This window comes from Psychrobacter sp. APC 3281 (assembly GCF_030407815.1).
In the GTDB taxonomy this organism is placed as follows: Bacteria; Pseudomonadota; Gammaproteobacteria; order Pseudomonadales; family Moraxellaceae; genus Psychrobacter.
Genome location: NZ_JASDCS010000006.1, coordinates 115344 through 173014, shown reverse-complemented (window position 1 = coordinate 173014; position 57671 = coordinate 115344). Strand labels below are relative to the sequence as shown.

At 42.1% G+C, this 57671-nt stretch carries 45 protein-coding genes and 3 tRNA genes (2 of these 48 cut by a window edge); 15 read left to right on the top strand and 33 right to left on the bottom strand.

Features of this window, described 5'->3' with window-relative positions:
• Both QL886_RS06270 and QL886_RS06265 read left to right on the top strand, forming a co-directional pair.
• A protein-coding gene (locus QL886_RS06270; protein WP_179798169.1) for a type IV pilus twitching motility protein PilT crosses the window boundary here: on the top strand, positions 1 to 275 show its 3' end. It extends 781 nt beyond the left edge of the window; the window shows 275 of its 1056 coding nt (coding positions 782-1056); the start codon falls outside the window, past its left edge; the stop codon is at positions 273 to 275.
• 132 nt (positions 276 to 407) lie between these two features.
• Positions 408 to 1529: a PilT/PilU family type 4a pilus ATPase gene (locus QL886_RS06265; RefSeq protein ID WP_191114665.1), complete on the top strand. Its 1122-nt coding sequence runs from the start codon at positions 408 to 410 to the stop codon at positions 1527 to 1529.
• A gap of 128 nt (positions 1530 to 1657) precedes the next feature.
• Here QL886_RS06265 and fur read toward each other — a convergent pair whose 3' ends face one another.
• Positions 1658 to 2092, bottom strand: a complete 435-nt coding sequence (fur, locus tag QL886_RS06260) for a ferric iron uptake transcriptional regulator (RefSeq protein WP_057758249.1) — start codon at positions 2090 to 2092, stop codon at positions 1658 to 1660.
• Positions 2093 to 2409: 317 nt separating this feature from the next.
• Between fur and bamE the strand changes: the two genes are divergently transcribed.
• Positions 2410 to 2829, top strand: a complete 420-nt coding sequence (gene bamE / locus QL886_RS06255; protein ID WP_290178032.1) for an outer membrane protein assembly factor BamE — start codon at positions 2410 to 2412, stop codon at positions 2827 to 2829.
• A gap of 34 nt (positions 2830 to 2863) precedes the next feature.
• Here the strand turns inward: bamE and QL886_RS06250 are convergent, their stop codons facing one another.
• From QL886_RS06250 to QL886_RS06235, 4 genes are all read right to left on the bottom strand, one after another.
• Positions 2864 to 3235: an RnfH family protein gene (locus QL886_RS06250; protein ID WP_290178031.1), complete on the bottom strand. Its 372-nt coding sequence runs from the start codon at positions 3233 to 3235 to the stop codon at positions 2864 to 2866.
• Entirely contained in the window at positions 3223 to 4356 is a 1134-nt protein-coding gene (locus tag QL886_RS06245) for a hypothetical protein (RefSeq protein ID WP_290178030.1), read from the bottom strand. Before QL886_RS06245 ends, QL886_RS06250 begins: the two co-directional genes overlap by 13 nt.
• Positions 4357 to 4697: 341 nt before the next feature.
• Complete coding sequence (locus QL886_RS06240; protein WP_101205531.1) at positions 4698 to 5366, bottom strand: c-type cytochrome; 669 nt, start codon at positions 5364 to 5366, stop codon at positions 4698 to 4700.
• 318 nt (positions 5367 to 5684) lie between these two features.
• Positions 5685 to 6020, bottom strand: a complete 336-nt coding sequence (locus QL886_RS06235) for a c-type cytochrome (RefSeq protein ID WP_290178028.1) — start codon at positions 6018 to 6020, stop codon at positions 5685 to 5687.
• A 404-nt stretch (positions 6021 to 6424) separates the two neighbouring features.
• Between QL886_RS06235 and yihA the strand changes: the two genes are divergently transcribed.
• Positions 6425 to 7180 carry a ribosome biogenesis GTP-binding protein YihA/YsxC gene (gene yihA, locus QL886_RS06230; protein WP_290178027.1) on the top strand — a complete coding sequence of 252 codons (756 nt, stop codon included), beginning with the start codon at positions 6425 to 6427 and terminating at the stop codon, positions 7178 to 7180.
• A gap of 123 nt (positions 7181 to 7303) precedes the next feature.
• Here yihA and QL886_RS06225 read toward each other — a convergent pair whose 3' ends face one another.
• Positions 7304 to 8011, bottom strand: a complete 708-nt coding sequence (locus tag QL886_RS06225; protein WP_290178026.1) for an HAD-IA family hydrolase — start codon at positions 8009 to 8011, stop codon at positions 7304 to 7306.
• 133 nt (positions 8012 to 8144) lie between these two features.
• Positions 8145 to 9155, bottom strand: a complete 1011-nt coding sequence (locus QL886_RS06220) for an RluA family pseudouridine synthase (protein ID WP_057758235.1) — start codon at positions 9153 to 9155, stop codon at positions 8145 to 8147.
• Between the two features lie 1190 nt (positions 9156 to 10345).
• Between QL886_RS06220 and QL886_RS06215 the strand changes: the two genes are divergently transcribed.
• Complete coding sequence (locus QL886_RS06215; RefSeq protein ID WP_290178025.1) at positions 10346 to 14521, top strand: Rne/Rng family ribonuclease; 4176 nt, start codon at positions 10346 to 10348, stop codon at positions 14519 to 14521.
• 116 nt (positions 14522 to 14637) lie between these two features.
• Here QL886_RS06215 and QL886_RS06210 read toward each other — a convergent pair whose 3' ends face one another.
• Positions 14638 to 15579 carry a DUF808 domain-containing protein gene (locus QL886_RS06210; protein WP_290178024.1) on the bottom strand — a complete coding sequence of 314 codons (942 nt, stop codon included), beginning with the start codon at positions 15577 to 15579 and terminating at the stop codon, positions 14638 to 14640.
• Positions 15580 to 15983: 404 nt separating this feature from the next.
• Between QL886_RS06210 and QL886_RS06205 the strand changes: the two genes are divergently transcribed.
• The 5 genes from QL886_RS06205 to QL886_RS06185 all read left to right on the top strand — a co-directional run bounded on the left by QL886_RS06205 (position 15984) and on the right by QL886_RS06185 (position 21946).
• A complete protein-coding gene (locus QL886_RS06205) occupies positions 15984 to 16838 on the top strand; it encodes a DsbC family protein (protein WP_290178023.1) in 855 nt (284 codons plus the stop codon).
• Between the two features lie 416 nt (positions 16839 to 17254).
• Positions 17255 to 18595 (top strand): homoserine dehydrogenase, encoded by a 1341-nt coding sequence (locus QL886_RS06200; RefSeq protein WP_290178022.1) that lies wholly within the window; start codon positions 17255 to 17257, stop codon positions 18593 to 18595.
• Positions 18596 to 18704: 109 nt separating this feature from the next.
• Positions 18705 to 19886 carry a thiolase family protein gene (locus QL886_RS06195; protein WP_102090797.1) on the top strand — a complete coding sequence of 394 codons (1182 nt, stop codon included), beginning with the start codon at positions 18705 to 18707 and terminating at the stop codon, positions 19884 to 19886.
• 398 nt (positions 19887 to 20284) lie between these two features.
• The gene (locus QL886_RS06190; RefSeq protein ID WP_290178020.1) at positions 20285 to 21133 is read left to right on the top strand and encodes a PRC and DUF2382 domain-containing protein; all 849 of its coding nucleotides are present in this window, start codon (positions 20285 to 20287) and stop codon (positions 21131 to 21133) included.
• Between the two features lie 246 nt (positions 21134 to 21379).
• Positions 21380 to 21946: a DUF2382 domain-containing protein gene (locus QL886_RS06185; protein ID WP_290178019.1), complete on the top strand. Its 567-nt coding sequence runs from the start codon at positions 21380 to 21382 to the stop codon at positions 21944 to 21946.
• Positions 21947 to 22070: 124 nt separating this feature from the next.
• Here the strand turns inward: QL886_RS06185 and QL886_RS06180 are convergent, their stop codons facing one another.
• Together QL886_RS06180 and secA are read right to left on the bottom strand one after the other, a co-directional pair.
• Positions 22071 to 22604 carry a hypothetical protein gene (locus QL886_RS06180; RefSeq protein WP_102078074.1) on the bottom strand — a complete coding sequence of 178 codons (534 nt, stop codon included), beginning with the start codon at positions 22602 to 22604 and terminating at the stop codon, positions 22071 to 22073.
• Between the two features lie 241 nt (positions 22605 to 22845).
• Positions 22846 to 25647, bottom strand: a complete 2802-nt coding sequence (secA, locus tag QL886_RS06175) for a preprotein translocase subunit SecA (RefSeq protein WP_290178018.1) — start codon at positions 25645 to 25647, stop codon at positions 22846 to 22848.
• Positions 25648 to 26109: 462 nt separating this feature from the next.
• Between secA and mutS the strand changes: the two genes are divergently transcribed.
• Positions 26110 to 29211, top strand: a complete 3102-nt coding sequence (gene mutS / locus QL886_RS06170) for a DNA mismatch repair protein MutS (RefSeq protein WP_290178017.1) — start codon at positions 26110 to 26112, stop codon at positions 29209 to 29211.
• A gap of 206 nt (positions 29212 to 29417) precedes the next feature.
• Positions 29418 to 29741: a ferredoxin FdxA gene (gene fdxA / locus QL886_RS06165; RefSeq protein WP_290178016.1), complete on the top strand. Its 324-nt coding sequence runs from the start codon at positions 29418 to 29420 to the stop codon at positions 29739 to 29741.
• A 101-nt stretch (positions 29742 to 29842) separates the two neighbouring features.
• Here the strand turns inward: fdxA and tfpZ are convergent, their stop codons facing one another.
• Both tfpZ and QL886_RS06155 read right to left on the bottom strand, forming a co-directional pair.
• Positions 29843 to 30577, bottom strand: coding sequence for a TfpX/TfpZ family type IV pilin accessory protein (tfpZ, locus tag QL886_RS06160; RefSeq protein WP_290178014.1), 735 nt, complete (start codon positions 30575 to 30577; stop codon positions 29843 to 29845).
• A gap of 96 nt (positions 30578 to 30673) precedes the next feature.
• Entirely contained in the window at positions 30674 to 31174 is a 501-nt protein-coding gene (locus tag QL886_RS06155; protein WP_290178013.1) for a pilin, read from the bottom strand.
• 332 nt (positions 31175 to 31506) lie between these two features.
• On the opposite strand from QL886_RS06155, the gene QL886_RS06150 reads away from it, so the two are divergent.
• Positions 31507 to 31671 carry a hypothetical protein gene (locus QL886_RS06150; protein WP_290178012.1) on the top strand — a complete coding sequence of 55 codons (165 nt, stop codon included), beginning with the start codon at positions 31507 to 31509 and terminating at the stop codon, positions 31669 to 31671.
• A 118-nt stretch (positions 31672 to 31789) separates the two neighbouring features.
• On the opposite strand, the gene QL886_RS06145 is transcribed toward QL886_RS06150, so the two are convergent.
• From QL886_RS06145 to QL886_RS06050, 20 genes are all read right to left on the bottom strand, one after another.
• On the bottom strand, positions 31790 to 32221 hold the full coding sequence (locus tag QL886_RS06145; RefSeq protein WP_290178011.1) for a type IV pilin protein: 432 nt from the start codon (positions 32219 to 32221) through the stop codon (positions 31790 to 31792).
• A gap of 28 nt (positions 32222 to 32249) precedes the next feature.
• Positions 32250 to 32819 carry a prepilin-type N-terminal cleavage/methylation domain-containing protein gene (locus QL886_RS06140; RefSeq protein WP_290178010.1) on the bottom strand — a complete coding sequence of 190 codons (570 nt, stop codon included), beginning with the start codon at positions 32817 to 32819 and terminating at the stop codon, positions 32250 to 32252.
• Positions 32820 to 32839: 20 nt separating this feature from the next.
• Positions 32840 to 36721, bottom strand: a complete 3882-nt coding sequence (locus tag QL886_RS06135; protein WP_290178009.1) for a PilC/PilY family type IV pilus protein — start codon at positions 36719 to 36721, stop codon at positions 32840 to 32842.
• A gap of 47 nt (positions 36722 to 36768) precedes the next feature.
• Positions 36769 to 37620: a PilX N-terminal domain-containing pilus assembly protein gene (locus tag QL886_RS06130; RefSeq protein ID WP_290178008.1), complete on the bottom strand. Its 852-nt coding sequence runs from the start codon at positions 37618 to 37620 to the stop codon at positions 36769 to 36771.
• Positions 37621 to 37632: 12 nt separating this feature from the next.
• Positions 37633 to 38619, bottom strand: coding sequence for a PilW family protein (locus tag QL886_RS06125; RefSeq protein WP_290178007.1), 987 nt, complete (start codon positions 38617 to 38619; stop codon positions 37633 to 37635).
• Positions 38619 to 39302, bottom strand: coding sequence for a type IV pilus modification protein PilV (gene pilV / locus QL886_RS06120; RefSeq protein WP_290178006.1), 684 nt, complete (start codon positions 39300 to 39302; stop codon positions 38619 to 38621). The genes QL886_RS06125 and pilV overlap by 1 nt, the downstream gene beginning before the upstream one ends.
• Positions 39302 to 39787, bottom strand: coding sequence for a GspH/FimT family pseudopilin (locus tag QL886_RS06115; protein ID WP_290178005.1), 486 nt, complete (start codon positions 39785 to 39787; stop codon positions 39302 to 39304). Before QL886_RS06115 ends, pilV begins: the two co-directional genes overlap by 1 nt.
• A 323-nt stretch (positions 39788 to 40110) precedes the next feature.
• Complete coding sequence (locus QL886_RS06110; protein WP_290178004.1) at positions 40111 to 40947, bottom strand: ComF family protein; 837 nt, start codon at positions 40945 to 40947, stop codon at positions 40111 to 40113.
• Between the two features lie 75 nt (positions 40948 to 41022).
• Positions 41023 to 42471 (bottom strand): phospholipase A, encoded by a 1449-nt coding sequence (locus tag QL886_RS06105; RefSeq protein ID WP_290178003.1) that lies wholly within the window; start codon positions 42469 to 42471, stop codon positions 41023 to 41025.
• A 384-nt stretch (positions 42472 to 42855) separates the two neighbouring features.
• Complete coding sequence (dsbD, locus tag QL886_RS06100; protein WP_290178002.1) at positions 42856 to 44985, bottom strand: protein-disulfide reductase DsbD; 2130 nt, start codon at positions 44983 to 44985, stop codon at positions 42856 to 42858.
• 47 nt (positions 44986 to 45032) lie between these two features.
• The gene (locus tag QL886_RS06095) at positions 45033 to 45581 is read right to left on the bottom strand and encodes a protein-disulfide reductase DsbD N-terminal domain-containing protein (protein WP_290178001.1); all 549 of its coding nucleotides are present in this window, start codon (positions 45579 to 45581) and stop codon (positions 45033 to 45035) included.
• A gap of 245 nt (positions 45582 to 45826) precedes the next feature.
• Positions 45827 to 46264: a type II secretion system major pseudopilin GspG gene (gene gspG, locus QL886_RS06090; protein ID WP_290178132.1), complete on the bottom strand. Its 438-nt coding sequence runs from the start codon at positions 46262 to 46264 to the stop codon at positions 45827 to 45829.
• A 519-nt stretch (positions 46265 to 46783) separates the two neighbouring features.
• Positions 46784 to 47986 (bottom strand): type II secretion system inner membrane protein GspF, encoded by a 1203-nt coding sequence (gene gspF / locus QL886_RS06085; RefSeq protein ID WP_057758190.1) that lies wholly within the window; start codon positions 47984 to 47986, stop codon positions 46784 to 46786.
• An 83-nt stretch (positions 47987 to 48069) separates the two neighbouring features.
• Positions 48070 to 49131, bottom strand: a complete 1062-nt coding sequence (locus tag QL886_RS06080; RefSeq protein WP_290177999.1) for a hypothetical protein — start codon at positions 49129 to 49131, stop codon at positions 48070 to 48072.
• Between the two features lie 320 nt (positions 49132 to 49451).
• Positions 49452 to 50387: an AraC family transcriptional regulator gene (locus tag QL886_RS06075; RefSeq protein WP_290177998.1), complete on the bottom strand. Its 936-nt coding sequence runs from the start codon at positions 50385 to 50387 to the stop codon at positions 49452 to 49454.
• Between the two features lie 449 nt (positions 50388 to 50836).
• Positions 50837 to 50912, bottom strand: a tRNA-His gene (locus QL886_RS06070).
• Positions 50913 to 50953: 41 nt separating this feature from the next.
• Positions 50954 to 51030, bottom strand: a tRNA-Arg gene (locus QL886_RS06065).
• Between the two features lie 105 nt (positions 51031 to 51135).
• Positions 51136 to 51212: transfer RNA gene (locus QL886_RS06060), tRNA-Pro, on the bottom strand.
• Positions 51213 to 51450: 238 nt separating this feature from the next.
• Positions 51451 to 52902: a hypothetical protein gene (locus QL886_RS06055; RefSeq protein ID WP_290177996.1), complete on the bottom strand. Its 1452-nt coding sequence runs from the start codon at positions 52900 to 52902 to the stop codon at positions 51451 to 51453.
• Positions 52903 to 53007: 105 nt separating this feature from the next.
• Positions 53008 to 54525 (bottom strand): AAA family ATPase, encoded by a 1518-nt coding sequence (locus QL886_RS06050; RefSeq protein ID WP_290177995.1) that lies wholly within the window; start codon positions 54523 to 54525, stop codon positions 53008 to 53010.
• A 426-nt stretch (positions 54526 to 54951) separates the two neighbouring features.
• Between QL886_RS06050 and QL886_RS06045 the strand changes: the two genes are divergently transcribed.
• Both QL886_RS06045 and QL886_RS06040 read left to right on the top strand, forming a co-directional pair.
• Positions 54952 to 55677: a DUF4442 domain-containing protein gene (locus tag QL886_RS06045; RefSeq protein ID WP_290177994.1), complete on the top strand. Its 726-nt coding sequence runs from the start codon at positions 54952 to 54954 to the stop codon at positions 55675 to 55677.
• A gap of 39 nt (positions 55678 to 55716) precedes the next feature.
• On the top strand, positions 55717 to 56190 hold the full coding sequence (locus QL886_RS06040; RefSeq protein WP_290177993.1) for a RidA family protein: 474 nt from the start codon (positions 55717 to 55719) through the stop codon (positions 56188 to 56190).
• Between the two features lie 105 nt (positions 56191 to 56295).
• Here the strand turns inward: QL886_RS06040 and gspE are convergent, their stop codons facing one another.
• Positions 56296 to 57671: the 3' portion of a type II secretion system ATPase GspE gene (gene gspE / locus QL886_RS06035; RefSeq protein ID WP_290177991.1), read on the bottom strand. 178 nt of this gene lie beyond the right edge of the window; 1376 of the gene's 1554 nt are visible here — the last part of the coding sequence; its start codon lies beyond the right edge, outside the window; its stop codon occupies positions 56296 to 56298.

Sequence of the window (57671 nt, the reverse complement as noted above, 5' to 3'; positions counted from 1 at the left end):
TGCTATCCGAGTCGTTGCAAGCTGTTATTTCACAGACATTGTTGCGTCGTCAAGTAGGTGGACGTATAGCCGCCCATGAAATCATGATAGGTACACCTGCTATCCGTAACTTAATACGTGAGAACAAAATTGCCCAAATGTACTCTGCTATCCAAACAGGTGCAGGCGATGGCATGATTACCCTTGATCAGACGTTAAAGAACTTGGTAAGTAAAGGAACTATTAGTAAGGATGTTGCACGTCCTTATGCCAAGCAGCCTGAGGCATTTTTATAGTACTGACAGATAGTATTGACAGATACCATCAAAAATAACAAACAACTCATGGTCTCTGTAATTACTTTCTTACTTTTTATTGACGTTTTTAAAATATGATTTTAATTGGCTTACATCTGGTACAAGTGCGATATGGACATTGATAAACTATTACAGTTAATGATCAGCAAAAATGGCTCTGACCTTTTTATTACTGCTGACGTAGCACCTTCCATGAAAGTGAATGGAAAAATTTTACCTGTCGGTAGAACACCTTTAAGTGCTGAGCAGACCATGAGATTGGTCAAAGGTGTGATGACGCCAAGCCAACGAAAAGAGTTTGAAGAAACCAATGAATGTCAATTTGCCATTTCTGATGAAGCACAGCAAGCTCGCTTTCGAGTCAGTGCATTTGTACAACGCGACATGGCAGGAATGATTTTACGGAAAATTGAAAATAATATTCCAACGGTTGAAGAGTTACGTTTACCGCCAGCGCTAAAAGAATTGGCCATGAAAAAACGCGGTATTATTCTATTAGTTGGCGCAACGGGTACAGGTAAATCCACTACCCTTGCAGCAATGATAGGACATCGCAATCAAAACTCTCATGGTCATATTATTACGATAGAAGACCCTATTGAGTTTGTTCATAAACATCGCGGCTGTATTATTACCCAGCGTGAAGTTGGTATCGATACCCATTCATTTGAAGCAGGCCTAAAAAATACGCTACGCCAAGCACCCGATGTCATCTTAATTGGCGAGATTCGTAACCGTGAAGTCATGAGCTACGCTATCCAGTACGCAGAAACAGGTCATTTAGTATTTGCAACGTTGCACGCAAACAATGCGAACCAAGCAATTGACCGTATTATTCACTTCTTTGAAACCAGTCGCCATAACCAGTTGTTTATGGATTTGTCGTTGAACTTGCGAGCTATTATCGCACAGCAACTTATCCCCACACCTGATGGTAAAGGAAGACGTGCTGCTATCGAAATTTTGCTAAATTCGCAGCTGATCAGTGACTATATCCGTAAAGGGGAAGTTCATGAAATTAAAGATGTGATGACACGCTCACGAGACAGTGGCATGCAAACCTTTGATCAGGCACTTTTTGATTTGTACGAACAAGGAGAGATAACGTATAAAGAAGCGATTCTACATGCCGACTCTCCTAACGATCTACGCCTCAAAATTAAGCTCAGTAGCAAAAACGGTAAAGCTAATTTAGATGAAGGTGCTGATAGTTTATCGTTAGATGTAAGCTAAGTTATTGCGCTTTCTACGCATAATAGACATATAAAAAGAAACACTCATTATTTATAACGAGGGCTTCTTTTATTGTTCGATATCGTAGTACTGATAGCAATAAGTGTTTCTACTTATACGCTAGATAATTACTTCGCGCTATCTCTACAGGCTTGATCCGCGCAGATACCATATAGCACGAGAGAATGCCCAGAAAGTTTAAAGCCATGTTTTTCTGCCACCTTTAGTTGTTCTTCTTCAATGACTTCATTATGAAACTCTATAATTTTGCCACACACATCACAAACTAGGTGATCGTGATGCTCTTCTTGGGTAATCTCAAATACAGATAGATTGTTTTCGAAGTTATGACGCTCAACAATACCTGCTTGCTCAAACTGTGTTAGGACACGATATACAGTGGCAAGACCTACGTCTTCACCTTGCTCGATAAGCGCCTTGTACACTTCTTCTGCACTCATGTGATGCAGCTCTGCGCTTTCTAATAGCTCTAAAATTTTGATACGAGGTAACGTGACCTTGAGTCCTGCTCTACGTAAATCTTGATTGGTAAAAGAAGCCATAATATCCCTTTTGACTGTGACAGTCTTAACAAATAGAAAATATGAGATAAATAATCAACAAAGATTATTTTTATTTAATATAAAGTAAATGATTAATAATAAACTGATGAAAATTGCGCTGACATCTCTCTTATTCTTTTCTAAATATCGAGATGCAAGCCTATGAATTTAAAATATAATTAATCTAACTATTCAGATTGTGTTTGGTAAATAATGTCGTAAGTGGTAGGCAATTGCAAGTAAATGACGTATCATTTGTCCAAGATTGTCGGTCAGACTGGTACGACCTAACGCTGACCACACCTAATTCATTTCTTATGAGTCATCTTACCATGATAAAGACATTAAATTTCCGTCCGTTAAGCCACACAAGCGCATTACGTAAGATCGTTATCACCAGTATGCTTAGCGCTACTGTTGCTATGTCTGGCTGCTCATTATTGAGTGTTTATAAGATTGATTTGCCACAAGGCACAGCGATTACTCAAACCCAAGCTCAAAAGCTAAAAGTGGGTATGAATCAAAACCAAGTTCTTTATACTCTTGGTAGCCCTGCGATTCGAGATACGCTTGAGCCTAACCGCTGGGATTATATCTATGACTACAAAGCAGGTACTGAAGGTAGCCGTAAAGGCATCGCAGATGTCAAAAACGCTAGCCAGCATTTAGTTGTTTACTTTGATGATAATGGTTTGGTCACGCGCATCGAAGGTATTGAGAGTCTGCCAGCGTCATAGTTAGCGAAACCTATTAGCTTAGATAGTTAATGGTTTAGCTACGAGATTTATTTTTGCGCTGAGACATAGGATCAGCGCTTAAACTGCGATATACCTCGATACGATCAAAAGGCTGTAGCAAATAGCTTAATGGCTGTTTCTGTGCATAAATACCCACATGCCAACGTTTCGCAGTTGGCGTGGTGATATCTATTACTTGCTCACACCACGCTGCCAGTTCTGCAAATTTCTCAAGCCATCCCGCTTGCGCTAATGCTTCATATGAACTAGTACCTTGTTTAACCTGCAAAGCTAGATAATGCTGGCGCTGCTCATCTTCAGCATACGCCAGATATACTGTCATTAGATTGGCTTGCGTAGACTGTGGCACACTGCTGTCACGACCTTCGACTGTTAGCTCAACCACTGCATCACCCAACCTATTAATGCTAGCAGCAATGCTAATGGTACGACTAAACGTATCGCCACTCGCCACAAGTTATAAACTGCTTCATTGCTGAAATTTAACGACTTGCGTAGATGGCTGATTTTCATCTGCCAACCCGCAAATACTGATAATAATAGTACAGCAATGCTACTAATAATGACCAAGATGCTAACTAACCATGCTGTCGGAATCGCAACCACTAATAGTAACGCTACAGCAAAAGTGATTATCAAACTAATTAATAATCCAAATTTATGCGTTAACTGTTGCGTGCTGTAATGTAGCAAGTAACTGGCTACAAATAACACCCCGCCCCAATATAACAGCTGTCCAATCGGCGGTAACGACATACCACTAGTAAATAAAGCCACTACTCCTATCAGCAGTTGCAATATCCAAATCGGTAACACTAACTTGGTTGCACGGTACTCACGAGTAGCCGCTCTGTTTTTTACTTGCTGACTGTTTGCTTCTACTGCTGTGACGGTCTGCTTACTCACCAAGTTCTGACCGAACCAGTATAAGCCTGTACCCGCACCAACACTCACTAATGCTAACGCGACTGCGCGAGCCCATTCCGTCAAACTGACATCAGTCATAGCAAAACCAGCACTTGGCACACCGTTTGCGAACCCTAGCAGCAACCCTATTACCATCAAACCCAAACCAATAGGTAGAGGCGTAACACCCAGTAAGCTTAAGAGTACCGCGATGACCATCAGTCCTGCAGCCACTGCGAAGCTAGGCACATCGGGTACGCTATTTAGCTCAGTTAATGCAGACAATATACCCGTACTTGCGCCAGATATAACCAACGCTGCAATCACAATAGAGACCAGCGCCGCTAACCAACCAAAGCTGCGCCATATCGGACTGACATCTGCTTCACGAGTGAGCTTTTGCATACCCGCTAGAGGGCCTTCGACACTGCGATAGGCCAACGCTATCTCAGCGTAAATGACTGGCAGTGCAACCAATACCATGGCTAATAACCATAGTAACCAAAAGTCAATCTCACCAATTGACGCAGGTGCAAACCAACGAAATAGCAGTAACGGTAGTAGCGCCGCGATAAAATAAGAAGCATAACGGATCATCATAATTTCAATCCAAACGATCTAATACCATTTACAAAAACTGGACTAGCAAACAAAACAAGTGCAAGTACCACGCATGGTAGACTGAACATGTTTGAGACGGCTAACCATATTTTGAAAATTGGTATAAAGTGAATAACGATAATTTATAATTATACAGAGCAACGATGGGCTTCTGTAAATGAATTCATCTAAATACTGTCTTAATATAAGGGACAAACAGTTATAAAAAAACCCCGAAATCGGGGTTTAGTCATTCAGATATAATCAATATGCGATTCAATACTCAATGGCCTTCTATGCAACGCAAAGCATGTATCAGATACTGAATCAGTGCGACTTAATTAGTGAATAGCACTTACATAGTCTGACAGGATACGAATGTCACGATCTGATAGTTTCGATGCAACCGTTTGCATCATACCCATCTCGCCTTCTTTGGCTGCATCATTGACTCGTTTTTGATCATCGCTATCGATATCATCAACACGTCCAGCGGCACGGAATAGTTTTAGCTGAGTAGCAATATACTGAGCGTGCTGTCCGCCTAGCTTTGGAAATGCAGCCCAAGTGTTACCTGCAGCATCTGGACCATGACAGCCGGCACAACCAATAACACCGCGCGACTTATCACCGCCCAAGAATAGCTTAGTCGCTTCTTGGTTGGTTGCAGGATTGCCGTAGCCAACGCCCCAAGGCGCTTGACTGGCGTAATAACCTGCTACGTTGGCTAGGTCTTGCTGAGACAGATTAGCAACTTGTGACTGCATGATACCGTTTTTGCGATAACCTGCTTTAAAGTTGACTAGCTGTTTATATAGGTACTTTACGTTTTGGCCGCCAAGGTTTGGCTGTGCAGGAACAATGCTGACGCCATTAAGACCATGACAAGCGGCACAAACGGTTTCTGCAACTTTTTGACCTGCATTGACGTCATATTCAGGAACAATAATAGCAGCTTGTACGCTGAAACTTGCAACGCATAAGCTGGCAGCAGCGATTAACTTTTTCATTGATACAAATCCTACTAGCTCGGCGTAAGCATTATTTAGAGTGATTGCACTGGTAAGATACCTGATATAGCCGTCTCTTTAATCATGAGAATGGCGTATATTTTGAGGTCTTGGACACAAGCAGTCTGAAAGTACTTACTAACATCAGGGTTTATTTTCGATTATTATAGCAAGACTTTGTATCATTTGCCTACTTAATCATAGTATCCATCAGTTTTCTGGCAACACAATATACAATATGACGCAAAAACAAAAAGCGCAGATAGGTTGTTAACCCAGCGCTTTATTTTATATGTTCAAATGATATTTATAAGTCGATTATTTGCTCATATACTCGATAAGTTTACGATAGTCGTCATCACTACATTTGTCGCAGAGACCACCTGCTGGCATCTGTGGCATACCACCTTTGACAGACTTGATAAGCGTCGGCATACTTTTTTGTTTAATCAGCTGTTGCCACTTGGCACTATCACCTTTTTTGATGGCATTTAACGCGCCACTATCGTGACAGGCTGCACATGAGTTATTATAGGTAGTGGCGATATCTGCCGCACCTGCGCTGCTAATCATAATGCCACTTAATAATAGTGCAGCACTGCTAGCCGTTATAGCGCGATAACTCGTGCTAAGAAGTTCACTGATTGAAAACATAGAGCACCTCCTCGTGATATTTCACGTGTCTCATCAATCGTTCTATTAAACATCCTTCATTAAACATTGTAACAATATATGTCATATAAACATAGAGAATTTGGATATGGCTTTGTTAAAGCTGAGAACTTGTCTTAATGACTAACCAACTTTAATGTTATCCTACTATTTATATGATGCTAATCGCAGTTATTTCAATAAGTAAGACACGGAATAGTATAGAATAGCTAGTAATATTAAATAGCTACTTTTATGATTTGCACATAACTGTATTGATAAAGAACTGCCTTTTAACTTGATTTACCTATCGCTTGATCAATTACTTGACCGCACCGATGACTTGTATCATCAGCTGACTAAAATTTTATAATCGCATCCAATTTTTTAAGATTAATGAGCCATTTATGAGTACCCCGTTTAACGATGTCGCCGCTGAACATGCCTTGTTCAACACCAAATCTCGTCAGAAAATTCAGCAAACTGAGTTTATGATGTCAGCACCTACTTTTCGTCTCTGTCCGCCTGACATGGGATTGGAAGTCGCTTTTGCAGGTCGCTCAAACGCTGGCAAATCATCAGCCATCAACGCCTTAACCAATCAGCGTCAATTGGCTCGCTCGTCTAAGACACCTGGACGCACGCAGATGATTAACTTTTTTAGTATCGGTGATACTGACAGACGTTTGGTCGATTTGCCTGGTTACGGCTATGCAGCTGTTCCGCTAGAGATGAAAAAAGAATGGCAGGTTGAGCTAGAAGAATACTTGGTATCACGTTCGAGCCTTGCAGGTCTGGTACTGATGACAGATATTCGCCATCCACTTAAGTTTTTTGATGAGCAGATGCTACACTGGGCAAACGATGGTGAGCTACCAGTACATATTTTGCTGACCAAAGCAGATAAACTGAAGTACGGTGCTTCTAAGAACGCCCTCCTTGAGACTCGTAAACGCTTGAAAAAACTGGGCTTAAACTGTACTATTCAGTTGTTTTCGGCGCTCAGAAAAGAAGGTCTCGATGAGTTGGCTGGAATAATGGGCAACTGGTATGAGTATCAGCTTGATGCAGACAAAATCATTGAGTCATCTTTTGCATTGCTAGAAGGCGCTGAGTTAGAAGACGCTATTGAAAAAGAGAGCGTTGATCAAGAAAACAAATAAATATCGTTGTCTTTAATAAAAAGGGTTTATCGCTATTACGATAAACCCTTTTTTATTGCCTGTTTATTCACTCATTATTATCATCGGTATGCTATAAAAATAACGAGGATTATAAAAGTAGCTCTACCCGCATAGCAAATCCACTAGCGCATGTGGAGTATCAACTTGGTAGGTTGGATTTTGCTCAGCAAGCTCTGCACTCGTTGCCGTACCATAGTTCACCGCTATACTGGTCATGCCTAATGCTGTTGCCATTTGAATGTCATAGATACTGTCACCGATAAACGCAGCATTAGAAACCTGCTGCTGTGTGTACTCCAAGATATCGGTCAACATCTGCGGATCAGGTTTTGAGCCTGACTCATCAGCACAACGCGTAATCGTAAAATAATCATGGCTATCTGAAGCATCTAATACACGATCTAGCCCTTTTCTTTTTTTACCCGTTGCTACGGCGAGCGTTTTGCCTTGCTGCTGCAAAGTTTGCAACATACGCTCTATCGGTTCAAAGAGCGGTGTACTGTGACTATTTGCAATATAGTACTCTGCATAGGTTTGCTGAATCTCAATCAATTGCGCATCGTTTGCCTGCGGATATAAAATCTTAATCCCATTCATTAAACTCAGACCAATGATATCTTTTACGGCTTTATCAGTCGTCTTAAACCCGTGTGCTTCGCCAGCCACATGCATAGAATCAACAATTAGGCCGATTGAATCCATTAGCGTGCCGTCCCAATCAAAAATAATCAACGTCTTATCAGTCAGATTGTGTTCTGCTGATGGTTGAGTATTTATGATGCGTTCTGAAATTGTAGCTGGTTTGGTCATGGATTTACCTTAATGAATAACAATAATAAATAGCAGATACTAAAACGTCACGGTGGCTTATTCGTAAAAATAAGATATCGTGACGTTTAGGAAAATACGAAAATAGTTTGGTTTAAGAACTTATTCTGAAAAACTATTCAGGCAATTTCGTTGTTTCTGGTAGCCAATCTGCCATATCGTCTGGCAATGGCGCAGTAATAGTCTTGTAGCCTGGGATGTCTAAGCGCCATGCATGGAGACACAGACGATGGACACCTGATTTATCATGGACGTTATATTTGTCATCACCCAAGATAGCATGACCGATATGCGCCAAATGCACACGGATTTGATGAGTGCGACCGGTCAATGGCTTGGCTTCAATCAAGCTGACTGGCTGACTATTAATCGTAAAGCGATCATGAATAATAATATCAGTCTGGCTTTCTTTCGCTTGAGGGTCTTGGCTATCTACTTTCACTCGGCGTTCACCACTGGCAAGTGTATATCTTAGTAATGGCGCATTGACACGCTGCTCATTAAGCGCAGGCTGTCCTTTGGCAAGACATAGATAGTGCTTCTGAATGGTCTTATCTACCAAGTGCTGCTGCAACACTTTAAGTGTTGAGCGTTTTTTGGAAATCATCAGTAGCCCTGATGTGTCTTTGTCGATGCGATGGATCAGCTCTAAGTACTTTTTACCCGTCACTTCACGCATGGCTTCGATAACCCCAAAGTCCAAGCCGCTACCGCCATGCACAGCGATACCAGAAGGTTTATTTAGCACTAGCAAACCGTCATCTTCATAGACCACGCGAGCCAGCAAGCTTTTGGCGAACTCGGTACTAATAATTGGTTTTTCGCGCGTTGCTAGCTCTACAGGGGCAATACGTACCACATCTTCACGCTGCACTCTATCGTGTGCTTTACAGCGTTTATTATTGACGCGTATCTCATCTGAGCGAATCATTTTATAGATATGTGATTTTGGCAAACCTTTTAAACGGTTTAACAAAAAGTTATCCAAACGCTGGTCGTGTTGATGGCGCGTTACTTCGAGGTAGTTCACCTTACCGAAGTTGCTAATCTCATCGTCAGCGCTTTGTGGGCGTGTTTTGCTATTAAAAATAGCAGGGGCTTCATGGGTAGTAGCGTCGTCAGTCATTTTTGAGTTTGTCATTTTTAGTTAGGTATTTACACAAAGATTTGCTATAGTTTAGCATGTTGAGCGACAATTAAGCAGAGGCGACAGCAATAATCATTGTTGTTACAAATAGTTGACCACCGTTTTATTGCTTGTCAGTTTTCTACTACTTGCCAGTAAAGAGGTTGACACTATTTATCCTGCTGACCTGACACGTTTCATCTGATTTTAGGGCGCGTTATTTATTTAGAGGTATTACTTACCAAATATAGCCCTATAAATTAAAAATACTGTACTGAATCTTATTCGGTACCATAAAATAAATAGTGACACTAAATACCATCGCGTTAATAACGCTGATAATAAATCAGCTTATTAACCGATTACAACACAACACTGACTCACTAATTGCATGACAACGACCGTACTCGATAATCAATCATTATTTAATGACTATTTATCTGATGGTTCTTTATGCCAGCATAGTTGAGCAAGTATGGGTAGTTTAGCGTTAGGATCGAAAAGTATATCGATAGCTGCCTAAGTATTGGTGGTCAAACAGATGACGATAACAATGTAAATACGATACCACGCTGACAAGCTGGTCCATTACTCTGTTTGCCAAGTACGCCCCGCTGATAACAAAAGCTGCGACACCTAACCTTGAGACACCCAAGATATTATTGACGTTATACAAAGAACGATAAACAAAGAGTAACCAATTGCTTCGCCTGAACAAACAAACGCTGAATGACGCCACTATATAGTAGCAATCATGACCGCGATATTATTGTTAGACTTTGATGGATGAATGGCAACAGCACCACGCCTTTTTAATATCAGTATTTTTTAGAACTGTAACTGACCCTCGCCCACGCTTACAACGTGCGCTGAAATCACTACCAATAGAACGTACTGAGAATAAGAGCGCTTTGACTCGCTGACCCAATCATATATGTACCAAGTTTACTAATGATAAAATATAAGTACCATAGCCTTACACCCTATATTACTGATATTAACGTGAGCACCGCTCATTACTTCAGGTAAAAAAAGAAGCCATTGAAAAAGCCCATGTGCTTTATGAAACCTACGATTTACGTTCTACCGTTAATGAACATCTACACACGCTAATCACAATATTAGCCACACTTGCCACTATGTCCTAAAGACTGTCTTATCGTTGTCATGCGTACTCATAGGATACAAATATGAAACGCATTTTGATCAACGCCACTCAAAACGAAGAAATTCGTGTCGCCTTATGTAAAGGCAATCATCTGTACGATTTCGATCTAGAAAACCGTACTCGCGAGCAAAAAAAATCTAATATCTATAAAGGCCACGTGACCCGCGTCGAGCCATCGCTTGAAGCAGTATTTGTCGAATACGGTTCTCAGCGTCAAGGCTTTTTGCCGATTCGTGAAATCTCTGCTGAATACCTAAGCGGCAACCCACGTGACGAAAACATCAAAAAACTGATCAAAGAAGGCGACGAGCTAATCGTCCAAGTCGAAAAAGAAGAGCGCGGCAATAAAGGCGCTGCCCTATCGACGTATGTGTCATTAGCCGGTCGCTACCTAGTATTGATGCCAAACAACCCTCGCGGCGGTGGTATCTCACGTCAAATCTCAGGCAAACTGCGCGAAGACATGAAACGTATGCTGAGCAATCTTGATTTGCCAAAAGGTATGAGTGTCATCATTCGTACTGCTGGTATTGGTAAAACGCAAGAAGACTTGCAGCACGATCTAAACCACTTGCTCAACATTTGGCAAGCCATTCAAGAACAAAACCAAAAATACCCTTCACCGCGCTTGGTTCACCAAGAAGCGGGCGTTGTCACACGTGCCGTTCGTGATTATCTTCGCGATGATATCGCTGAGATTTGGATTGATAACGAAAACGCTTACATTGAAGCGGCTGGGTTTATCGATGCGGTAATGCCAAAACAAGCCGAAAAGCTACGCAAATATACCGATTATGAACCGATGTTTTCGCGTTTCAATATCGAAAAACAAATCGAAACCGCTTATCAGCGTGAAGTTCGTCTGCCCTCAGGTGGTTCAATCGTTATTGACCAAACAGAAGCACTAGTCTCTATCGACATTAACTCAGCTAAGTCAACCAAAGGTTCAGACGTTGCTGAGACTGCTTACCATACCAACTTAGAAGCAGCTGATGAGATTGCTCGTCAGCTTCGTTTGCGTGATATGGGTGGTTTGATTGTCATTGATTTCATTGACATGAATGACAACAAGCACCAAAAAGAAGTAGAAAAACGTCTAATTGATGCGACCAAATATGACCGTGCACGTGTTCAATTTGGTGATATTTCTAAGTTCGGTCTAATGGAAATGAGCCGTCAACGTCTACGTCCTTCATTGGAAGAGTCAACTGGCTATATCTGCCCACGTTGTCACGGCAACGGTATGATTCGTGACTTGCGCTCATTGTCACTATCTATCATGCGTCAAATTGAGCAAATCGCCCTTAAAGAACGCCAAGGTGAAGTACAAGCAGAAGTCCCAACAGACATCGCTGCATTCTTATTAAATGAAAAGCGCGACAGCTTGGTTTATCTTGAGCAAGACAGTGGCACGCGTATCACTATTTTGCCACATGCGCATTTAGAATCACCAAACTTCAAGCTTCACTTCAACCGTGATGGCTTTGCTCCATCAAGCTATGAGCGTATCACTGATACTCAGCAACAAGAGCACAGTGACCTTGGCTACAACGTTGACTGGCAGACTGCTGAAAAAGAGCGTCCTGAACAGCAGCCTACTCGCCAACCTCGTAAAAATACAGATGATAAGCAGAGCCGCTCAAACACTCAGCCGAATGCAGCCACGCAAGCACAGAACGATACGGTAAATCATAGCAATGATCGTCGTAATCATAAAAATACCAACGACGTGTCGCCTGCACATGCACCGCAAGCTAATAAAACCGCTAGTGTTGCCGCTCCAATAGCGCCGCAAACACAGAGTGTTGAAACTACTGCCCAACCAAAAGCCGTTGCGTGGTTATCAAACCTATTTGCTCAAGCACCGCAAGCCACTACGACGCCTAGTGTCAGTAGCCGAGATGCCGCTGAAGCAATCGAGGCGCTAGTAAACACGGGCGCGCAAAGCTTAGGCTCGTTTGGTCAAGTTGATAGCAATGCCTTGAATAGTGCCGCTGCAACAACTAGTGAGCAGCCAACTCAACAAAGCAACAGTCAGAAAAACGAAAGCCAACAGTCAGATAACAACGCTAATCGTCAACAGGCGCGTCGTAATGACAACGATACTGACGACAGCAGCAATGAAGACAGAAGAAGACGTAAGCCGCGTAAGTCTAGATCTTCTAAGCCGCGTCAAAGAAAAGAGGCAACTGACGAGACTGCTGGCAACGTAAACAGTAGCTCAGAAAGTACTAACTCAAACAATGCTGATGACAAATCGTCTGATACTCAAGACCAAAGACAGCAAGACAAGCGTCAGCATGATAATAGACGCACGAACGATCGCAATCGTAATAACCGCCAAGATAGCAATCAACAGAACAGCAATCGTAACGCAAGTGAGCGCAATGATGCTGATAACGAAAACAGCTCTAAAGCAGATGAGCAAACTCGTACTAAGCGTAAATCGCATAGCCAACGCGGCTCACGCGGTAAGCTAGAGCGCGGTGAGACACTCACGGCAGACAACGTTAAACAGAGCAAACAGCAGAACGCTAGAAACAACGATGCTGCCAGTAGCAAAAATCAACATAGTGCACGTCGCAATCAAGACCCTAACGAGGTCGTGCTACAGGTTAATGAAGCGCCAACTGAGCTAAAAGCGCCTGAAGTGGTGCATCTATCTTTAGATGATAGCAAATCTACACAGGCCAAAACTCAGCCTAGTGAGCAGCGAAGCGCGACAAATAACGTAGCAAAAGATGAGCATTCAAACGAAACAGCTGCTCAAAAACCTACTGATAAGCATAGTAGCAATGAGCAGAGCACTGATAAGCAGAACACCAGTGCTCCGAACGCTGATAAGAAAAGTGATAATGCAAAAAGTACGGTGGAAACCCATGCTAATCAGGTAAATGATGATAAGCGTGCATCTACCGTACAAGCTAAGGTACAAAAAGATGTACCTAAGCATGAGCAGGCTGCTGAAGAGAAAAAAGCACCTGTAGTTGTAGAAGCTCAATCGACCTCTACGAGTAACACCGAAAGTAAAGCGGAAGCTCCAACGTCGGTAACTACTGACGTAGAAGAAGCTAAAGAAACTCAGACTCCAAAACAGCAGGAAACCAGGACTGCTGAAAATGTGAGTAAGAGTGATGAAGCTCAAAATACTCAGGCTGATAGTAATAGTGCAAGCACAAGTAATGTGAGTAACTCAGCACTTGAGCTAACCCATGAAGCACTATTTGGCGCACGTTATGTGACTGCTGAGAAATTTGGGCAAGCAAGTAACGATCCACGTGTAGTACTCGCTCAGCAAGCCACTCAAGCGGACAAGCCAGCTGCTACTAATGTGTCAGCAATACGTGGTACGGTTGGTGAGTTTATTCGTGCCACGCTACCAGAAGCGCAAACGCGCTTAGCGGAAGAAGGCATTATCAACTGCTTTATCGCGACTATTGCTTTGTATAATGAGCAATCTCAGAGTACTGCTAATAGCTCTGATGCTGCTAGCCAGAGCTTTGACTTTAGCAACTATGGCTATCAACCATTGGCTGCCGACTACCTTGCACGCTTTGAATCGATGACCCAAGCGGTCAGTCAATTCGCAGCCGCGCAAGGTAAGACAGACGTTGAGCCACGTGCTATCACTAAGCGTGCTAGCAATGATCCACGTGGTCAGCATCCTGATTATCAGGAACCAGCTGTATTGAGCGTACCTGCTGAACAAGCTATCGTCGAGCAAACCGAAACCGATAGCGAAGTCGATGCGCATGACGTTGAAGCAACTGCCCTCGCCAATCAGACACAGACAGAAAACGTCAGTGCTGATAGTGAGCACTTGCTAGAAGTCGAGCGCGCTCAGTCAGAAGCTAAGGATGCAGAAGTCGAAATCTCTACAGAGCAAACTGTCAGTGTGGTAGAAGATGCTTCAGAAAACATAGCTGCAGAGACTGAGCAGACGACTGAATCGGTAGTAGTAGAAGATACTAAAGAGGCTAGCAAAGATGATAGTCAAGCAGCTAAGTCTAAGACGACCATAGCCAGCTATAAAAACATGATCGAAAATGTGGCTGAGCAATTGCTACCACAGACCGGTATGTTTAATCTGACTACGCCAAAAGTACCAAAGGCGCGCAGTCGTAAGCCTAAGACGGAGCATAAGAAGCCGACGCAGGCTGAAAAGCTCGCATCTGATGATACAGATAGCGATAGCTAGTTACATAAACTCAAACGTAAAAGCCCCAAAGCTATTCGTAGCTTTGGGGCTTTTTATTTTAATACAGTCAAACTTACTTGCTAATTCAAACGAGAGACAATAAAAAGCAGATAAGCTTAGTGTGCAGAAGACGCTGTGTCATCTTTACCACGGATTTTACCAATAGTAGTAACAATAGCTACTACAATAGCGCCAACAATCAGTCCGACCAATCCATTTAACAATGACGCGGTTAACCCTTCAAATACCCCAGTAAGATGAGCAATATCTTCTACACTGTGATGCAAAAAGCCGATACCGTGAACGATAATACCGCCGCCCACCAAGAACATCGCAATCGTGCCCGCTATGGATAAAAACTTCATAAGCTTTGGCGCAGCTGCAAGCATAAACTCGCCAAACTTGCGCTTACTATCACCTGCTTGTGAGTTTTCAATCAAGTGCAGACCTGCATCATCAATCTTTACGATGCCTGCAACTAAGCCGTAAATACTGACAGTCACGACAGCAGCCACTATCGAAAGTACGATGCCTTTTTGGACAATATCGCCACCAGCTGCTGTAATTGCGCCTAAAGAGATAACAATAATCTCAGCTGACAAGATAAAATCGGTACGTATGGCACCTTTGATTTTGTCTTTTTCAAACGCGACCAAATCTACCGACTCATCTGCGTTAGCCTTTAAGCGGGCATTTTGCTCTTCATCATGAGGCAACAACTTCGGCCAAAACTTGTGAATGACCTTTTCAGCCCCTTCATAACTCAGGTACAACCCTCCGATCATCAATAGCGGAGTAATCAACCACGGTATAAAATAACTGATCAATAGCGCTGCTGGTACTAAAATCACTTTGTTCACGGCAGAGCCTTTGGCTACTGCCCAAATGACGGGGAGCTCACGATTTGGCTTAACCCCTGTGACCTGCTCGGCATTGAGTGCTAAATCATCACCAACTAAGCCCGCGGTTTTTTTGGCGGCAACTTTGGTCATGACGCTCACATCATCCATTAAAACGCTGATGTCATCGAGTAAGGTTAATAAACTGGCACCTGCCATGTGTGCTCCTTAAAGCAAATTTGTTAAAGTAAGTCGTTCTCAAATGGTTTATACAACGCATTTTATATAGATTTTTATAAAAACAATGCGATTAGCCTTAGACTACAAGTTCAAGCAACTATGTTAAATAGCACAAATGTATCTTGTTTTTTGAATTTATGTTGATAGCTATTCTTTAAAGTTGGCTTTATTGATACTTCTTGGCTGCCTTCCCTTTGCTATTATTTGGCGTAAATATGGTAATATGAAGGCTGTTATTACCTATCTTTTATTATCAATAAGTTATAAGAACTTCTTCAATGTTAGACCTTTAAAACACTGCCAAGACACATTACTATATAGAAAAGTTTATAGCGTTTTTATAACGAACTCATGATTAGGCGCGACGCCTATAGGAAACCCGTATGCCGTTCCCCACTATCAAAACCCCCACTTTGCGTAATCCTCTTTCTCGTACCATTCTATCTCGTTTTATGATGAGTGCACTGTTAGTTGGTATCGCTGCTGGCTGCTCAAACAATGCCGCTGATGCAACCAGCAATACCAGTGTTGTAAACGCTGCACAGACAAAAGCCACTTCTACTAATCCCTCAGCTGGTAATGATGCAACCGTGGTGAAGGCATTACAGGCGAACCTAAAAAGCTCTGGTATCGAGGAAACTATCGTTTCAGCTGTACCGACAGATATGGATGGTATTTATTGGGTGACCGCTGAAGGTCTACCTTCTTTCTTTACTGATAAAGCTGGCAAGCATATTATTCAAGGTCAGATCATTGCTGTGGGTGATGCCGCTCCGGTTGATATCAGTGCTGCATTGGTTGCTACGACAGCACAAGAAGCGCTAAAAGCCGTCGATAAAAAAGACATGGTGATTTATCCAGCAAAAGGCGAAACCAAGGCCGTTATTTACGCCTTTACCGATGCAGACTGTGGCTACTGTCGCAAACTACATTCAGAAATGGATGATATCAATGCGCGCGGTATCGAGGTTCGTTATCTGGCATGGCCACGCAGTCAAGAGTCTGTACCAAAGATGGAAGCTATCTGGTGTAGTCAGGATCGTAAAGCTGCGATGGATCAAGCAAAAATCGGTGCCAATGTACAAGCCCCTAGCTGTGCCAACCCTGTACAAGAACATATGGCTCTAGGGTCGAGACTTGGTGTGCGCGGTACGCCTGCGGTGTTTACCGAAACAGGACAACAAGTAGGTGGTTATTTACCTGCAGCAGAATTGGCACAAGCAGTAGGTGCTAACTAATCGTATAAATTACCAGTATTAGTGACTCATATTAGTAACTAATATTGGCAACCAAGCATAAATGACATATACATATGCCAAACAAGATTGAAGCTACTGCTTTTTTATAATCGTAAGCTGATATAACCTTGATGACGTTGTCTTTATAACATTGGCCTTTATGATATTAGCCTTTAGAACATTGGCTTTTATGAGATTGTATAGACGGCACAATGCCTTGTCGGTATGATACGATAAAGCGCGATGCAAAATGAGCAACACCCTTTTTATTTGAGCTTTTTTTATTCAACTACGATGAAGTAGATAGGCAGGTAGCACTAGACAATGCGCACAGACATTCTGTTTGATGTCGCAGACTCACTTGACACTGTCACCGCTTATACTGACTTCATTGTATTTAACCTCTTGAGGATACTGTGAGTAATTCCATCAAACTAGCGATACTTGGTCTGGGCACCGTCGGAACGGGCGTGATCAATCTGATCAATGACAATTTAAATGAGCTAAAACGCCGTAGCGGACGCGACATTATTATTACCGAAGTTGGTACGCGTCGTCAGCGTGATGATATTGATACCAATATCATGCAAAACAGCGATCTGATGGCAATTGCCGCAAGCGACAACGTCGATATTGTTATCGAAGTGATTGGTGGTACCACCTTAGCCAAAGACGTCATTATGCAGGCCATCAAAAACGGCAAGCATGTGGTTACGGCAAACAAGGCTCTACTCGCTGAACACGGTAATGAGATTTTTGCTTTCGCTGAAGAAAACAATGTGCATGTTGCTTATGAAGCAGCGGTAGCAGGCGGTATTCCAATTATCAAGGTAATGCGTGAAGCACTTGCTGCCAACAAAATCGACTGGCTCGCGGGTATTATCAATGGTACTGGTAACTTTATCATGACCGAAATGCGTGATAAGGGTCGTCCGTTTGCTGACGTATTGAGCGAAGCACAAGAGTTGGGTTACGCAGAAGCAGATCCTACTTTTGATGTTGAAGGTATTGATGCTGCTCATAAATTGGCGCTACTCGCCTCTATCGCTTTTGGTATCCCGCTACAGTTTGATAAAGTCTATTGTGAAGGTATTACTGGTATTACCCTGCAAGACGTGAACTATGCCGAAGAACTTGGTTACCGTATCAAGCATTTAGGGTTTGCCGTACGCCGCGATAGTGAAAATGATAGTGACGCAGGGGTTGAATTACGTGTACACCCGACACTTATTCCACAAGACGCGCTACTGGCGAACGTTAATGGTGTGAAAAACGCAGTACTGGTTAACTCGCATCCACTTGGCCAGACGCTCTATTGCGGCGATGGTGCTGGTGCTGGTGCAACCGCTTCTGCAGTGATGGCCGATGTCATGGATTTGGTTCGTGTACTGGGTAGCAAAGACCGCGACGATCAGAGCAACACTGGACATCATGTCCCGCATTTAGCATTTATCCCTGACCAGCTATCAGACACACCTATATTGCGTGCCGATCAGATGGTAACTGGATACTATTTGCGTGTGCATGCCTATGATAGCCCAGGCGTACTGGCAGATATCACGCGCATCCTAAGTGATGCTGGTATCAATATCGATGCCATCTTGCAAAAGCCTGCGCATAAAGTAGGTCAAGTGCCGGTGATTATTCTGACGCTACCTGTGGTCGAGAGTCAGATGAATCTTGCTATCGAAAAAATTGAAAAATTAGAGACCATTACTGATAAAGTGGTACGCATACGATTAGATGAGCTAGCATAAACCACATACTGAAGAAGACAGATGCTTATAATATAAGCAAAAGCTAGCCAATCGGCATCTGATTTCTTGGTAGATACTTAATCAAAACGCACAACAAGGAATAATAACGATGTCAAATGATGCAATTGTAATCCTAAACGGCGCACGTACACCAATGGGCGGCTTTCAAGGCGCACTAAAAGACATGAGTGCTACCGAGCTGGGTGCCGCCGCTATCAAAGCTGCTGTCGAACGCTCAGGTGTTAGCGCTGACAGTGTTGATGAAGTCATTATGGGTTGTATCTTGACGGCAGGTTTGGGTCAAGGCCCTGCTCGTCAAGCCATGCGTAAAGCAGGTCTGCCGGATGCGACTGGTGCTGTCACAATCAATAAACTTTGTGGTTCAGGCCTAAAAGCAGTCATGCAAGCGCATGATGGTATTAAAGCAGGCAGCTTCAACGTCGCTGTTGCAGGTGGCATGGAATCAATGACCAATGCACCGTATATCATGCCAGGTTCACGTGGCGGCTATCGTATGGGTCACAAAGAAGTCAAAGACCATATGTTCTTAGATGGCCTAGAAGATGCTGATACTGGTAAGCTAATGGGTATGTTTGCTCAAGAAATGGCTGATGAAAAAGGCTATACACGTGAGCAAATGGATGAGTTTGCTATTGAATCATTGAACCGTGCGCTGACTGCTATCAAAGACAACCATTTTAAAGATGAGATCGAGCCTGTCACGTTTGCCACTCGCAAAGGCGAGCAAACTGTTGATACCGATGAGCAACCTGCCCTTGCTAATGCTGATCGCATTCCTACTTTACGTCCAGCATTTGCTAAAGACGGTACGATTACTGCTGCAAACGCTAGCTCAATCTCAGACGGTGCTGCAGCCGTCGTAGTAATGAAAGAGTCACAAGCGAAAGCTGAAGGCCTAGACTATCAAGCTCGCATTGTTGCTACTGCCTCAAACTCACGTCACCCAAGCGAGTTCACCATTGCGCCAATCGGTGCCATCGAAAAAGTATTAGCAGGCGCTGGCTGGTCAGTAGATGATGTAGATCTGTGGGAAATTAACGAAGCCTTTGCGATGGTTACTATGGCTGCGATGGACGAGCTGAAACTTGATCATGCCAAAGTAAATATCGAAGGCGGTGCATGTGCCCTTGGCCATCCAGTAGGCTGTTCAGGTGCTCGTATTCTGATTACGCTTATCAACTCTCTAAAACGTACTGGTGGCAAAAAAGGCATCGCAACGCTATGTATCGGTGGTGGTGAAGCGGTAGCTGTTGCTATTGAACTTGCTTAAATAAAGTAGGTTTAGCTGACTTAAAGTAAGTTAGCTAAATAATACTTAGATAATTATTGTTTATTGAGAAACCGCATTGCTAATGGTAATGCGGTTTTTTTGTGTCTGCTTTCTTTCGATGAATGTTGAATATTACTCTATGTAAAGACTCGTTAACTTCTACCCCCTCCTATGTTATGCCACTTACAGCCTATTACACGTAATTACTGCAAGCGCACACTTTGCTACCTTGCTCATATATCTCATCAAAAATCACGGTGTTAGGATAGCTACAAGTTGATAGGGAAGCTATTCATTTGGCTTACCGTTAACTGCAATAAATATGGTTTTACTAAAAATTAATAACAACATCAACCATTACATTATAAAAAATAAACTCGCAAAAAAGGAATATAACAATGAGTCAACTAATCCGTTTAAAAGATATCCAAGCTACTCATCAAGATTTGATTGGTGATGACTATTATGATCCAACACACAAAACTGCTTACGGTATTAACGAAGAAAAAATTGGTAAGATTGAAGGTGCCTTAGTAGAAGACACCACTGGTCGTATTCGTTACTTAATCGTAGACGCAGGCGGCTGGTTTAGTTCAAAAGAAGTACTAGTACCAGCAGGTCTAGCACGTATCGTTGGTGATGATGTCTTCTTTGATAGCTTGACCAAAACACAAGTAGAAGCCATGGAAGTATACGATCACGATTACCAGTACAGCTACAAAGAGCAGTACGAAAGAGATCGTCAAGCATTTACCGCTGATACACTCCCTGTAGAAGATCGCGTCGATATTGCAGACCACTCTTATGACGCACCAAATACGTTAGAGTTATTAGAAGAGCGTCTAACGGTAAATAAAGACCGTATCGTTGCTGGTCTAGTAAAAGTGGGTAAGCATGTCGTTACTGAAGAGCGCAATGTCGATGTAGACTTAGAAGAAGAACACGCCAATATCCAACGTACTAGCGTAGATCGTCCAACAGACCGTCGCATTGGTGACCTCGATGCTACCGAAACAGTTGAAGTGGAACTACAGGCTGAACGTGCTCGCGTCAGCAAAGACACGTATGTTTCTGAAGAAGTAAACGTTGGTAAAACGACGGATCATCATACCGAAACTTTGATTGAAACCATTCAACGCGAAGAGCTAGATGTTGATGGTGACGGCAACGTGGTTGACCGTGAAGGCAACTTAGTAGACCGTGATGGTATCACAGCAGAAGATGTACGCCATGCACGTGGCATGTAATATGCTAATACATCATAGTTTAACGACGTAAATTTCCTATATCATCATTTAAATATGATAGTAACAAGTAGCTAAGCTCATCTGTTTAGCCATTAAGATCAGAGCATGTCTCTGGTCTTTTTTGTATTCATAACATGAGCGAATGGTTTATAGTATTAAATGTAGCTAGTTAATATATATGGTCGTTTAACATACACGTTTTAAATTATTAGAAATTCATCATTTTATAATTATAAAGGAATAATAATGACTACTGAAAATGGAAACAGCCTTTACCAAGATAACTTAGATAAAGAACAAAATATCTCAACGAAGCAGACGAATAATACTGTTAATGTTGGACATTTAGAGCTATTAGAAGAACGTCCTGTAATTAACAAAGAACGCTTGGATGTAGGTAAAGTAACCGTCACCAAGCATTCACGTACTAAAACTGTTGAAGTGCCAATTGAGTTGGTAGAAGAATATATCACCATTCGTACTGAGTACCATGACGCAGAGAGCCAAGATTTACTCTCTGGTAACTATGATGACAAAGACATATTGCGCCACGTCGAGCCTTCTTTGGATAGCAAAGCTGTAGTGACCATTAATGGTAAACAAATAGAGATTGGCGATGCACCGATTGATATTGTGCTATCTCGCCAAGTGGCTACTATTACCAAAGACACCTACGCTATTCAAGACATCGAAATCAATAAGAGCACCCATGTACATACTGACAGCATTCAAGTAGAGCTCAAGCATGAAGAGTTAGATGTCACTGAAGAAGGTCTGTTGGCTCATGGTTCCGATACGACTCCGTTAAAATAAGCGCTGATAATTTAGACACTACGAACTTGTATGATTGATAAAGATCATTTCGCAACATAAAAAAGCAACGCCATCTTAGCGTTGCTTTTTTAATACCTATCACTTACTAAGTATTAAAGACCAACTACGAGGCTTCATTACACTCGAATGTATTAACATTTGACTCATCGGTACCAGCAGTACGCATAACGCCAGTTTTACGAGCTTCGTGCCCTACACGCCATTGTGTGAAGCCTTGACCACCATCAATTGCGGTCGCCACTTCAAACACTTCAGGATTACTACCTTCATTGGTCTGGTTTAACGTTACTGTACCCATGTCAGTTGCAACAACAACTTGATTGGCATCTTCTTTATAAGTCGCCTCAACTTTTAGTTCAGGTGTACATAGATACGACATCTGCATGACGGCGCTATTTACTGAAGCGGTGGTATCACCTTCTACTTCGTTAAGCGAAGCGTCTTCGGTATCGACGACGACATCACTAGGTTCAGCAGGCTCCGCTGACATTGGAACGGACTCTTCTGTATTAGCACCGTCCTCCATTCCCGATTCTGGCTCTGCCTGTTGCTGACAAGCACTGACCGTCAAGGCGCCAGCCAACAAACTTGTTAAAACTACTGAGCTGCGTACTTTTTTTAAGAATTCTACACTCATGACACTCTCCCAAATAAATATGTTAAACACTATAGCGTGTCCATAAATTCACGCCTATGCTGAATTTGTAAGTAATCAATACAAAGTGTTTGTTGGTCTCAATCTAGCAAGTTTTAAGTTTGCATAAGTTATCTAACAGATATAAAAAAGCCCCTATCTACTTAAGATAAGGGCTTTTTTAGGTAAGAGCTTGCTTTAATAGCAGTTCAGTAAATAGCTAATGACTTGCTATGATTAAAGACTAGATTTTACCATGACACTGCTTGTACTTAAGACCTGAGCCACAAGGACACGCTGCATTACGACTGATATTCATACCTGCATATGGATTTGGTTCATTAGCATTACTACCGTTACCTGCGATAGCAGCACCAACGCCAGCTGCCGCAGCACCGCTGTTTATATTGCGGCTTTGTGGTTGCGGCTGAGCAGCTGAACCACTCGCATTGCTATCCAAGTTATCTACATCGTCATGTTCGAACTGCATTTGCATATGGGCAGCGTTCTCACGTTGCTGAATTTCTAATGCTTCCAGTTCTTCCTTGGTTGGGATATGTACACGTGACAAGTCTTGTACGGTCTCAGACTTAATCGCACCAAGCATCATCTGGAACAATTCAAACGACTCACGCTTGTATTCTTGCTCAGGGTTTTTCTGTGCATAACCACGTAAATGAATCCCTTTACGTAGCTGATCCATCTGCGTTAAGTGTTCTTTCCAATGCTTATCTAGACTCTGTAGCATAAAATGACGCTCAAGCTGAGCGGCGTCTTTTTCACCCATCTGCTCACGGCGACTGTGATAACGATCTATCGCCGTTTGAACGATTTTCTCACGCAGCCCTTCTTCATCCAGACGACGATCTTCATCTAACCAATCATTAATCGGCATCGAGATTTTGAATTCGTCTTCTAACTCGTCTTCTAAGCCGTCAATATTCCACTGGTCGTCAATAGAGCCAGGCGGAATAAACTGATTGATCATCGCGTTATATACTTCATGATGCATCACTTCGATGGCTTCTAATAAATCCATCTCTGCTAATAAATCATCACGCTGACCATAGATAACTTTACGCTGCTCATTGGCAACATCATCATACTTCAATAGGTTTTTACGGGCATCAAAATCGCGGCTCTCAACTTTGCCTTGCGCGTTTTCGATCGATTTAGAGACCATTTTATGTTCAATGGCTTCATCTTCTTTGAGACCCATCGCACGCATCATATTGACCACGCGATCGCCTGCGAAGATACGCATCAGATCATCTTCGAGCGATAGGAAAAAGCGTGACATACCAGGGTCACCCTGACGACCAGCACGACCACGTAGCTGGTTATCGATACGACGTGACTCATGGCGCTCAGAGCCAATGATATGCAAACCACCAGCCGCTACGACTTGGTCATGTTTAACTTGCCATTGAGATTTTAGGCGCTGCATCTCTTCTGGGCTAACCGCATCGATATTTTCGATAAACGACTGCCAGTTACCACCAAGGATAATATCCGTACCACGGCCTGCCATGTTAGTCGCGATCGTGACTGACTTTGGACTACCTGCCTGTGCAATAATTTCTGCTTCACGCTCATGCTGCTTAGCGTTTAGGACGTTATGCTTGACGCCTTCTTGGTCGAGCAAGTAAGACAACTCTTCACTGGCCTCAATTGTCGCCGTACCAACCAGTACTGGCGCGCCTTTGGCTTGAATTTCTTTAATTTCGCGAATGATGCCTTTGTATTTGCCTAACTTGGTTAGGAAAATTTGGTCATCCATATCGATACGAGCAATCGGCTCATGCGTTGGAATCACGATGACATCTAGATCGTAAGTAGATTTGAATTCGGCAGCTTCAGTATCAGCGGTACCCGTCATACCGGACAATTTGTCATATAGACGGAAATAGTTCTGGAATGTCGTGGTTGCAAGCGTCTGGTTTTCTGCTTGGATCTCAACGTTTTCTTTCGCTTCTACTGCTTGATGCAAGCCTTCTGACCAGCGACGACCAGGCATGGTACGGCCTGTATTTTCATCAACGATGACCACTTCGCCTTCATCGACAATATAGTGAACGTTTTTGACAAATACGTGATGCGCACGGATGGCAGCTTGAACGTGAGCCAGAAGTGGCAGACGACTTGGGCTATATAAGCTTTCGTTTTCACCCAGCTCACCTACTTCGATTAAGAAGCGCTCGATTTTTTCATAGCCTTTTTCACTGATTTCAATCTGGCGATTTTTCTCATCAATCCAGAAGTCTTCTTCTTCGTTGTTCTTGTTTGCTTCTTCGTCTTTTGAACGGATCAGCACAGGAATAATCGTATTAATCAACGCATACATGCGTGAAGAATCTTCAGCTTGACCCGAAATAATAAGCGGCGTACGAGCCTCATCAATCAAGATCGAATCAATTTCATCGATAATACAAAAGTTTAGCGGGCGCTGTTTTTTCTCAGCAAGACTAAAGACCATATTATCGCGTAGATAATCGAAGCCGTACTCGTTATTGGTACCATAGGTAATGTCGGCTTGATAAGCTTCGATTTTTTCTTGTGGCGGCTGCTGTGAGTAAATCACACCAACAGTCATACCTAAAAACCCAAACAACGGACGGTTTAGCTCAGCATCACGTGCAGCCAAATAATCGTTGACCGTGACCAGATGAACCCCTTTACCGCTGATCGCATTTAGGTACATGGCCAAGGTTCCCATTAGGGTCTTACCTTCACCAGTTTTCATCTCAGCGATTTTACCTTCATGCAAGGTGATACCACCAATCAGCTGCACGTCGTAGTGACGCATGCCGTTGACACGTAATGATGCTTCGCGGCAGACAGCAAACGCCTCTGGCAATAATGCATCTAAGCTTTCGCCTTTTTGATGTCTGGCTTTAAATTCTTCGGTTTTTTGTTGTAGTTGCTCATCAGACAGGGCTTGTATTTCAGCCTCTCGTGCGTTGATCTTGCTGACCACTTTACGCATGCGTTTTAATTCGCGGTCATTTTTGGTGCCAACCACACTGCCTATAATCTTTGATAACATAATTTTTTGACCTATGGAATATTCGATAATTAGTACGCATTAGCCAAAGCTTAGCTCTCTGCCTTGTCATCACCCGACTAAGTACTACCTAATTTAGTATCGCCCAATTAAGTGTGCCGTCATTATATATGGTTATGACGCTGATGGATACAAGGGCAACGAGTAGATATTTGCCACAGTAAAAACCGAGTAGGACGTGTTAAAATAGCGAATACCTTCTTAAATTTCTTAGCTTTTTCAGCGACTTTATTTGTTTGTCATAGTTCGATTTTTATACGCTTGCTACCACTGCGTCTTGGCTCAAAATTTGTCATTAAGCCATTTATCTACAAGTGACTGGCTTATTGATCAAGCCAAAGCTCAAAGCTATATATCAAACTCATATATAAGACAAGTGACCCTTTAATATCTCTATCACAAAATACTCATTACAACCCATTAAAGTACTATAAGAGACTCTGCATGACCGTAAAGCCATCTGGACAAAATCAGTCGTCAAATCCTAATTCATTAAAAACACCCTTATCAAAACAAGAGAACTCTGACTGCTTAAGTATAGGCAATGCCGTCTATAACCTAGCAGACCATACGCCGATGATGGTGCAATATCTAACCATGAAAGCCAACTATCCACAAGCATTGCTCTTGTACCGAATGGGTGACTTTTACGAGCTGTTCTTTGATGATGCTAAGCGAGCGGCGCAAATATTAGATATCACATTGACGCGCCGTGGTACGGATAAAGCAGGTAACACGATAGCCATGGCGGGCGTACCGTTTCATGCAGCCGATAGCTATATGGCACGCTTGATCGCTGCTGGTCAGACAGTGGTCGTATGCGAACAAATTGACGAATCAACAACTGGCAATGCTAGTGACAAGGCCAACGTCCCTGCAATGGGCGACAAGCAAAAGAAAGACAAAAGTAAATCTGCTGCTGGTAGCATCATGCGCCGTGAAGTGGTTAAAACACTTACAGCTGGGACCATCACCGATGATGCGTTAATTGCACCTAATCATACGCCGACTGTGGTCGCCATCGATATTGCGACTATGAAAACGCAAGACAATAGCCAGACGTTACAAGCAGCCGTTAGCCAGATGGATTTGGCTGCAGGCACACTGACTACCCAGACATTGGTAGCAGATAAAAACGATATAGATGGTCTGCAAACTCAAATGCTTACTGTGTTGGCACGTTTTGCGCCTAGTGAATGCATCATTAGTGAAGCGCTTATTGATAGCGTTGGCGGCAGTATTGGAAGCAATGATACAGAGTGGCTACTGTGGTTACGACAAAATCTGGATTACCCTATTATAGAAGTTGCTGCCAATGACTTTCATCGTGAGCATGCCAATGACACGCTTTGTCAGCAGTTCGAAGTCCAGCGTCTCGATGGGTTGGGCATTCATGAGGCTCCACTTGCGCAAACCAGCTGCGCTGCGCTTATCCACTATGCGCGTCAAACTCAGCAACGCCACGTGCCTCAAGTCAACCAACTCATTGTCGAGTACAGCGATGACTATTTGATTATCGATGCTAATAGCCAACAAAATCTCGAGCTATTTACCCCTGTTAGTAACAACGGCACTTCTTTGATATCTGTGCTGAATCACTGTCAGACTCCGATGGGCAAGCGTTTACTCGTGCAGCAAATGAAACGTCCACTGCGTCAGCATTCACGTATCAATATGCGTCTAGATGCGATAACTTGTTTGCTAAACCCAGAAAGTGACTCACTTGAGTCAAACCAAGACTTGAAAGATAGTTTACTAGTTACACGTTTACGAGAAACGCTGAATACCGTTGGCGATATTGAACGAATCAGCAGTCGAATCGGGCTAATGAGTGCTAAACCTCGTGACTTACGCAAGCTTGCCGATGGTATCGCTAGTAGCGCTCAGCTGACTACTCTATTGACAGCATCGGGTATCAGTCATGAAGACGCTGGCCTGCTACCAATGCTGATGCAGCAATTGCCAGATCAACTACCTGCTGTTCAATCCATCGCCGAATTAATCGAACGTGCTATTGTCATTGAGCCGCCCGCGCATATCCGAGACGGTGGCATGCTAGCGGCGGGCTTTGATGAAGAGTTTGATCGCCTTACCCATTTGCATGACAATATTCAAGTGACATTGGACGAGATGGTAGAGCGTGCCCGTCAAGACAACCAATTACCGAGTCTAAAAGTGGGCTTTAATAAAGTTAGCGGCTTCTATTTTGAATTGCCCAAAATGCAGGCGAAGAATGCCCCTGCCCACTTTATCCGTCGGCAAACGCTCAAAAGTAGTGAGCGCTTTATCACTGATGAGCTAAAGGAAGTCGAGACAGAATATCTAAGTGCCCAGTCCTTAGCATTGGCTCGTGAAAAGCAGCTGTATCAAGAACTGCTCACTCAATTAAACCAACATTTGGCTGATCTACAACAGCTTAGTGCTGCTATCGCCCAATTAGATGTGCTAAGCAATTGGGCCCAGCTTGCCATGACCTATAACTGGCAGCGTCCAATCATGGGTCTACATACAAAAGACCAAAGCGAATCAGTAGCCAAAAGTCAAACCAACATTGATATTCGTCAAGGTCGTCACGTTGTGGTTGAAGCAGCATTAAATCAAACAAATGCAAATAGTAGGAACGGTAACTCATCAAGTACAAACCACTTTGTTGCCAATGACTGTGCACTAGGTAGTAACGAGCATCCCGAAAGGCTGCTTCTTGTTACTGGGCCTAATATGGGTGGTAAGTCGACCTATATGCGCCAAACCGCCCTGATTGTACTGCTCGCGCATTGCGGCAGCTTTGTGCCAGCTGAGCATGCGAATATTGGTGATATCGACCGCATTTTTACTCGTATTGGTTCAGCTGATGACTTGGCAGGTGGCAAATCGACCTTTATGGTAGAGATGATCGAGACGGCCAACATCTTAAATCAAGCAACGAATAAATCACTGGTATTAATGGACGAAGTCGGTCGAGGTACTGCCACCACTGACGGTTTGGCCATTGCCCATGCCTGTGTCAATCGCCTAGTCGAGATTGGCTGCCTGACGTTATTTGCCACTCACTATTTTGAGCTAACCCAATTAACGAATGATATTGGCAAGCATCATGCTGATATCCGTAATGTCCATGTAGCAGCCAGTGAAGTCGATGGTCAGTTATTGCTATTGCACCAAATTAAAGATGGTGCAGCGAGTTCTAGCTTTGGGCTGCATGTCGCAAAGATGGCTGGTATTCCCACCCAAGTGCTAGAGGATGCTAAGTGCTATCTAGCAGACAACTTACAGTTAGACGACTTAACCGTAGATAAAGCACAAACTATTGATGATAAAAATGAATTAGCTAAGTCAGTAAAGGATAAACGGCAGGAAAGTTATAATGATGCTACTCTAGATCAAGAAATAAATCATACTGCTCAAGCGACAGACATAACGGATAATCCAAAACAAAATCAGCTATTTAGCCTACAAGATGAGCTGAGAATGATTGATCCTGATAGCTTAACACCTAAGCAAGCGCATGATTTACTTTATCATCTGAAGAAAATCATTAGTCATTAAAGGGAATTGTCAAAGCGTAGTAAAGGCGCTAAAATACGCTTTATTTTCCAACTATTCTATGTAGCCCTTATAGTTGATTTAATTTAAAAGAATTACAATGCAGCTGAGCGCAGAGGTATAAATAATACTCCAGGCAAGGCTGACACAATAATTCTCTTGAAAGAGATTGACTATATCAGCCAATCCAATAACAGGTAGACCTCACTATGACCTTTGTCGTTACAGATAACTGCATTCTTTGCAAATACACCGACTGTGTAGAAGTCTGTCCTGTGGACTGCTTTTATGAAGGCCCAAACTTCCTAGTCATCGATCCTGATGAGTGCATCGACTGCGCACTATGCGAGCCTGAATGTCCGGCCAATGCCATCTTTTCAGAAGATGAAGTACCGAAAGACCAAGAGATGTTCACTCAGCTTAATGAAGAGTTGGCGCAAAAATGGCCAAATATCACTGAGATGAAAGATCAGTTGCCAGAAGCAGCAAAGTGGGATGGTGTAGAAGGTAAGATTCAGTATTTAGAGAAGTAGAGTAATTCTTCAATATAGCTTCACCTGTCTTGAGACAATAAAAAACCACCTAATAGCAATATGCTGTTAGGTGGTTTTTTATTGTGAGAAAATATTAGTATTTACCAAGGACGCAAATCTACGATTGCTAATACTTGGTTATCAGCTTCTTTATCTAACAGTACTGTCATATCTATAGATTTAGCTTGCAGAGGTACAAAACTATCCGCTTTTGGATACTTACTTAGTAGATACTGAACATCATCTTTATTATTATAATTTTCTAATAATTCTAAATCTTGTGCGCGATCTTTTATTTTCGTACTTACTTGCTCGAAGGGTATATACCTTTCTGGTCTTTGTGCAATAGATATACCTTGGAGTATTTCATCAAACATATTGTTTTTGCGCTCTTCATTGTCTTTTGAAAAATCGACACCAACATACTGGGGAGAAAAATAACTAGGGGTTTTGAAAAATTTATTTGTGCTATGAGCATTGGTATTGACCAAGTCAGTATTGAGAATAAGCTCAAAACGATCAACATTATAAGCTATCCATACTGGTTTTATTTTATAGACACCGTAGATTGAAACTAACAAAAATAACAGCTGTATTAGCATAGAGATTGCAATGTCTTTCACAAAGTCAGGTTTATTCTTTCTAAAAATAGTTATAGCTAAGCCAAACGCAAGACCTATATTAACTAACACTATAATCATTAATAGATTCTGAATACCAGCCGCTTGCAGCAGTGGATACGGGTACCATAAATGCCTTATTAAGATTATAGCAAGTATTAATATAGACAAAGCTATAAATAAATATATAAAGCTAAATTTCAGTTTTGGGCTCATATTTTATTCACTACCGTCTCAATATTATAAGACAAAAAAAAGACTGGATTACCAGTCTTTTTTTATGTTTAAACTACCTAGTATTGAACATAACTATTAACGGCAATTAGAAGGAGCCACCTTAGCTTCTAAAGAACCTACTGTAGCTTTTTTGACTGATGGTGTAGCATCTGCTGATAGACAATCCCATTGAATAGAATCTGAAGGCGGAGTATAACCTTTTTTCTTAGTAGAATCTGGCAAAGCAACAAGTTTATTAGCTTCTTTAGTAAATGGTGCAAGTACTAAAGTACCATCCTTTTGTACCGGGGTATCATACGTAATAGTAATTTCACCATTTTTATCATTTATCTCAATTTTTTGAACATTTTTAGTGGAAGAAGGAGACTCCCAACCTGCAGAATATAACACAGCATTAGATGCATTCTCTGCTATTGCAGTTTTAGCACTAGAAGCTAAAGAAAGGCCTTCTGTAACTTTCGCGCGCTTGGTATAATCTTGATACGCAGGCAGAGCGATCGCAGCCAAGATACCGATGATAGCGATAACGATCATTAGTTCGATCAGGGTAAAACCTTTTTGGGTAGTAGCGTTCATAGTATGTCCTTTAGGGTAAGATGATAACAAATCGATTGATACGCTATTCGGTATCACTATCTGCCATCTATTATAAATAATGTGGGTGTCAGTCTAAGTTAGTAATTTAACTTGTTGACTGTCTTATTATTATCGTTGCAGGTAGTGTGCCAACTTTTCATTTTATCTTCTACTATAAAAATATTGCTACTGATAATTAAGCCCGTTTATGGATACTAGCTATCTATAGCCTATATGTACTTAGTTTATAGTGTGTGAAGACAGGATAAATAAGGCATTAAATAATCTTGTTCACGAGCTCAATAATGCATAAAACAGCTATAAATTGGCATATGCCGTCTGATGACAATTTTTGTCTACCTATTATCGTTACTGAAAACCTACTAAAAATTGTCAGTTTGAGTGCTGATTACGCGTATGAGGTAACTAGCATGACATTTTTCGTCAAGCAACTGGTTATTTCTTCTTTTGAAGTCAATAAAAAAGAGCTAACCTAAATCAAATAGCAGTTTATGGTAGCCCAATAGTAGTGCTTAACCGATTCAAAACAAATTTGGCAGTTATCAAATAATATCATATAGGCTACAACTCAACTTTTTATGAGTAATAACCGGCTTAATCGTTCCACTCATCATCCATGCCACAATTTCTAGTAGTAATCTTAACGATGCGACATTTAACCCCTTGGTAATTGAGACTCAAATTGCCATCATTAGCCATTTGCGTACCTGCTATAGGTGCCGCAGTAACAGTCCATTGACTGGTCAAAGGGTTAGGAGTTATCGCGATAGTATATAGCGCAGTGCCTTGTCTAGGATAGTCGACGGTGAGGTCCGTTACGACCATACCTGTATAACTGCCCTGTGCTAACTTTCGACTTTGGATTTCAGAGGCGATATTATGCATCTCGCTCATCATATCAGCACGTTTAGACTTGATAATATACTGCTGATAGCTTGGATACGCAATAGCAGCGAGCACACCAATGATGGCTAGCACAATAATCAATTCTATCAGGGTAAAGCCCGTTTGCTGTCGTACTTTCATATACATTTAACCTTATTTATCACTCACACTACCACGATGTTTGACCTGTACCGCAATCTGTTTTTTTAATATCAATAGATAGGCTGTTTTTACAACTCAAACCCGTACTTGTTAACACCATATAGTGAGCAGTACTAGTGATACCTTTCTTATTGGGCGTCGCTAGCATCTTCCATGTGCGACCGGTAATAATACCTGTCGCCACAAGTGAGCTACCTGTATTAACACCATCTACCAGAGTGATGGCATAGCGATGGGTAGTGGCATTACTACCATCAGGGACATAGATAGTTTTGTTTGTCTCACTATAATTATAGGACACGCTGTTGTCATTACTATTGATCACTTCAGGGATAAAACCTTGATAGCTTAGAGATCGTGCACGCCAACGTTCTAGCTGAATCTGAAGCTGAAGCATCTTGGCTTGGGTTTCACGTTCAGCATTAGCGACTGCATAGCGGCGATAGCTTGGAATAGCGATGGCCGCCAATATGGCAATGATGGAAACAATAATCATGAGCTCAATGAGGGTAAAGCCACGAACGTTATCTTTGTGTGCACGCTTGGCAGCTGCTATTGGACTCGTCATATTTGACATTGTCGTATCAGTTGTATTTATCACTGAGCACGCTCATACCATACTCTAGGCTGAATAGTGTAACGCTCATTAAATATGTACTCTGAGGCACTACCATCGCCGCCCCCATTATAGTCAAGTCTATTACCCGCTTTAATGCGCTCTTCTAGTGTAGTCGTACCTATCAATACTTTAAGGTTAGTATTGTCCTTGTTAAAAGCACCTAACGTAAGCTCTTGAATACCTTGGCCTGCAGGTATAAAGCCACCAGTACCGTTTACTGAAGTATCCTCCGAACAAATACCGTAAGGTAAACAATAAACCTGACGCTCTGAGCCACCTACAATCTTAGCTGAGCAACTATTAGTAGTTCCATACTGCTTAGTAGGATTATAGACCGTTGTATATAACAAACTATTGATCACAGTGCTATCCCCCATACTCTTATTATGATTGATATCATTTTTACCATCGAAACGAATGAGCGGATAGAACCAACCATTTTTGCTATCAGTTATCATAAGGGATTTGGTATCGTTTTTGAGTTTCTCATTTGGTGCATTCTTAAGTGTGGCCGCTAGGTTGACCAAATCATCCTCTGTCAGATTTTCTACTGTGCGCGCAGTAGTATAGAAGTCGCTCTTAGTCACATCATTATCAATGATTCCATAAACACGGTTAGCTTCTTTATTATCCTTACGCAGTTCAGACAATGGAGAGCTGCGATTACCAGAAGCAATATTCACTAATGCAAAGAGCTTACCGTTATTAGGAACAGAGATTTTTGGATCACTCAGTCCTTCATTACGATAAAAGCTTACTATCGGGCGCTCATAAAATCTATAAGCGTACTTAGCCTCACTAACTTTTGCACTGGCATTTAATATAAGAACTGGTGGCTTGGCGGAAAAATTGGCCACCTCTGTGAATCCGAATTTATCAGTACGGGCATTTTGCAAATCAATGCGAAACACCTGTCCACCTAAATCAGCAGCATATATATGATCAGTCAAACCATCATTATCTCTATCAAGTACTGTAATCTCACCAGTAATGCTATGAATCATACTATCAGTTTTGACATTCTTACCAGCTGTAGCTTTACTACTAGTAGTTGACCATATTAGCTCACCAGATTTAGCATCAATTATATAAATGGCATTACCCTTGGCTGGAGCACTAGAGATTGCTACATATTCATCATCTTCATAAGCCATATCATAACCACCACCGAAGATGAGCACATCGGTAGGGTCTATATCATCCTTATTGATACGAATTTTGGTGGCAGTCGGTTTGCTCCAAATTTGTCCTAGACGTTCAAAACCGTTAGTAGTAGATTTATTAATAGTAGCAGAGCTCAGGCCATTTTCGGTAATACTGAAAAGAATTTTTGGCGCAGAGCCAGTTATATTGTTGACTTTAGAAATATCTATACCATAAAAGGCTTCACCACCCATGCGTAAACCACCATAAGCAAACATACCTTTTCCTGCTGACTGATCAACAGTGACTTTTTTCGGAGTTGAATCTAAATCATACTTATAGTCAGTTACTACCAACCATGGCGCATCAACACCAAAATAAGGATTACCTGTTTTATTATCATTGCGCATAGAATTTTCAACCAATGCTTCTGGCTGTTTCGTTAACATAAGCCTAGGAATAATAGCTACCTTCTCTTTTCCTTCTTTAGCATCAGCTAAATGCAAAGCACCGTCCATTGAACCAAATAGTAAATAATCATCTCGAGAAGCCGTTATTCGGCCATTATCATCTAAAGTCGCACTATAAGAGATAGCTGTTGGCGTTGAATGTACCACCCCGCCCAATACCCTAATATCCTCAGTTGGTTTAATTAATGTTAGCTGGTCTAACTTAGCCTCTGTATCTGCACTCAAACTTATCTGCACGCTACCATAACTTGCTTGTTTAAAGCCCAAAAAGCTTAATAAGCGGCGTTTATTTAGCTCAGTATAAGTTTCTGTATCTTGCAACAGATTAAACCCTACTGGCTTACCATCTGTACTCACACTTAGCTCACGTAATATAGGCTTTTTGGGACTTACGTCAGCATTTTCATAATCTTCAACATATACTTTTCTTACATTACTACGATCTGACTTTGGTGTACGTAGCTGAGCATAAAAACCTCCAGCCGTAATATCGTTGTTAGCAGTAATTCCTTTAGAGTTATAAAAATCAGCCGCTTGCCATATATCTTGAGTGGTATTACTAAGATCACCAGCAACATTTTTATACAGCTTTTCGCCTTTATTTCCAAAAAGCGTGCCTTGATTTAAGTCGTATTTTTTCAAATTGCCTTTCCATATACTGGCATTTGAGCTTAAATCAGGTGCAAGCATTGGAAGATAAGCATAAGGTAATTGATTGGACGCCCGATATGGATCGCTTGGAATAGTAATGGTTCCTGCTGGAGCAGAAGGTAAAGTCTGATCTAGATCATTAACAAATGTGGTAATACTTTCGATAATGTCTTCTGTAGAACTCGCTGAATAAAAGCCACCCTCCCCAAACTTACCCACGCTTGTGGGCAGCTCTTCATGTGACTTTGCTCCCCAGTTACAAGCATTTTTTGCATTACTATTGGTTATATTATTACAATTATAAAAATCAGAAGTTCGCTGTCTACCATTAGAGTCTAAGTATGATAGGCTGCGAATAACTTTTTTATTTTCGCTCAGTGCTGCATCTGCAGCTCTATCTACTTCAAAATAAGAGCCAAAGCCGACCACTGCTGTTAATATTTTTTTATTCTCTCCCAATGGATTGAGGGTAGCACTGCGTAAGGCTTTAGCAAACTCACCCACTTCATTCATACCTTGGTTACTACCACTAGGTAATGTGCCTGTGCTTGGAATAGAAAACAAACTACCCTTACTTCCTAACGCGGACTTCATTAATGGCAACGGATTAGAACCATTATTAGGCGCTCCATCTGTTAAAAAATAAATGCCTTGACCATCACAGGTGGAGTCAGACTGAAGCGGGGAGGAATAATTATTGATATCTTTTTTAGAGGTTGAGACAGAGTTTTTAAAACCACTATCGTTATTGCTTGAAGGAGTGTTAGTACCTAGCATATAAGCGCCAACCTCCGCATAAGCATTGGCGGTTGGTGTATTTCCTGTTCCCTTTAACTTAGCAACCTCTTCTTTGATTTTTTTACGCTGGGCTTCATTTAGTAGCGCGGCTGGAACTAATATTTTTCCACTCCTCCCATCAGGAGATGTATATACGTTTTTGTCGTTACTTTGTGTAGAGTACTGCCCAATCCCTATAGCTACTTTCTCAGCATCCAGTTGATCACTATCCATTAAAGTAAAAATAGCATCTTTCAAACGAGTCAGACGATCGTAGGATTTCCCTCCACCACTACCAGGCTTATAGTAGTAACTATCTACATTGTTACCTTGAGTATAAGATTCAATATTATACTCACTAATGTCTGATGGTTTAGAGATAGGACTTCCATTACATTTTTTTATGTCAGTAACTCCATTAGGGCCACAACTGGACCATTTCTCAGCACTACCTTTATAAAGAAAGAAATATAATTTATTGCTACCACTACTACTACTTGTTTTGCAAAACTTTCTTTTATAGCTCGGATTAGTTGATGAATTTTCTGTATCTACACCTTGGGAGGCTGTACCTGATGGTAAATCACAGGCAGAGACATATTGATCTCCATCCATACTACCTGATGTATCTAACATCATCATAATAGTAACTTTGCCGCCTTTAGCTGCTTGATAAATCTCTAAATCACCAATTTCTTTTCCGTTGGTCGCACTATATGCCAAGCTACTGATAGCTGTAAGACCAACTAATACCGCTGCTGACAAGGTCGTAATGCGCAAAATGCGATTACCAGACTGTCTATCTTGTGGGTGTTTCATAATCTTATCCTTATGCTATCACTACAGTTAGAGTGCTGTATTTATGCTTACGGTATTAGGCTACACAGTAGCGCAAGCTCGGTAGTCAACTTACCACTTCCCTTACCGAGCTCAACACATTTGGTACGTTGAGATTGGTTTTCGACATTGGCTACCTCATACAGAACGGTACTTGGTACACCGGCTGCTGCCATACAGCCAGCAATAGTCGTCTTCTTATCAGTGACGCTTTCGTACTTGCTGGTCATTTTTAAGCAGTCTCTAGCTGCATCTTCTGCACCTGCATAAGCGGGTAATATTGCGCTGCTATTGATATCGAATAGATAGGCTTGGCTAGTACTGCTGCTACCATCTTGGCCAATTGTATAGTTCCGAAAGGCTTCATATTTAGGACTAGGCGGTGTCAAAGAAACATTGACTTGTGTCATGCTAGCATTACGCTGACTAACATAATCATCTGGCTCAGCAGGATTACAGTAGCCGTTGTTGTTACCCAATACGTTGCCACCACCTGCCACAGTTATGGTTGCACGATTAATATTAAAAAACTGACCACGCGGACGAAAGCAAAAGATATACTCATCATTGATGCCACCAGTCTTAGACATAAAATGGCCAAAAGGGCCACCACTAGAGGTCATAGCAATATAGATGTCACTACTGCTGTCGCCATTGATGGTTTGTTCTATATTTTGATTGGCATTATCAGCTGACTGCATGAGTAAGGTATTGACCTGATCACTGGTTGCTAGACGTAAGTCAGTGGTGCTATTCTTGACCGCAATCACGCCGCCCAATATAATCAATACTAAAAATAATAACACCACTATTAATACTGCACCTTGCTGAGCATCTGATGACTGCATTTTTGGGCATGGATACTTTTGGTAATTGAACATATTACCCTCCAGTTATGGTGCAAGTTTGGGTGATGTTGCTGTAATAGCCATCAGCCGAGCATTACGCAGTAGCACAGTAGACTCATAGCTACGGCGATAGAATTTTCTGCGTACAGTATCTGTTTTTAGATTTTGGGTAACACCTAAAACAGTGAAACTTTCTTGATCCGCGCTCGTTATCAATGGTGTCGTGCTACGGATAATAGTGCCTATTTTAATTGTTGTGATTGGCGGTTTATCTGCCAGTTCGATGTAAGTACTTGGTGCTAAATAGGTCAGTTGATTGATACCTACTTGAACACCTAAAAGTACTTTGAATTGATCAACTGCTGGTACAATAACTTCACCACTTCCATCAAAATTAGTTAAAACAGCGCCTTCCTCACTTACTCGACCTGCAGCGCAGGCTAATGATAGCTCTTGCACTCCGGTACCAGCAGTAGCACCTGTGGCTAAACGAACAAAGTAACGTTCCACCACCCAATTAGGACTATTAGCAGCAATTTCAGCCCCTTGGCAATCATGCAAAGGGCTGTCCGTGATGTTTTTGTACTGTATCGTCAGCTGATCACTCATTATATTGGCTATGTTTGATACGCCAGTAAATCCTGCGGAACCTGCGCTATTCGTAAGTAATGTAGTAACTGTAGTATTGGCCGTACCCAAATTTATTGGCGTCAATACGATCCCGCCATGATTGCTCGTACTGCTGATACTCGTAATAGGATTACCTAAATTGGCCAGACGTATACGCTTCTCTAGCCCTTGTAAGGAAAATATACTGCTGTCTTGTACCTCTGAAGCGCTTTGCTGAATGGTAACGGTACGAGTACTAATAACATAAACCTGTATCACAGCTGCTGATATCAGTAAACCTAATACCAGCGATATCATCAGCTCGATTAAAGTAAACCCTGCCATCGCCTTAGCATAATGATTCCTATCATTTTGCCCGATAGTATTTGTTACTCGCTGAGCTTTCAAATTAGCAATAGTCATTAGTAAGCCTCCGAAATCAAGCATTGACTACCATTTTTGTAAATACCTTTACTATTGGCACAGGCATCGGCATTAACACCCGTACTTGCATCAGTTAACAGTGGCTCAGTATCATTCCATGCAGTAACCACACACATTTGCTGCTGGATAGTCGCTTGACCAACATCTGCAGGGCATCTGATGACAGCGAGTTTGATATCTTCTTCTCGAGCTATTTGTTTGACTAATAATATGTCGCGGGCAGCGAGTTGATTGATACTACAAGATTGCATTGGTACTTTTTTGCTATCGACAGTTTTTGTACCCGTAGAAAGACAGTTGTTAGTGCCGCTTATGGTAATAGGTGTTCCATCGATAGTCGCACTATAAACTCCACTCGCACTACTCGCCAATGATGGAATACTCGCAACGGCCTGAACCAAAGGAATCGCGTCAGTTGCCTTTGATGTGCTAGTTGTAAAAGCTGTCCCACTACCCGTGACATAGGCATCAGGATAGGCACGCATCACTTCTGCCAGATTACGTACTAATGTCAATGACTTGGTACGCACAAGACTCTCATCGGTTGCACTAACTGCACGTACTTGTAGTGCACTAAAACCTAAGACAGCAATTGATAATAGCAACACAGCCACTAATACTTCTACTAGACCAACTCCTCGTTGGAAGTTTGAACCATTCATTAACAGCTACCTCCTATTTGGTCAGTAATATTAGCAACTCTACTCACTGAAATTACTCTTGGTTGCACTGAAGTATTGCTATCGCAGACAGTGTAAGTGACTATAGCAGTGACTCGTTTGCTAGGTTCAAAGGTTATAGTTTCTGGTACTGATACAATTTCACTTTCATCATTATAGCTATAGTTAGCAATAGGATTTACTTCTGACCCTGAAATGGTAATTACTTTAGGATTACTATCATTATCATAGCTTAAAGTAATGTTTTGACGACGAATAATACTTTCTGCCTTGGCTTCTTTTAACGCATTAGCAAGCGTCGCAGCCGTTGACTTAACCCGCTGGTTTGCAAGTTGGGTACTAATATTCGGCGCTGCAATACTCATAATAATGGCAAGAACAGCAATGGTTACCATTAATTCAATTAAGGTAAAACCTGAGCTTACGTTCTTTAGCTTAGGTAGTGGAGTGTTCAAAGATGCATTCACATCGTGTTCCTATTTAAAACTGCGATTATCTGTCTTTTACTTATGGCATATTGATTACGAGTATCTTATATTGTTGCCTTACTACCATGATTTATCTAATATATTTACTTAATAACGTGCAATTTTCATTCCATGATACTAATAAACATTATCCAGAAATACATATAGCTGCTTTCTAACGTTCTTGACTAATGTATTAGTTCGCCAAAAAACTGCTTAGACATTTAGCTCATAGCAAAAAATTAATATACATATCTATAACAATATACGTTAAGGAAATATATTAGCAATAATTAGATATTACTGATAAAGATAAATTAGGTTTAGGATTTGCTGCCATGTGCTAACACATAAGCAGAAATTTGATAACTATTATGGCTGCTATCTTTTGCTGATTTTACTGCTGCAGGTGGAATGAACGCTCGCGCTAATGCTTGTAAGCTTGCACCTGTGGTAGATACATCATCGAATAGTAGTAAACGTTTTGTAGGAGGCTTTTCGATTAGAGCAAAGGCGTTATCTAAGTTACTAAGACGTTCGGCACGAGACAGCCCTTGCTGACTAACTGTATCGTCAATACGCTCGACGCCTTGCCATACAGGAATTTGCCAATGTTTAGACAATTGGGCAGATAGAATACTGACAGGATCGAACCCACGTTTGACCAATCGTTGACCTGTCGTTGGCATAGCAACAATCACGCTGTTATTGCGATGACAACCGTGTGGACGCGGTAATTGACGTATGGCATGTAATAGTAACGGCAATTTCGTCATATCCTCTTGATGCTTAAATGCTCGGATAGCTTTACGTATTGGATACTCGTAGTAAGTAGAGGATTGGATAGATAGAGATATACTAGGAGCGATATCCACTTCAAAAGGTCTTGGTAACCAAGTAATATCGTTGTGGCAGTGAGCACAAAGTAAACCACTGCTTAAATGGCTGTTTGCTTGATGACGGATATTAGTAAGAAAAGAGTGTTTCTTTAAGGCTATCCGTGTAGGCGGCGTATCCGTTACATCATATAGACTAGATGGCGCTTGATGGTGCAGTAGTTGAGATTGTGGTGTACTACGATAAATACGGCATAGTTGGCAGCGCATATCCATATACTCTGCCAACCACAGTCCAGTTTGATAAGGCGCTAAGTGGCGCATAAACTATTATTTGTCATAACTTATAATAAATTCCACCTATATTAGAGCCTTTCTCAAATTGATGTCCTTTCTAAATTAAAGCCCTTTCCAATCGTTCAGTACAATACCAAAGCCGATAGAGGTATTTTCATGATTGTAATCAATGATCGACTCACCATAGCCTTGGAATAGCTGAACCATACCATTAACGTTCTCTGAGATAGGATAGATATAGTCGATTTGCGCAGCACCTTTATTGGTACTTGGATTATAGCGCAAGGTACCACTAATGCTCTGATCAGCCGGCAAGTCATACAAAAATTTGATATCACCGTAGCCCATGTAGTCTTCGATATCTGGGTTGTCATCATCGCTATTACTATCACTATTTACTCGAGCCCATAGACGCGGTATGACTGAGAGTCTGCCCCACTCTGCGCCCGCCATGAGATAAGCACGGTTCCATGAGCGTGATAATGGATCATCTTGTCCATTCGAGTGATGCACAGCACCTGCGCCCAGCATACGTAAACGTCCACCAAAAGGTAGATCTGCTGTTACTGGTTGGGTCAGGAATATTTCAGGTTGATAGTCTGTAGCACGGAATGGACGTGAGTTGTCTTCGTTATAAACTTGCCAATGTGATTCTTGAGTATAGCCAAACCATAGGTCAGCACTGGTATCAAACAAATCCTCTGCGACCTTTGTCTTCAAAGATAGTTGGAATTTTAGTTCAGTTTCACGCATCTCGTTAGCAGTTAGAGACTCGGTCTCTTGTGATGGTGTACTTGGATTCAAATTGGGATCGAAAGTGTAAAATAATGGCAACAGATATGTCGGTCGATATGGTCTAACCGTCCAAGTACCACGCTCACTGTTTTTATCTAGGTCGTAAGATAGACTGAGTGGCGAGAATTTTTCGATGTCTGTTTGAGTGACACCTACATTTTCTAAAATCTCTGCCTCACTATTCGTTTCAGCATCTACTTCTACATTGCCATTTGCCTTCAATTTGCTGGCAGCTGTTTGCTGATTGGTCATTAAAATGGTATCTGCATCTTCAACTGTCGTCCCACTCATCGCCGTTTGAGACTCAGCCAATATCACTTTTGGATTACCTGAGACCGTACTTTGAAAGGTCTTTGCCAAATCAATTGGTTGTTTGGTTGAGGTGTAGCTTGGTGTCTTACCTTGTTCAGCTACTTTATCAAAACATGCGAGTCGGGCAGCACTAGACTGGACTTGCGTACATTCAGAAAACAGCTTGGCTTGCTGAGCAATAAATTCTTTGCTAATTATTTTGCCATTTTGTGTACTCATATCAGAAGATATCGCACTGTTATTGAGACTCTGTGATAGGTCAAGATCCTCGTATTCAAACGCAGCTTCGGGTGCTGGCAGTTCGTTATAAGTCTGAGAATCAGCAGCAGCTTGTACTTGTATCGCGGTACAACTCAACGCAAGCGCAACTGCAATACGAAGAGGCATATGCGCATTCTGGTAAGACGGCTGTTGGTGACGCTGAGTAATGGTATGGGCAAACATAAGTGTCCTTTATCTAACTAGCATTAGCGCTAGCAGAGTATATGAGGTAATTAATATAGCCATTAGCGTTATCGCTAAAATAGAATTGACTGAGACTATCAGCTAATCGCAGATATTAGGAGCGAAAAAAATGACAATTAGTGCCCCTGCTGCATTGTTTCTTTATTGTAATGAAAATATAAGCACGATACTAGCTTTATCGATAGTTAAAATAAGCGCCTATCAATATAATTACTTATATAACAAATACTTAATAAACATTCCATAGTATGAATTTAATGGCATCAAAAAAGCCAGCATACTTTCTTAGTATACTGGCCTTCTTAATATTCTTAAGAATTTTCGAAATATTACACTGGTTTCTTAAGTGTTCATTGTTAAATGTTAGTTGTTCAATGCCGATAATGTTTGCTCAAACTCTGAGCGACCAATCTCACCAACTTGCTGATTTACTAGCTGACCATCAATATAATATAGTAGCGCTGGTGGACCAAAGAGTTGGTAACGAGACAACACGGCTTTTGAGTCTGCTGTCGTCTCAGTGATATCGAGCTTCACTAATTGCCAATCTTGCATCTGCGCTGGACGATTATGAAACAGGTTCTTGTCCATAATGCGGCACTCAATACACCACTCTGCTGTCAGATCGACAATGACATTCGGATTGGCTGCGACAATGGCATCTAGCTCTGCAAGCGTCGTGATCGTCTTATCAGTGGTGCTATCACTATTCACTGGTTGACCAGACGTTGACTGTACCATCATCGGTGCTGCACCCAATGACGCTAATGGATGTAAGCTATCGTCATTACCCAATGCAGCGCCAACTATTAGGCAAGCCGCCCAAATACCAGCGATAAGGCTTAGTGCTTGGGTCAGCATACGACCTTTACCTAGCCAACTCCATGCCCATGTTGCCACGACCATAAACCACAATGCCCATACCATCAGCATGACTGGCGATATAAAAACGCGCTCAATCAATAGCAGTGCCACGGCAAACAGTAGTAAAGCAAAGCCTTGCTTGACCCAATTCATCCACTCGCCTGCTTTTGGCATAATCTTGCCTTGAGTAGCACCGATTAGGATAAGCGGCGCTGATAACCCAAAACCAAGCATAAACAAAGCAGCAAAGCCGAGCAACGGACTACCAATAGTAGAAACCGCTAATAATGCTCCAAATAATGGCGCAGAAACACAAGGTGACACGACTAGCGCTGATAAAAACCCAGCGATCAAACTGCCGCCTGTACTACCAAGCTTACTGTCACCTGCTTGGCTTAAGCCTTGCATCTTTCGACTCATCGCTTGTGGTAATCGCACACTAAAAAGACCTAACATGTATAGTGCGAGCAGTATGAAAACAATAGCAAAGCTAATGAGAATAATTGGATTCTGCAGCCAACCAATAATACCTAAAGACTCACCGAATACTGCGATAACAGCGCCCAAAATACCATAAGCAGTCGCTACCCCAATCGCGTAACTGGTGGTCAAGATGACACCGCGTTTGACCGTTGGGTTTTGTTCGCGGGCTACAATGTTGGCCACGATAGGTAACATCGGTAACACACATGGCGTCAAGGCCAAGCCTAAGCCTGCTAAAAATAATAGTACTAATGCCAGCCAAGGGTGAGAAGCCAAACCAAAAGGATCGCTATCAACAAAACTATTGTTTGATGCGTTTTCGCTATTGGCCGTCTCGCCTGTTACGCTGCTATTTGCTGCAGAAATCGTATTCGTCGCTGCACTACTATCTAAAGAATCATACTCTACAGCGCTGTCATCAATGAGATCATAATCAATAGCCCCATCGTCTGTCAGTGCTTGCGCCTCATCAGGCAAAGTATTATCAAGAGCTGTTGAGCTTGCTTCCTCTGGTGTCGCCGTAGCACTATTCTCTGAATCGGTCGAGCTCGCAGTACTATCACTATCTACAGTTACCTGTGTCGAGGCAGCTTCAATATCGACAGTCGTATTAATTTTTTCCGGTGGATAGCACAGCCCTGCTTTTGCACAACCTTGCCAGCCAACGACGATAGCGGCATCATCTATATTCTTGCCACTATTGTTCGTCAGTGTGGTGGTAGCGACCATATTTGCTTGGTCAAATACCAGTACTTTGCCAAATGTTGGATCATCTATCGAATATGGTGTCTGGCTAAAGGTAAAAGGTGCAGCCGTCACGCCAGCGGGTAGCGTAAGCTTAATTTGCTTTTTATAGACGTAATGTTCAGGAGTGATATCAAAATTAACAGATAACCGCGTACCCGCTTTAACAGGGGTGCTATCTGTACTCACCTGAAACGCTTGATCTACTGGCAAGAACTTTGACTTCGATGAGCTTTCACTACTACCGAAAAGGTCGCCTAACCCTGCCGCTTGTACCGTTGATGTCGTTGACAAACCTGTCAGCAATGAGCCACTAGCGATAGCAAGCGCTAAGATATGTGATTTTTTCGAATGAGTAGATACGCTAAATGATGAGGACTTTGGTGATGTCTTGATGGACATGAATGGCTACCTATTATTACCGATATTTTAATCAATCTGCTCGATATTTATCTGCGTGTCGCAGCAATGTCTATCTTGGTTTTAACTTTTTCTGGTGGATAGCATAGCCCAGCCGTTGCACACCCTTGCCAACCAATAATAACAGGCGCGTTTTTGGCGCCCTTACCATTACTCGTCGTCAGTGTCGTGGTTGCAATGACGCTTCTTTGCGTAAATACAGGAACCTGACCAAAGGTCGGATCATTGATTGATACTGGTGATTGATTAAAAGTGAACGGCGTGGCGCTTATTCCTTTAGGGAAGCTCAACGTAAGCTTATCCTTGTAGACATAATGCCCTGGCGTAATTTCAAAACTGATCGACAACCGCGTGCCTTTGGAAGTCGCTTTGGTATTACTGACCACCTGAAAGGCTTCATCCACTGGTAAGAACTTTGATTTTGCCGAGGAGCTATTTTTAAATAAGTCATTTAACCCTGCTGCCTGTGCACTGATCGATGTCATTGACAAGACCGTTACCAATGAAGTGCTTGCCACGGTTAGAACCAATTTATAAAGGTTTTTAGAAAAGTATTTATTAGGCTTTTGGATCGACATAGATGGTTACCTTTAATTGCAGTTTGCGATGACTGTTTTGCTGAGCGCTTAGATATATTTATAGCACTGGCTATCAAACTTGTATTGAACAGTAGGCGATTTATCTACTGATAAAAAATATCAACCAATAAGGGAATATTGGTTGATATTTATAAATTGTTGAAAGTGCATCGATGAACTAATGTTTCATTCTACAAAGCTATATCAGTATCAGAATTTGTTCACTATACCTATACTATTGAACTTTATAGCTGAGCATAAAGATCCGCATCTTGACCTTCACCACCTTGTTGACCATCAGCACCTAATGAAAACAAATCATAAGGGCGCCCTTCACTACCTGGTGCAACATATTGCATCTCATTTTCCCAACCATCGGTTGGATAGCCACCTTTAATATACCCACCTTCAGGATAGTTTTTTGCATCAGCTGGCGGTGTCGTAAGCGCCTCTAACCCTTGAGCGGTTGTCGGATAGTGCGAATTATCAACCTTATACATATCTAGCGCATTTGAGACAGTGGCAAGCGCCGTTTCAGTTGTTTTAACACGGGCCTTATCACTTTGACCGACGACTTTTGGTACCACTAATCCAGCAAGAATGGCTAGGATCACAATAACGACCATAATCTCGATAAGAGTGAATCCTGCTTGACCAGACTTTCTCGCCACACTGCGCTGCATAGCTGAGGAAGCAGTCTTTTGGTCACTTACAATATTTGAATGGGATTGCGTATCGTGAATAGCACTTTTTGGCGTCATATTTACTTGGAATTTGTCAGTCATAGTCATCGCTTTGGTCATCACAGTTATGTAAATAGTAAAAGTGGCGTTCTATTGTGGCTCTCATCAATGATATATCAATGAGCTCTGAAACTATTGTCACTATAAACCATGGTTTTATTTTTATCCAGCACTGCGCCCAGTTTGAATTTGCTATCTTAGCCAAGGTTAAATATTAGCTGACATCAAATGTATGACTATTAAAACGTGCCTACTATAGCGCGGCGCTGGTGTTTGCCATAGCAAAAATAGCGTTCGTTCAACAATATACAACAGTAAGCAAACCTTAAGAAAGCTAGTCCAAGGTTTAGCAAGCAAGTTAAGTGATATAAATAGAGTAAAAGAGAACTAAATAGAGGTTTTGGAGATTGGCAGCTAGCTATACATAAAGAATGATAAATCATTGGCTAGCGAATGAGCCTAGCCTGCTAAATCATTCATATTAACGATAGGTAGCATAACCGCCATCACAATAATCATGACTACTACGCCCATTAGCACCAGCATTAGAGGTTCAAGTAATGATAATAAGGTGCTGATAAAATTGGTTGCTTCTGCCTCCTGCATATTGGCGGCACGGCTGAGCATATTTTCAAGCTCGCCTGAGTTTTCTCCGCTTTTTATCATCTGTACCATCATCGGTGGAAAGTAAGTAGATTTCTCTAGCTGGCTAGACAAGCTAGAGCCTTCTGTCACCCTATCAGCCGCAGTGATAATGGTTTTTTGGATATGTAAATTGGTCGTGACCGCAGCCCCAATATGTAATGCCTCAATCAGTGGCACCCCTGATCGTACTAGTATCGCAAGGGTACTGGCAAACCGCGCGGCATTCAGACCTTTGGACAATCTAGCTAGTATCGGCAATCTAAGCACCACGCTATCGATAGTTAATTTACCTGCTTGCGTTTGGGCAAAACGGTAGAATAAAAATGCGGTACTTGCCAATACCAATAGTATTAGCCACCACCACTGAGTAATGATATTCGATAGCGTGAGAACAATTTGAGTAATTAAAGGCAACGCTTGCTCAGACTGCTCAAAGACTTTGACAATTTTGGGCACGACGAAGCTCATTAGTCCCATAATTACTGCAATTGCCATTACCATCAGGACAATTGGATAGACCATAGCCCCTTGGATTTTCTTTTGGAGGGCAAAACGGTTTTCGGTGTAGTCTGCTAGCTGATTGAGGATAAGGTCAAGATGGCCAGATTTTTCGCCTGCGGCAATCGTAGCGATATATAACGGTGGAAAGCTAGCAGCTTGTTGCAGAGCACGTGCTAAGCTGAGCCCTTCTAAGACATGTGAGCGCACTGCAAGCATTAAGGATTTGATATGAGTCTTTGGAGATTGCTTAGCAACCGCTGCCAAGGTTTCCTCAAGTGGGATACCCGCTGCCAATAATACAGATAGCTGACGTGTCAGCAATGCAAGCTCGTATGCAGACGGTTTTTTATAGCGGTTTTTGCTCTGACTCTGTCTGTCATTGACCGGGTTGACTTCAACGGGCGTCCATTGCTTATCACGCAACTGCTGGCGAATTTGCCGCGCAGAATCCCCCTCTAGCAAGCCTTTTTGAACAACACCGTGGTCGTCAAGCGCTTTGAAATGATAGGCAGGCATGGCAACAGATATCCTAAGAGGCTTACAGGTAGACAGTTATAATTTATGACTTAATAGAATTCTATTAATTTGATATTCGACGATTAAAAAAGTGGCGTTGAGTCATTACTATCAGGCATCAAACCTTGTAATAACAAGACATCCAAATGCTGCTGCTGTAGCTTTTTATCAAAGTCATTGACCTCAGCGATTAGCATTCTTTCAATACGTTTATCACTCGCAAAAACACTCAAGCGCGCACAGATGACAGCCAACTGATAAATGCGTTTTTTGCAATAACCGTCAAGACCTTGTAATAGTCTGACCATATGCGGGGTTTCAAGACTGGCGTAATCATAGTCAGCCACGACTTGCTGGCCAAGGGCTGTGACGCCATAAGTAATCATCAAGTGAGCACAATAATAACAGCTGAATAAATAACCAACCACATGACCGATATAATAGCCTCGATCGTAAGTAAAGCTACTCACGCCAAAGTGCCCAAGTACATAACTGTTAAGGCTACCTTGGTCGCGAATTGGCTTGCCGTGCTTTAACTTACCGACCGTAGCAAAGCACAATGGATTGCGACCATCTTGAGTCGTCAGTTGCCAACCGGCTGGCTGCTGCGCAGGCATATGACGTACGATATCTGCAATAATGTCATCGACCACATGCAGCTGCTGCCAGAGTCTTTCGAGCGTATCCGTATCCATCAACCCACGTTTATCAAGCTGCTGCGCAAGTAAATATTGCTGATACTCTGCGAATTGTGGCTTCAGGGTTTGTACTAAGTAAGTAGGACGCGTATTGGCAGATGCCATATATAACAGTCGAGTACGCTCATGTTGAGCACGATAAAGCGCAACACGCTGCGTAGCGATATTGGTTTCTTGAGCCACAGGTTTTGCAGCTACTGTAAGACTATCGGATGACTCAGATATTACTGCTTCAGTTGCTACCGCCTCGATATCTGGCAAAGTAAACATCGTCAATAATGCCGCCTTATCAGGTGTCTCTACCGACTCATTTTTCGGCGCATCTTTGCCGACATGCGGGTTATCTATAGCAGTGTTTTTATCAACATTACTTTCTGTTTTAGCAGTTGCAGCAGCCTCTTGTTGGCCATTACTTTCTGCATTTAGCTTTGCGGTCGGTTCAGTCATAACATACCATCAGCAGCGAAAATAAACATCGTCTCGATCCTTTTATATACCTATCGTATAAGGACATATAACGCGCTACAACATCAACGCTTTTGTCTCGACGACTCATCAACCCATAGTACCTGAACACAGACTCAATGTCAGCTGCCCTTAACTAAAATAGCCATAGCAAGTTACCAAAGATCTTATAGATATGAGTGACTCAACGTTTATAAACAATATGTATTCACAAATTAAAAAAAGCGCCAAGGACATATAAATGACCTTAGCGCTTCTAATCGAGATTTTACTTGAATAACTTAAATAAACAGCAACTAGAGCTATGCAAGATTGTTCTGTCGATACTGCTGACGGTATGCTTTTGGCGAGACACCATACACACGCTTAAATGCCTGACTAAAAGTCGAATCTGAAGCATAGCCCACCATTTCGCTGATACGGCTAATACTGTTTTGCTGTAAACGTAAATAGCGAGCCGCCAACCGTAAGCGGTAATCAATCAGATAAGTCAGTGGCGGCATACCAACGATATCTTTGAAACGCTGTGCAAAGCTGGAACGCGACATCCCTGCCACTGCGGCAAGCTGATGAATAGTCCAGCTTTCACTCGGTGCCCCATGCATCGCGGCTAGTGCCTTGGTCAAAAACGGATCCTTCATGGCTTTGAGCCAGTTTTCTGTGGCTTCAGGCAAGCTTTCGATATAGACGCGCAAACATTCAATCATCATGATGCTTGCCCAATGATTGATTACGGCCGTTTTACCCATACGCTCACGCTCAGCTTCTAGTGTTAGCAGCTTTATCTCTACATCGATCACTTCAAACCGACCGTCAGCAGCATCATTGAGCTCAGGTAATATCGGTGGCAGTACTGACAACAGAGGGTTAATCATCTCTTTGTCGTACTTACATTCAATCAGTATCAAAGATGAATTGGGGTCTCCATCGCCATCGATATCAAGTGTACGCTCAGGGCAATTGCTCAATAGTTCATCAAGCGACTCAGCAACATCGCCATGGTGATTAAGTGCATAACTCACATGCTTGTGCGCATTCGGAATCATGATCATGTCGCCAGCGCGAGCTTCTCGTAGACCATTACCAACATCGATGCAAAAACCGCCAGACATTACTAAGTAAAATAAAATGGTGTCTTTTCTAGTCATAGAATAAGACCAATTGCCAGTGCCATTTAGACGGTAATACTTAGTCTCAAATAAATGCACGTTTTGCAGCAATACACTCAGTGCGTCCATCAATCAATTCCTCAATAATGCAGATTAATAACGATTCATCTTAAAAAAATAATAGTATTCTTAATGACAATTTCTGTCAGTTTTCTCTATGCCAATGCGTACTCCAATAAATAATTGTTATTAAATAATATGGATGTGATGACATTTAAGCATAATGCATCATTTAAAACGTCATGTCTATTTACTTATTAGAATTACTAAACAATAATAGAGTAGACACAGTCACGCTAGTCCTTAAGAAAAACCTCTAGGAAATGTTGATAAAAATGGGGGGGGGGAATTATCTAGTATTGAAGGTCCTATCAAACTTTATCTGTTTAATCTTAGAAAAACAATGCAGAGATAAAATCGAATAGGCATAAAAAAATCGCCATCAAGGGCGAGTGCTATTACTGATATATTTTTAGATTAAGATATGATTTGTATGTAGATACATACAGAATAAAATATGGGGCGACTGATGGGACTCGAACCCACGACAACCGAGATCACAACCCGGGGCTCTACCAACTGAGCTACAACCGCCATAACTATTGCCAAAGAATAGGCAAGATTTGCAGGCTAAATGGTGCGCCTGGCAGGATTCGAACCTGCGGCCACCTCCTTAGAAGGGAGATGCTCTATCCAGCTGAGCTACAGGCGCTCTTAGAGGACTTTTACATACTAAGATTACCTTGCGATATATTTTACTATATCAGAAACTAAACCGTTATACATAAAAAAAAGCCTGTAAGGCTCTTAAAATAGATGGTCGGAGTGATAGGATTCGAACCTACGACCCTCTGGTCCCAAACCAGATGCGCTACCAAACTGCGCCACACTCCGAAATTCTCTATTATCACGATAGTTTGTTAATCAACTCGTTGTTGGCAATGCCTCTAACTTGTTAATGTTCCTCGCTATCGAGGTGCACATATTAAGGGGTAAAGGCGATTGTGTCAACACCTATTTTCGATTAATTTCAAATAATCGCTAATTTTTTTAAAATTACGTCAATTTCGCCAAAATAGTGACAGCCAGACCCTTTATCCATCAGTCATTCACGCTGTCATTGATAATGATATTAAGCTTTGTCCAAATGTGGCAGTACTTCACCGTTAAGTGTACCTGTCAAAACATCAAACGGCATTAACCATAAATGGGCATCAATTGATTCATTGTTTTTAATATCATCGCTACTGTCACTGTCACTGTCACTGTCACTGTCATTACTACCATAATGAGTTTGCTGCTTGAGCGCTACTGGTTGCCTATCACGACCTAGCACCGGATAAACCAACCAGACCTGCCCCGCCAAGTAAGCTTGTGCATAGCTAGTCAATTGATAAGCGTCGCTCGCACTAATCGCAGCGGCATGTGGTAAGTACTTCCACTTAATATCGATGACATGACTGTAGTGACCTTTGGTTTTGTCTTTGGCTTGAGTTTGATGAGCTGCTGTATCACTCTGATTTTGACAATCATCGGAGACGATTTCAAATATCAGCAAATCAGGCCGTATAGATAAGCACGCTAGTCCTTCAGCATCATTTAGCCAGACACTTTGGGTTTGGTAAAAAGGACGGTAACTACTACTAATCTGTTGAAACATCGATGCGATACGCTGACTTGCCCATTGTTCAAAAGCTTGATTCATATCAATCAATAGACACAATCTTAGCTGAGAGCTATTTTGTCTGCTTGGATCAATACCGTTACCTGTTACTGCTGCCCTCTGTTTCAATAGCCAGTATGCCAAGTCTACTAACTGATGTGCGGCGTGCAATTTTTGCTTTTGGAGTGGCTGAACGTCTAGCTGACGCTTTGCTTGAGTATATATTACCGCTATCTGCTGCATTTCACGGTTGTTGAGCGTAGACACCTGCCGCCATGGCTGCAACAGTTTTGAAGAAATAAACTGGGGTAATAAAGGCATCAAGTAAACCAATGCACTCTTAATCAATCGATTGGCTAACATGTCGTGACTTAATACGCTACTTTCACAGATGAACTTATGCGGTTGCATACTATTATGACGTAGTTGTTCTTTAATGAGCAGTCGACCTTGCAGTGATGCCTGATTGTCAATCTGAGCCTGATAATGCTTGGTGGGTTGATAATCCATTAAACGCTGCAAAAACTGCTCAATCAGCCAGTCTGATATAGGCAATACTTTTAACGGTAAAGGAGTGGACTGGGAACTAAACTGACCGAAGTTTTTCGTATTGGGTAGCTTACGATTGTTATGCGCATCAAGATGTATCAAATCCGATAGCATACCCTGTACCCAATGACGAGTCTGGACGATATCGCTAGTCTGAGTAGACTGATTGAGCTTTGGCAGTATCTCAAGCGTCATGCCACTAGGTAGGAGAATAATCCCAATGTAGTGCCCAACCTTAAGCTGCCACTGTCCTTGCTTACGCTTGATAGTAAATACTGCAGACTCTTGTGCCATTAGCCAATCGAAGTCAGACGCTTGCAAAAAATCATGCACGGTCAAATGTTGATGCTCAAACACGGTGATAACATTCATGGTAGCGACACTACTGTTAGGGATACGAGTCTTGCAACTGTTTGCCCTGATAGCATGTTGCTTGATGTAATATTGATTATTCGTTATCACTGAACAGTCACCCTGCTAGTACAAACGCTGATAGATAGCAGCATTATTAAACTCACCATCCCTAGCAATCAAGTCGGCATTGATAGTATAACTATTCACATTCATAGACTGACCAAGAAAAGAACCCTGCCCTGCAAACATTTGGTGTTCAGCGGAAGCATTGTTTTGGTTGCCCATCGGATTGTACAAGTCGTCATTCATCAATGCTTGACTGTCCTGTACGAACTGCTTGCTCGTTGGTTGCTGCTCATCTCTAAAGATATACTGCAGCACCGTAATTTGACCACCAGCTGCTTGAGCCAATTGAGGAATAATTTGTTCAACGAGAGCCGTTTGTAATTGCTCTAACTGAGTGACTGCGAATAAAAACGCATGCCCCAACTTTGCTTCTGCTCCCAGTGTTTGCACGATACGTCTATTCAAGCCTATTAGTAATTTACTCAAATTTATCGTACCTGCTTCTGAACCGTCAGATAGACCAGTATCAATGTCATTGCCGTGATAAATTGTAGACAATAGATTAGGCTGCGGTGGGCAATCCACAAAGCGAAAACGTCGGCGTAATGCCATATCAAGTGGTGCTAAAGAATGATCTTGGGTATTCATAGTGGCATAAATATCGACATTAGCAGGAACACTAAAAGCACGCCCAGAATACGCCAAACTCACTGTCATCGCATTCGGCTTGCCCGCTCGTTTATCAGGCTCTATCAAACTAAGAAGCTCACCAAACACTCGTGACACATTAGCACGGTTAATCTCATCAATAAGTATTGCATAACGCTGCTGAGGGTTACGGGCGGCGCGTTGGCATAGCTTCAGGAATGCTCCATCTTGCACCGCGTAACTCATTTGATTTTGATTAGAAGGGCTACTATTTGCTTGAGCGGTGACACTCATGACAGGCCGTATACCTTCTACAAACTCTTCATAACCGTAGGCTTGATGGAAGCTCACCATACTAAAACGTTGCTGACCGATGTTTTGATTTTGATGGGGTTGGTTGTCACGCTGTGCTTGCTGAAACTCTGCTAATTGCTGCGATAAATCTTCTAGTAGCACCATACTCTCTGGCAATAAATACCATGATCCACTATTGTCTTTATCAAAATAAGCTTGGCTAGCACGGTTATCAAAACTGACTGTTTGAGAGTTCGTAGGGCTATGTCTGCGTAACTCTAGCCAAGCTGTACTGTCCAGATTTTTCTCACGTGAGTTCTGAGCAGCTTTGGTCATAAAAAAAGGATGATCAATAATTTCTCGAACCTTTAACAAGTCCTGTTGTTCAGCACGTAAATCTAAAAACACCAGACACAATACTTCGCGCCAGCTTAAACCTTGCAGCAGTTGTTCTAATAAATCTTCATTTTCAATCTCGGGTAGATAGTCGGTATATCGCTTCGCGATTTGCAACAATCTATAGGTTTTACCTGTACCAGCAACGCCCGTATAAATAATATTGGTCGGTTCATGAGCAGACATATCAGGCATAACGTTATCCAGCGGCATTGAAAACAGGTTTAAAACAGACATGCTAACATTTTGTCATTATAACGTGGCTGTCTATTGGCATGGTAACTATAGTCAATCCTCCATAAATTAGATACGGCGCCAGTCTCGCTTAATCTACTATTCGTAGTACTTTCACTCGGCTTCCTTGTATCCAAATTATATTGAACTGACTATACCAATCACTTAATAATACCAATGCCCAAATGTTACTGATATATAAGATACCTAGACTACTTTAAGTGGCAATCTAAACTTATGACATAACCTAGCAACATAGCCACGCTACTATTGTTTTGTAAGCGCAGCAGTTCATGCTAATAATAGTAGGAAGGCAATGGTTGATGTACCATAGTATTTGTAGCGATTTTTATTATCTATATTTTTGTCGCTATCATAAAAAGCCATGCTAAGAATGTCATTCAACTCATTTACGTTAAGGAATTTTGTATGTCAGGATTATTAAAAAAACTACCCGCCAAGTTGACCAATAAACTGCCAGCCAAAGTATCTGACAGCACAAAATCTTCAGTTGAGAAACCCAGTAGCACGCTAAAACCAATTAGTAATCAGTTTACTAAACTGTTATCCGTCACCAAATATCTGCCTGCTGGTGCACGCTCAAGTATTTTATCTAAAGCCTTTGGCAAGGTCGTCCCATATGTCGGCACGACTGGCATTTATTATGAAACGGTAGAACCAAACCAAGTCGTCGTTAGTTTAAACAACAATAAAGCCGTCCAAAACCATATCGGCTCTATTCATGCAGTCGCCATCACATTACTGGCTGAGACAGCTACGGGGTTTATTTTGGGTTTAAACTTGCCCTCTGATCGTATCCTACTGATTAAATCTTACTCGGTAAATTTCCATCGTCCAATTAAAAAAGGTCAAATTGCTGCTGTGGCAAGCTTGTCTGATGAACAGCGTTTGGATATCCTAAACACACCAAAAGGTGAGATGATTATTCCTTGTATCATCAAAGATCGTGAGTCTGATAGTGACCGTGATCCAATTGTGGTTGAGATGACGTGGGCATGGATACCAAAAGCGGAGCTAGAGGCACGCCGCCAAGGTAAAGCGTCTGAAAAAGTCGCAGAAGATGACTCTAAAATCGAAGCACCAATCGAAGAAAGTAATGCCTCATCTACTCAAAATAATAGTACTGATAAGTAGTTAATAAAAAATTGATAACAAACCCAATGAGGAAACAGTATGTTCAAACCTAGTACTTGCCTATCTACGCTAGCGCTAGCCACTATGTGCTCATTGGGTTTTGTTCATAGCGCTAATGCCAACACAACGACGGCTGTCAGCATTGCTAAATCTAGCCCTACTTTCTTGGGCGATGGCGGTACTTATCCTTTTTCAGAGGCTGTACGCGTGGGCAATACATTGTATATGTCGGGACAAATTGGCTTTAAAGAGGGCAAACTGGTCAAAGGCGGTATCAAAGCTGAAACCAAGCAAGTGCTCGATAACATCCATAGCACGCTATTAAAATATGGCTACCGTAAGTCTGATATCGTTAAATGTATGGTCATGCTGACTGATATGGATGACTTTGATGACTTTAACAAAGTCTATAAAGCTGAGATGATAAAGCCTTATCCTGTACGCTCAGCTTTTGGCGTATCAGAACTGGCTGCTGGAGCAAGCGTTGAGATTGAATGTATGGCTGCAAAATAATAGCGGCTAAAAACTCTAAAGCTCCACAATTAGAAAAACACCAAAATAACTGGCTATTCACGCCAGTTATTTTTTGTTGGCTATAACGATATCTAGTCTGCAAATTTATACCAAGATTGTCTCGTCAGTTAACGCGCTCTCTTTCGTCACTCGCAGCACTTCCTCCAATGTCGTGCGACCTTCTATGACTTTACGTAAGCCATCTGCACGTATCGACGGTGTTTGCTGGCGCGCATACTCTTCTAGCTCATACTCAGCCGTATTGCTATGAATCATACGGCGCAATGTATCGTCGATTGGCACGACTTCATATATAGCAGTACGCCCCTTAAACCCTGACTGATTACATTTATCGCAGCCAACTGGCTTGGGCAAACGAATCGACTCACTTGCTATATCTTTGGTATCACTTTTCAGCGTTGACCCAATGCCAATTTCGGTAAACAGCTTGGCTTGCTCGGTATCGGCAGCCTGCCAGCTTTGACAGTGTGAACATAAAGTACGTACCAAACGCTGCGCTACTACGCCAATAAGCGATGACGACAACAGAAACGGCTCAACACCCATGTCCTGTAAGCGAGTAACCGCGCCAATAGCGGTGTTGGTATGTAGCGTCGATAATACCAAATGCCCTGTCAAAGAGGCCTGTACGGCAATCTCAGCTGTCTCTAAATCACGAATTTCACCAACCATCACTACATCGGGATCTTGACGCAGCATTGCACGCAAGCTTTTAGCAAATGTCATATCTACTTTATTATTGACCTGCGTCTGCCCGATACCATCGAGCTGAAACTCAATCGGATCTTCGGCGGTCAAGATATTGCGAGTTTGATCATTTAAATCGGTCAATGCAGAGTATAGCGTCGTAGTTTTACCCGAGCCAGTCGGCCCTGTCACCAAAATAATGCCGTGCGGACGATGGATTAAGCGTTTTAGCTCAGTATAGTCATTATCAGACAACCCCAAATACGTCATATTCAAACGGCCAGCTTGCTTGTCTAATAGACGCATCACTACACGCTCACCAAAGCTCGATGGCAAAGTCGATACACGCACATCGACCTCTCGCCCTGCCAGTCTTAAACTAATACGACCATCTTGCGGCACTCGCTTTTCGGCGATATCTAATTTAGCCATTACCTTAATACGCGAGACTAACAATGGAGCCAGTTGGCGTTTTGGTGTGATGATTTCTTTTAGCTCACCATCAACTCGGAAACGAACGACCAAGCGCTTTTCAAAGGTTTCGATATGAATGTCTGAGGCACTTAAACGGATGGCTTCGGACAACAAGGCGTTGATCAGACGAATGATAGGCGCATCATCTTGTTGATCCATCAAGTCTTCAGTTTCAGGGACGCTATCAGCCAAGCTATCGAGATCAGGATGGTCTTCAAGTCCAGCAGCAATATGCTGCGACTCTCCTGTATTGCCAGCATAAGCTGCGTTCATACGTTTTTCAAAATCGTCCGCGCTAA

Excerpts from the sequence above, each read along its gene's own strand:
- yihA (WP_290178027.1), top strand. The coding sequence starts at position 6,425 with ATGAGTACCCCGTTTAACGATGTCGCCGCTGAACATGCCTTGTTCAAC.
- gspG (WP_290178132.1), bottom strand. The coding sequence starts at position 46,264 with ATGCAGCGCAGTGTGGCGAGAAAGTCTGGTCAAGCAGGATTCACTCTT.
- QL886_RS06095 (WP_290178001.1), bottom strand. The coding sequence starts at position 45,581 with ATGTCGATCCAAAAGCCTAATAAATACTTTTCTAAAAACCTTTATAAA.
- QL886_RS06075 (WP_290177998.1), bottom strand. The coding sequence starts at position 50,387 with ATGGACGCACTGAGTGTATTGCTGCAAAACGTGCATTTATTTGAGACT.
- QL886_RS06055 (WP_290177996.1), bottom strand. The coding sequence starts at position 52,902 with ATGAATGTTATCACCGTGTTTGAGCATCAACATTTGACCGTGCATGAT.
- QL886_RS06245 (WP_290178030.1), bottom strand. The coding sequence starts at position 4,356 with ATGATGATCCGTTATGCTTCTTATTTTATCGCGGCGCTACTACCGTTA.
- QL886_RS06125 (WP_290178007.1), bottom strand. The coding sequence starts at position 38,619 with ATGACTATTGCTAATTTGAAAGCTCAGCGAGTAACAAATACTATCGGG.
- QL886_RS06220 (WP_057758235.1), bottom strand. The coding sequence starts at position 9,155 with ATGACTGACGACGCTACTACCCATGAAGCCCCTGCTATTTTTAATAGC.
- QL886_RS06235 (WP_290178028.1), bottom strand. The coding sequence starts at position 6,020 with ATGTTTTCAATCAGTGAACTTCTTAGCACGAGTTATCGCGCTATAACG.
- QL886_RS06150 (WP_290178012.1), top strand. The coding sequence starts at position 31,507 with ATGCCGTCTGATGACAATTTTTGTCTACCTATTATCGTTACTGAAAAC.
- QL886_RS06130 (WP_290178008.1), bottom strand. The coding sequence starts at position 37,620 with ATGTTCAATTACCAAAAGTATCCATGCCCAAAAATGCAGTCATCAGAT.
- dsbD (WP_290178002.1), bottom strand. The coding sequence starts at position 44,985 with ATGTCCATCAAGACATCACCAAAGTCCTCATCATTTAGCGTATCTACT.
- tfpZ (WP_290178014.1), bottom strand. The coding sequence starts at position 30,577 with ATGAGCCCAAAACTGAAATTTAGCTTTATATATTTATTTATAGCTTTG.
- QL886_RS06080 (WP_290177999.1), bottom strand. The coding sequence starts at position 49,131 with ATGACTGAACCGACCGCAAAGCTAAATGCAGAAAGTAATGGCCAACAA.
- QL886_RS06040 (WP_290177993.1), top strand. The coding sequence starts at position 55,717 with ATGTTCAAACCTAGTACTTGCCTATCTACGCTAGCGCTAGCCACTATG.
- fur (WP_057758249.1), bottom strand. The coding sequence starts at position 2,092 with ATGGCTTCTTTTACCAATCAAGATTTACGTAGAGCAGGACTCAAGGTC.
- QL886_RS06190 (WP_290178020.1), top strand. The coding sequence starts at position 20,285 with ATGAGTCAACTAATCCGTTTAAAAGATATCCAAGCTACTCATCAAGAT.
- QL886_RS06140 (WP_290178010.1), bottom strand. The coding sequence starts at position 32,819 with ATGTCAAATATGACGAGTCCAATAGCAGCTGCCAAGCGTGCACACAAA.
- QL886_RS06210 (WP_290178024.1), bottom strand. The coding sequence starts at position 15,579 with ATGGCAGGTGCCAGTTTATTAACCTTACTCGATGACATCAGCGTTTTA.
- QL886_RS06045 (WP_290177994.1), top strand. The coding sequence starts at position 54,952 with ATGTCAGGATTATTAAAAAAACTACCCGCCAAGTTGACCAATAAACTG.
- QL886_RS06240 (WP_101205531.1), bottom strand. The coding sequence starts at position 5,366 with ATGAAAAAGTTAATCGCTGCTGCCAGCTTATGCGTTGCAAGTTTCAGC.
- QL886_RS06050 (WP_290177995.1), bottom strand. The coding sequence starts at position 54,525 with ATGTCTGTTTTAAACCTGTTTTCAATGCCGCTGGATAACGTTATGCCT.
- QL886_RS06185 (WP_290178019.1), top strand. The coding sequence starts at position 21,380 with ATGACTACTGAAAATGGAAACAGCCTTTACCAAGATAACTTAGATAAA.
- pilV (WP_290178006.1), bottom strand. The coding sequence starts at position 39,302 with ATGAATGGTTCAAACTTCCAACGAGGAGTTGGTCTAGTAGAAGTATTA.
- QL886_RS06180 (WP_102078074.1), bottom strand. The coding sequence starts at position 22,604 with ATGAGTGTAGAATTCTTAAAAAAAGTACGCAGCTCAGTAGTTTTAACA.
- fdxA (WP_290178016.1), top strand. The coding sequence starts at position 29,418 with ATGACCTTTGTCGTTACAGATAACTGCATTCTTTGCAAATACACCGAC.
- QL886_RS06205 (WP_290178023.1), top strand. The coding sequence starts at position 15,984 with ATGCCGTTCCCCACTATCAAAACCCCCACTTTGCGTAATCCTCTTTCT.
- QL886_RS06265 (WP_191114665.1), top strand. The coding sequence starts at position 408 with ATGGACATTGATAAACTATTACAGTTAATGATCAGCAAAAATGGCTCT.
- QL886_RS06110 (WP_290178004.1), bottom strand. The coding sequence starts at position 40,947 with ATGCGCCACTTAGCGCCTTATCAAACTGGACTGTGGTTGGCAGAGTAT.
- QL886_RS06225 (WP_290178026.1), bottom strand. The coding sequence starts at position 8,011 with ATGACCAAACCAGCTACAATTTCAGAACGCATCATAAATACTCAACCA.
- QL886_RS06215 (WP_290178025.1), top strand. The coding sequence starts at position 10,346 with ATGAAACGCATTTTGATCAACGCCACTCAAAACGAAGAAATTCGTGTC.
- QL886_RS06145 (WP_290178011.1), bottom strand. The coding sequence starts at position 32,221 with ATGAAAGTACGACAGCAAACGGGCTTTACCCTGATAGAATTGATTATT.
- bamE (WP_290178032.1), top strand. The coding sequence starts at position 2,410 with ATGAGTCATCTTACCATGATAAAGACATTAAATTTCCGTCCGTTAAGC.
- gspF (WP_057758190.1), bottom strand. The coding sequence starts at position 47,986 with ATGCCTGCCTATCATTTCAAAGCGCTTGACGACCACGGTGTTGTTCAA.
- QL886_RS06135 (WP_290178009.1), bottom strand. The coding sequence starts at position 36,721 with ATGAAACACCCACAAGATAGACAGTCTGGTAATCGCATTTTGCGCATT.
- secA (WP_290178018.1), bottom strand. The coding sequence starts at position 25,647 with ATGTTATCAAAGATTATAGGCAGTGTGGTTGGCACCAAAAATGACCGC.
- QL886_RS06155 (WP_290178013.1), bottom strand. The coding sequence starts at position 31,174 with ATGAACGCTACTACCCAAAAAGGTTTTACCCTGATCGAACTAATGATC.
- QL886_RS06105 (WP_290178003.1), bottom strand. The coding sequence starts at position 42,471 with ATGTTTGCCCATACCATTACTCAGCGTCACCAACAGCCGTCTTACCAG.
- mutS (WP_290178017.1), top strand. The coding sequence starts at position 26,110 with ATGACCGTAAAGCCATCTGGACAAAATCAGTCGTCAAATCCTAATTCA.
- QL886_RS06195 (WP_102090797.1), top strand. The coding sequence starts at position 18,705 with ATGTCAAATGATGCAATTGTAATCCTAAACGGCGCACGTACACCAATG.